Origin of the sequence: Anaerosolibacter sp., from assembly GCF_029240175.1 — a bacterium.
In the GTDB taxonomy this organism is placed as follows: domain Bacteria; phylum Bacillota; class Clostridia; order Peptostreptococcales; family Thermotaleaceae; genus Anaerosolibacter.
In genome coordinates this window covers 57,672-114,813 of sequence record NZ_JARBTM010000004.1, presented here as the reverse complement: position 1 = coordinate 114,813, position 57,142 = coordinate 57,672, and the positions used below count along the sequence as shown (strand labels likewise).

Annotated in this window: 72 protein-coding genes (2 of these 72 only partly in view); 8 read left to right on the top strand and 64 right to left on the bottom strand. The window is 35.6% G+C overall.

Annotated features, from left to right (window positions below):
• The 31 genes from flhF to K0R93_RS03600 all read right to left on the bottom strand — a co-directional run.
• Nucleotides 1-316: the 5' end (the start) of a flagellar biosynthesis protein FlhF gene (flhF, locus tag K0R93_RS03750; RefSeq protein WP_300297892.1), read on the bottom strand. It extends 827 nt beyond the left edge of the window; only the first 316 of its 1,143 coding nucleotides appear in the window; its start codon is at nucleotides 314-316; the stop codon falls past the left edge of the window.
• A gap of 1 nt (nucleotide 317) precedes the next feature.
• Nucleotides 318-2,345, bottom strand: coding sequence for a flagellar biosynthesis protein FlhA (gene flhA / locus K0R93_RS03745; RefSeq protein WP_300297766.1), 2,028 nt, complete (start codon nucleotides 2,343-2,345; stop codon nucleotides 318-320).
• 11 nt (nucleotides 2,346-2,356) lie between these two features.
• Nucleotides 2,357-3,445: a flagellar biosynthesis protein FlhB gene (gene flhB, locus K0R93_RS03740; protein WP_300297762.1), complete on the bottom strand. Its 1,089-nt coding sequence runs from the start codon at nucleotides 3,443-3,445 to the stop codon at nucleotides 2,357-2,359.
• A 4-nt stretch (nucleotides 3,446-3,449) separates the two neighbouring features.
• Entirely contained in the window at nucleotides 3,450-4,238 is a 789-nt protein-coding gene (gene fliR, locus K0R93_RS03735) for a flagellar biosynthetic protein FliR (RefSeq protein WP_300297759.1), read from the bottom strand.
• Nucleotides 4,239-4,253: 15 nt separating this feature from the next.
• Nucleotides 4,254-4,523 carry a flagellar biosynthesis protein FliQ gene (gene fliQ / locus K0R93_RS03730; protein WP_300297756.1) on the bottom strand — a complete coding sequence of 90 codons (270 nt, stop codon included), beginning with the start codon at nucleotides 4,521-4,523 and terminating at the stop codon, nucleotides 4,254-4,256.
• Nucleotides 4,524-4,536: 13 nt separating this feature from the next.
• Nucleotides 4,537-5,313 (bottom strand): flagellar type III secretion system pore protein FliP, encoded by a 777-nt coding sequence (gene fliP, locus K0R93_RS03725; RefSeq protein WP_300297889.1) that lies wholly within the window; start codon nucleotides 5,311-5,313, stop codon nucleotides 4,537-4,539.
• The gene (locus K0R93_RS03720) at nucleotides 5,300-5,854 is read right to left on the bottom strand and encodes a FliO/MopB family protein (RefSeq protein WP_300297754.1); all 555 of its coding nucleotides are present in this window, start codon (nucleotides 5,852-5,854) and stop codon (nucleotides 5,300-5,302) included. The genes fliP and K0R93_RS03720 overlap by 14 nt, the downstream gene beginning before the upstream one ends.
• A 22-nt stretch (nucleotides 5,855-5,876) precedes the next feature.
• Nucleotides 5,877-6,239 (bottom strand): response regulator, encoded by a 363-nt coding sequence (locus tag K0R93_RS03715; protein ID WP_300297751.1) that lies wholly within the window; start codon nucleotides 6,237-6,239, stop codon nucleotides 5,877-5,879.
• Nucleotides 6,240-6,254: 15 nt separating this feature from the next.
• Complete coding sequence (gene fliY / locus K0R93_RS03710; protein WP_300297748.1) at nucleotides 6,255-7,418, bottom strand: flagellar motor switch phosphatase FliY; 1,164 nt, start codon at nucleotides 7,416-7,418, stop codon at nucleotides 6,255-6,257.
• A gap of 1 nt (nucleotide 7,419) precedes the next feature.
• Nucleotides 7,420-8,406 (bottom strand): flagellar motor switch protein FliM, encoded by a 987-nt coding sequence (gene fliM / locus K0R93_RS03705; RefSeq protein WP_300297745.1) that lies wholly within the window; start codon nucleotides 8,404-8,406, stop codon nucleotides 7,420-7,422.
• Between the two features lie 14 nt (nucleotides 8,407-8,420).
• Nucleotides 8,421-8,837, bottom strand: coding sequence for a flagellar basal body-associated FliL family protein (locus tag K0R93_RS03700; RefSeq protein ID WP_300297743.1), 417 nt, complete (start codon nucleotides 8,835-8,837; stop codon nucleotides 8,421-8,423).
• 23 nt (nucleotides 8,838-8,860) lie between these two features.
• On the bottom strand, nucleotides 8,861-9,613 hold the full coding sequence (locus K0R93_RS03695; RefSeq protein WP_300297740.1) for a flagellar motor protein MotB: 753 nt from the start codon (nucleotides 9,611-9,613) through the stop codon (nucleotides 8,861-8,863).
• A complete protein-coding gene (locus tag K0R93_RS03690) occupies nucleotides 9,613-10,401 on the bottom strand; it encodes a flagellar motor protein (RefSeq protein WP_300297738.1) in 789 nt (262 codons plus the stop codon). The genes K0R93_RS03695 and K0R93_RS03690 overlap by 1 nt, the downstream gene beginning before the upstream one ends.
• Before the next feature lie 3 nt (nucleotides 10,402-10,404).
• Nucleotides 10,405-10,626, bottom strand: coding sequence for a flagellar FlbD family protein (locus K0R93_RS03685; RefSeq protein WP_300297735.1), 222 nt, complete (start codon nucleotides 10,624-10,626; stop codon nucleotides 10,405-10,407).
• A gap of 65 nt (nucleotides 10,627-10,691) precedes the next feature.
• Nucleotides 10,692-12,065, bottom strand: coding sequence for a flagellar hook protein FlgE (locus K0R93_RS03680; protein ID WP_300297733.1), 1,374 nt, complete (start codon nucleotides 12,063-12,065; stop codon nucleotides 10,692-10,694).
• Nucleotides 12,066-12,147: 82 nt separating this feature from the next.
• Complete coding sequence (locus tag K0R93_RS03675) at nucleotides 12,148-12,528, bottom strand: TIGR02530 family flagellar biosynthesis protein (protein WP_300297730.1); 381 nt, start codon at nucleotides 12,526-12,528, stop codon at nucleotides 12,148-12,150.
• Nucleotides 12,529-12,555: 27 nt separating this feature from the next.
• Nucleotides 12,556-12,933 (bottom strand): flagellar hook assembly protein FlgD, encoded by a 378-nt coding sequence (locus K0R93_RS03670; RefSeq protein WP_300297727.1) that lies wholly within the window; start codon nucleotides 12,931-12,933, stop codon nucleotides 12,556-12,558.
• Between the two features lie 12 nt (nucleotides 12,934-12,945).
• The gene (locus K0R93_RS03665; protein ID WP_300297724.1) at nucleotides 12,946-14,355 is read right to left on the bottom strand and encodes a flagellar hook-length control protein FliK; all 1,410 of its coding nucleotides are present in this window, start codon (nucleotides 14,353-14,355) and stop codon (nucleotides 12,946-12,948) included.
• 30 nt (nucleotides 14,356-14,385) lie between these two features.
• The gene (locus tag K0R93_RS03660) at nucleotides 14,386-15,648 is read right to left on the bottom strand and encodes a hypothetical protein (protein ID WP_300297721.1); all 1,263 of its coding nucleotides are present in this window, start codon (nucleotides 15,646-15,648) and stop codon (nucleotides 14,386-14,388) included.
• 9 nt (nucleotides 15,649-15,657) lie between these two features.
• Nucleotides 15,658-16,101 (bottom strand): flagellar export protein FliJ, encoded by a 444-nt coding sequence (gene fliJ / locus K0R93_RS03655; RefSeq protein ID WP_300297718.1) that lies wholly within the window; start codon nucleotides 16,099-16,101, stop codon nucleotides 15,658-15,660.
• Between the two features lie 11 nt (nucleotides 16,102-16,112).
• Nucleotides 16,113-17,426: a flagellar protein export ATPase FliI gene (fliI, locus tag K0R93_RS03650; protein ID WP_300297716.1), complete on the bottom strand. Its 1,314-nt coding sequence runs from the start codon at nucleotides 17,424-17,426 to the stop codon at nucleotides 16,113-16,115.
• A 4-nt stretch (nucleotides 17,427-17,430) separates the two neighbouring features.
• Entirely contained in the window at nucleotides 17,431-18,180 is a 750-nt protein-coding gene (locus K0R93_RS03645) for a FliH/SctL family protein (RefSeq protein WP_300297714.1), read from the bottom strand.
• Nucleotides 18,173-19,183, bottom strand: coding sequence for a flagellar motor switch protein FliG (gene fliG / locus K0R93_RS03640; protein ID WP_300297711.1), 1,011 nt, complete (start codon nucleotides 19,181-19,183; stop codon nucleotides 18,173-18,175). Before fliG ends, K0R93_RS03645 begins: the two co-directional genes overlap by 8 nt.
• Nucleotides 19,184-19,194: 11 nt before the next feature.
• Complete coding sequence (gene fliF / locus K0R93_RS03635; protein ID WP_300297708.1) at nucleotides 19,195-20,754, bottom strand: flagellar basal-body MS-ring/collar protein FliF; 1,560 nt, start codon at nucleotides 20,752-20,754, stop codon at nucleotides 19,195-19,197.
• 34 nt (nucleotides 20,755-20,788) lie between these two features.
• The gene (fliE, locus tag K0R93_RS03630) at nucleotides 20,789-21,073 is read right to left on the bottom strand and encodes a flagellar hook-basal body complex protein FliE (protein ID WP_300297705.1); all 285 of its coding nucleotides are present in this window, start codon (nucleotides 21,071-21,073) and stop codon (nucleotides 20,789-20,791) included.
• An 18-nt stretch (nucleotides 21,074-21,091) separates the two neighbouring features.
• Nucleotides 21,092-21,535 (bottom strand): flagellar basal body rod protein FlgC, encoded by a 444-nt coding sequence (flgC, locus tag K0R93_RS03625; RefSeq protein ID WP_300297702.1) that lies wholly within the window; start codon nucleotides 21,533-21,535, stop codon nucleotides 21,092-21,094.
• A gap of 6 nt (nucleotides 21,536-21,541) precedes the next feature.
• Nucleotides 21,542-21,949 carry a flagellar basal body rod protein FlgB gene (gene flgB / locus K0R93_RS03620; RefSeq protein ID WP_300297699.1) on the bottom strand — a complete coding sequence of 136 codons (408 nt, stop codon included), beginning with the start codon at nucleotides 21,947-21,949 and terminating at the stop codon, nucleotides 21,542-21,544.
• Between the two features lie 405 nt (nucleotides 21,950-22,354).
• Entirely contained in the window at nucleotides 22,355-23,134 is a 780-nt protein-coding gene (codY, locus tag K0R93_RS03615; protein WP_300297696.1) for a GTP-sensing pleiotropic transcriptional regulator CodY, read from the bottom strand.
• A 460-nt stretch (nucleotides 23,135-23,594) separates the two neighbouring features.
• The gene (gene topA, locus K0R93_RS03610) at nucleotides 23,595-25,667 is read right to left on the bottom strand and encodes a type I DNA topoisomerase (RefSeq protein ID WP_300297693.1); all 2,073 of its coding nucleotides are present in this window, start codon (nucleotides 25,665-25,667) and stop codon (nucleotides 23,595-23,597) included.
• Nucleotides 25,668-25,739: 72 nt separating this feature from the next.
• Nucleotides 25,740-26,822, bottom strand: coding sequence for a DNA-processing protein DprA (dprA, locus tag K0R93_RS03605; protein ID WP_300297690.1), 1,083 nt, complete (start codon nucleotides 26,820-26,822; stop codon nucleotides 25,740-25,742).
• An 18-nt stretch (nucleotides 26,823-26,840) separates the two neighbouring features.
• Nucleotides 26,841-27,338, bottom strand: a complete 498-nt coding sequence (locus K0R93_RS03600; RefSeq protein ID WP_300297887.1) for an ATP-binding protein — start codon at nucleotides 27,336-27,338, stop codon at nucleotides 26,841-26,843.
• Here K0R93_RS03600 and K0R93_RS03595 point away from each other — a divergent pair.
• Entirely contained in the window at nucleotides 27,275-27,790 is a 516-nt protein-coding gene (locus K0R93_RS03595; RefSeq protein WP_330685003.1) for a helix-turn-helix domain-containing protein, read from the top strand. The genes K0R93_RS03600 and K0R93_RS03595 overlap by 64 nt on opposite strands.
• Before the next feature lie 538 nt (nucleotides 27,791-28,328).
• On the opposite strand, the gene K0R93_RS03590 is transcribed toward K0R93_RS03595, so the two are convergent.
• The 30 genes from K0R93_RS03590 to K0R93_RS03445 form a co-directional block, all read right to left on the bottom strand.
• Nucleotides 28,329-29,864 (bottom strand): stalk domain-containing protein, encoded by a 1,536-nt coding sequence (locus K0R93_RS03590; protein ID WP_300297685.1) that lies wholly within the window; start codon nucleotides 29,862-29,864, stop codon nucleotides 28,329-28,331.
• A gap of 216 nt (nucleotides 29,865-30,080) precedes the next feature.
• Nucleotides 30,081-30,740 (bottom strand): hypothetical protein, encoded by a 660-nt coding sequence (locus K0R93_RS03585; RefSeq protein WP_300297682.1) that lies wholly within the window; start codon nucleotides 30,738-30,740, stop codon nucleotides 30,081-30,083.
• Nucleotides 30,741-30,894: 154 nt separating this feature from the next.
• Nucleotides 30,895-31,317: a hypothetical protein gene (locus K0R93_RS03580; RefSeq protein WP_300297679.1), complete on the bottom strand. Its 423-nt coding sequence runs from the start codon at nucleotides 31,315-31,317 to the stop codon at nucleotides 30,895-30,897.
• 22 nt (nucleotides 31,318-31,339) lie between these two features.
• Nucleotides 31,340-31,879, bottom strand: coding sequence for a hypothetical protein (locus K0R93_RS03575; RefSeq protein WP_300297676.1), 540 nt, complete (start codon nucleotides 31,877-31,879; stop codon nucleotides 31,340-31,342).
• A 472-nt stretch (nucleotides 31,880-32,351) separates the two neighbouring features.
• Complete coding sequence (locus tag K0R93_RS03570; RefSeq protein WP_300297674.1) at nucleotides 32,352-32,594, bottom strand: hypothetical protein; 243 nt, start codon at nucleotides 32,592-32,594, stop codon at nucleotides 32,352-32,354.
• Entirely contained in the window at nucleotides 32,595-32,987 is a 393-nt protein-coding gene (locus tag K0R93_RS03565) for an S-layer homology domain-containing protein (RefSeq protein ID WP_300297671.1), read from the bottom strand.
• Nucleotides 32,988-34,440: 1,453 nt separating this feature from the next.
• Nucleotides 34,441-35,208, bottom strand: coding sequence for a phage terminase small subunit (terS, locus tag K0R93_RS03560; protein ID WP_300297668.1), 768 nt, complete (start codon nucleotides 35,206-35,208; stop codon nucleotides 34,441-34,443).
• 367 nt (nucleotides 35,209-35,575) lie between these two features.
• Nucleotides 35,576-36,022 (bottom strand): hypothetical protein, encoded by a 447-nt coding sequence (locus K0R93_RS03555; protein WP_300297664.1) that lies wholly within the window; start codon nucleotides 36,020-36,022, stop codon nucleotides 35,576-35,578.
• A 47-nt stretch (nucleotides 36,023-36,069) separates the two neighbouring features.
• On the bottom strand, nucleotides 36,070-36,213 hold the full coding sequence (locus tag K0R93_RS03550; protein ID WP_300297661.1) for a Com family DNA-binding transcriptional regulator: 144 nt from the start codon (nucleotides 36,211-36,213) through the stop codon (nucleotides 36,070-36,072).
• A 289-nt stretch (nucleotides 36,214-36,502) separates the two neighbouring features.
• Nucleotides 36,503-36,625 (bottom strand): hypothetical protein, encoded by a 123-nt coding sequence (locus tag K0R93_RS03545; RefSeq protein WP_300297658.1) that lies wholly within the window; start codon nucleotides 36,623-36,625, stop codon nucleotides 36,503-36,505.
• 572 nt (nucleotides 36,626-37,197) lie between these two features.
• The gene (locus K0R93_RS03540; RefSeq protein WP_300297655.1) at nucleotides 37,198-37,431 is read right to left on the bottom strand and encodes a hypothetical protein; all 234 of its coding nucleotides are present in this window, start codon (nucleotides 37,429-37,431) and stop codon (nucleotides 37,198-37,200) included.
• A gap of 20 nt (nucleotides 37,432-37,451) precedes the next feature.
• The gene (locus K0R93_RS03535; protein WP_300297652.1) at nucleotides 37,452-37,910 is read right to left on the bottom strand and encodes an ASCH domain-containing protein; all 459 of its coding nucleotides are present in this window, start codon (nucleotides 37,908-37,910) and stop codon (nucleotides 37,452-37,454) included.
• Nucleotides 37,910-38,419 (bottom strand): hypothetical protein, encoded by a 510-nt coding sequence (locus K0R93_RS03530; protein WP_300297649.1) that lies wholly within the window; start codon nucleotides 38,417-38,419, stop codon nucleotides 37,910-37,912. Before K0R93_RS03530 ends, K0R93_RS03535 begins: the two co-directional genes overlap by 1 nt.
• Nucleotides 38,420-38,455: 36 nt before the next feature.
• On the bottom strand, nucleotides 38,456-39,445 hold the full coding sequence (locus K0R93_RS03525; protein ID WP_300297646.1) for a radical SAM protein: 990 nt from the start codon (nucleotides 39,443-39,445) through the stop codon (nucleotides 38,456-38,458).
• A gap of 18 nt (nucleotides 39,446-39,463) precedes the next feature.
• Entirely contained in the window at nucleotides 39,464-41,107 is a 1,644-nt protein-coding gene (locus K0R93_RS03520) for a DNA cytosine methyltransferase (RefSeq protein ID WP_300297643.1), read from the bottom strand.
• A 107-nt stretch (nucleotides 41,108-41,214) separates the two neighbouring features.
• Nucleotides 41,215-41,373: a hypothetical protein gene (locus tag K0R93_RS03515; RefSeq protein WP_300297641.1), complete on the bottom strand. Its 159-nt coding sequence runs from the start codon at nucleotides 41,371-41,373 to the stop codon at nucleotides 41,215-41,217.
• A 14-nt stretch (nucleotides 41,374-41,387) separates the two neighbouring features.
• Complete coding sequence (locus K0R93_RS03510) at nucleotides 41,388-41,789, bottom strand: hypothetical protein (RefSeq protein WP_300297638.1); 402 nt, start codon at nucleotides 41,787-41,789, stop codon at nucleotides 41,388-41,390.
• Nucleotides 41,790-41,849: 60 nt separating this feature from the next.
• Nucleotides 41,850-41,987: a hypothetical protein gene (locus K0R93_RS03505; RefSeq protein ID WP_300297636.1), complete on the bottom strand. Its 138-nt coding sequence runs from the start codon at nucleotides 41,985-41,987 to the stop codon at nucleotides 41,850-41,852.
• A gap of 12 nt (nucleotides 41,988-41,999) precedes the next feature.
• A complete protein-coding gene (locus K0R93_RS03500; protein WP_300297633.1) occupies nucleotides 42,000-42,629 on the bottom strand; it encodes a hypothetical protein in 630 nt (209 codons plus the stop codon).
• Nucleotides 42,630-42,642: 13 nt separating this feature from the next.
• Nucleotides 42,643-42,843: a hypothetical protein gene (locus tag K0R93_RS03495; protein WP_300297630.1), complete on the bottom strand. Its 201-nt coding sequence runs from the start codon at nucleotides 42,841-42,843 to the stop codon at nucleotides 42,643-42,645.
• Nucleotides 42,844-42,872: 29 nt separating this feature from the next.
• Nucleotides 42,873-43,823, bottom strand: coding sequence for a hypothetical protein (locus K0R93_RS03490; protein WP_300297627.1), 951 nt, complete (start codon nucleotides 43,821-43,823; stop codon nucleotides 42,873-42,875).
• Between the two features lie 217 nt (nucleotides 43,824-44,040).
• Entirely contained in the window at nucleotides 44,041-44,175 is a 135-nt protein-coding gene (locus K0R93_RS03485) for a hypothetical protein (RefSeq protein WP_300297623.1), read from the bottom strand.
• A gap of 159 nt (nucleotides 44,176-44,334) precedes the next feature.
• On the bottom strand, nucleotides 44,335-44,508 hold the full coding sequence (locus K0R93_RS03480) for a hypothetical protein (protein ID WP_300297620.1): 174 nt from the start codon (nucleotides 44,506-44,508) through the stop codon (nucleotides 44,335-44,337).
• A gap of 8 nt (nucleotides 44,509-44,516) precedes the next feature.
• The gene (locus K0R93_RS03475; RefSeq protein ID WP_300297617.1) at nucleotides 44,517-44,867 is read right to left on the bottom strand and encodes a hypothetical protein; all 351 of its coding nucleotides are present in this window, start codon (nucleotides 44,865-44,867) and stop codon (nucleotides 44,517-44,519) included.
• The gene (locus K0R93_RS03470) at nucleotides 44,831-45,130 is read right to left on the bottom strand and encodes a hypothetical protein (protein ID WP_300297614.1); all 300 of its coding nucleotides are present in this window, start codon (nucleotides 45,128-45,130) and stop codon (nucleotides 44,831-44,833) included. The genes K0R93_RS03475 and K0R93_RS03470 overlap by 37 nt, the downstream gene beginning before the upstream one ends.
• A gap of 93 nt (nucleotides 45,131-45,223) precedes the next feature.
• Nucleotides 45,224-45,853 carry a putative metallopeptidase gene (locus K0R93_RS03465; protein WP_300297612.1) on the bottom strand — a complete coding sequence of 210 codons (630 nt, stop codon included), beginning with the start codon at nucleotides 45,851-45,853 and terminating at the stop codon, nucleotides 45,224-45,226.
• A gap of 189 nt (nucleotides 45,854-46,042) precedes the next feature.
• Nucleotides 46,043-46,264 (bottom strand): hypothetical protein, encoded by a 222-nt coding sequence (locus K0R93_RS03460; RefSeq protein WP_300297609.1) that lies wholly within the window; start codon nucleotides 46,262-46,264, stop codon nucleotides 46,043-46,045.
• A gap of 304 nt (nucleotides 46,265-46,568) precedes the next feature.
• Nucleotides 46,569-47,090, bottom strand: a complete 522-nt coding sequence (locus K0R93_RS03455; protein WP_300297606.1) for a helix-turn-helix domain-containing protein — start codon at nucleotides 47,088-47,090, stop codon at nucleotides 46,569-46,571.
• A gap of 218 nt (nucleotides 47,091-47,308) precedes the next feature.
• A complete protein-coding gene (locus K0R93_RS03450) occupies nucleotides 47,309-47,461 on the bottom strand; it encodes a hypothetical protein (RefSeq protein ID WP_300297604.1) in 153 nt (50 codons plus the stop codon).
• 12 nt (nucleotides 47,462-47,473) lie between these two features.
• Nucleotides 47,474-47,710, bottom strand: coding sequence for a helix-turn-helix transcriptional regulator (locus K0R93_RS03445; RefSeq protein ID WP_300297601.1), 237 nt, complete (start codon nucleotides 47,708-47,710; stop codon nucleotides 47,474-47,476).
• A 141-nt stretch (nucleotides 47,711-47,851) separates the two neighbouring features.
• Between K0R93_RS03445 and K0R93_RS03440 the strand changes: the two genes are divergently transcribed.
• From K0R93_RS03440 to dut, 6 genes are all read left to right on the top strand, one after another.
• Complete coding sequence (locus K0R93_RS03440) at nucleotides 47,852-48,232, top strand: helix-turn-helix domain-containing protein (RefSeq protein ID WP_300297598.1); 381 nt, start codon at nucleotides 47,852-47,854, stop codon at nucleotides 48,230-48,232.
• A gap of 96 nt (nucleotides 48,233-48,328) precedes the next feature.
• Entirely contained in the window at nucleotides 48,329-48,835 is a 507-nt protein-coding gene (locus K0R93_RS03435; RefSeq protein WP_300297595.1) for a BglII/BstYI family type II restriction endonuclease, read from the top strand.
• A 38-nt stretch (nucleotides 48,836-48,873) separates the two neighbouring features.
• Nucleotides 48,874-49,473, top strand: a complete 600-nt coding sequence (locus K0R93_RS03430; protein ID WP_300297592.1) for a hypothetical protein — start codon at nucleotides 48,874-48,876, stop codon at nucleotides 49,471-49,473.
• 194 nt (nucleotides 49,474-49,667) lie between these two features.
• Nucleotides 49,668-50,180, top strand: a complete 513-nt coding sequence (locus K0R93_RS03425) for a DUF2569 family protein (RefSeq protein ID WP_300297589.1) — start codon at nucleotides 49,668-49,670, stop codon at nucleotides 50,178-50,180.
• Between the two features lie 345 nt (nucleotides 50,181-50,525).
• Nucleotides 50,526-51,350 (top strand): hypothetical protein, encoded by an 825-nt coding sequence (locus K0R93_RS03420; RefSeq protein WP_300297586.1) that lies wholly within the window; start codon nucleotides 50,526-50,528, stop codon nucleotides 51,348-51,350.
• A gap of 4 nt (nucleotides 51,351-51,354) precedes the next feature.
• A complete protein-coding gene (dut, locus tag K0R93_RS03415) occupies nucleotides 51,355-51,783 on the top strand; it encodes a dUTP diphosphatase (protein WP_300297583.1) in 429 nt (142 codons plus the stop codon).
• A gap of 648 nt (nucleotides 51,784-52,431) precedes the next feature.
• Here the strand turns inward: dut and K0R93_RS03410 are convergent.
• The 3 genes from K0R93_RS03410 to K0R93_RS03400 form a co-directional block, all read right to left on the bottom strand.
• Nucleotides 52,432-54,009: a hypothetical protein gene (locus K0R93_RS03410; protein WP_300297580.1), complete on the bottom strand. Its 1,578-nt coding sequence runs from the start codon at nucleotides 54,007-54,009 to the stop codon at nucleotides 52,432-52,434.
• 346 nt (nucleotides 54,010-54,355) lie between these two features.
• Nucleotides 54,356-55,069, bottom strand: a complete 714-nt coding sequence (locus tag K0R93_RS03405; RefSeq protein WP_300297578.1) for a hypothetical protein — start codon at nucleotides 55,067-55,069, stop codon at nucleotides 54,356-54,358.
• 530 nt (nucleotides 55,070-55,599) lie between these two features.
• A complete protein-coding gene (locus tag K0R93_RS03400; RefSeq protein WP_300297576.1) occupies nucleotides 55,600-56,529 on the bottom strand; it encodes a hypothetical protein in 930 nt (309 codons plus the stop codon).
• 159 nt (nucleotides 56,530-56,688) lie between these two features.
• Here K0R93_RS03400 and istA point away from each other — a divergent pair, with 159 nt between their 5' ends.
• A protein-coding gene (gene istA, locus K0R93_RS03395) for an IS21 family transposase (RefSeq protein ID WP_300297573.1) crosses the window boundary here: on the top strand, nucleotides 56,689-57,142 show its 5' portion. Its footprint extends 962 nt past the window's final position; the window shows 454 of its 1,416 coding nt (coding positions 1-454); the start codon lies at nucleotides 56,689-56,691; the stop codon falls past the right edge of the window.

Here is a 57,142-nt window from a genome sequence, read left to right as displayed (position 1 = left end):
AATCGATCCTGCTTAATACATTGTTTAATAAGTTATGAATACTCCCCACTTGATGCTGAAGCTCATCAATCTTATTAGCCTCAGTAGGATGGATTTTTCCTGTTTTAGGGACTTGATCGCTGTAACTATTTACCTTTTTCTCATTACTTTCTTCAATAGCTGCAACCATCTCAATAAGTGGTTTTTTGAATATACCGAATAAACCTGGGCGTCTTATCTTCCTAGAATGCAAGATTACAGCATTATTGCCTAATTCCGATTTAACTTTCAGCATAGCCTCTTGGGCATCTCCGGCTATATATCTTTTTACCTTCATTTTACGCACTCACCACCCCTACAGATTGGACCTCAATCTTCGCATCGACCTCATTATAGGAAAGAACAATCAACTCTGGTGCTAATTGTTCCGATAGCCGTTTAAAGTAAAATCTCACAATGGGTGAAGTAAGAATAATCGGCTGTTCTCCTATAGACATCAGTTTTTGCACTTGTTGAGATAAATTGGCTAATATGGTTTGTGAAACCATCGGATCTAAGTTCAAATAAGACCCATGCTCCGATTGTTGAATAGATTCCATAATAATATGCTCTAAGGCTGGTTCTAAGGTTATCACTTTCGCCCGCTTGCCATCAATAAATTGTTTCGTAATCGCTCTTGCAAGGGATTGTCTTACATATTCCGTCAGCATATCACTATCCCTTGTTATAGGGCCATAGTCTGCAAGTGTTTCAAGAATTGTGACCATATCCCGAATAGAGATGCCTTCCCGTAGTAGATTTGATAACACCTTTTGGATTTCTCCAATTGAAAGTATCTTTGGTACTAATTCTTCCACAAGCGCCCCATGGTGCTCCTTCACATTGTCCAGCAAAGTTTTTACTTCTTGTCTGCCTAGGAGCTCACATGAATGTCTTTTTACAATTTCTGTTAGATGGGTTGATATAACAGACGATGGATCTACAACTGTATAACCAAAAATTTCCGCCTTTTCCCTTTCATCATCTGAAATCCATTTTGCAGGTAATCCAAAGGCAGGTTCAATGGCATCAATACCTATGATATCTCCTTCAGCCGTCCCTGGATTCATCGCCAAATAATGGTCAAAGACTATATTGCCATCAGAAACTTCTACCCCTTTTATTTTTATGACATACTGATTAGGCTCGAGCTGGATATTATCCCTTAGTCGGATCATTGGTACAATAATACCTAATTCCAATGCGCACTGTCTTCTAATCATCACTAAACGATCAAACAAGTCTCCACCTTGATTCGGATCTGCCAAAGGTATAATCCCATACCCGAATTCTAACTCAATAGGATCTACCTGCAATAATGGAATTACATTTTCAGGCTTTCTGATTTCTTCAACTTCACTATCTTGAGCAATTTCCTGCTCCTCCATTTTGCTTTCTTGTATGGACTTTCTCAAGCTAAACCCTAAATATAAAAATACAGCACTCAGTGTAAAAAAAGGTACTTTGGGGAGAGGCGTTAATCCCAATAGGGCAAGTACGCCAGAAATTATGAACATGATTTTCGGTTGATTAAATAACTGAGATAGAACATCCTTTCCTAGATCTGAGTCAGACGCAGCTCTCGTTACAACGATACCTGTGCCTGTAGAAATTAAAAGGGCCGGAATTTGTCCTACTAACCCATCACCAACCGTTAAAAGCGTATACTTTGATAGGGCTTCAGTCAATGTTAAACCACCACCAATCATGCCCAGGGCAAATCCCGCTGTGATATTTATAATGGTTATAATAATCCCGGCTATAGCATCCCCCTTAACAAACTTACTCGCTCCATCCATTGCTCCATAAAAATCTGCTTCTTTTTGTATGCGCTTACGTCTCTCCCTAGCTTCATCTTCACTGATTAGCCCAGAATTAAGATCCGCATCTATAGCCATCTGTTTACCTGGCATAGCATCCAAAGTAAATCTTGCTGCTACTTCAGAAACTCTCTCAGACCCCTTGGTGATAACAAGGAACTGGATAATTGTAATGATTAAGAAAATAATGAATCCAACAATGGCGTTACTTCCTATTACAAAATCTCCAAAAGCTTCGATCACAGACCCACCATATCCATTAGAGAGGATATTTCTAGTGGTAGAAATATTCAAAGAGAGTCGAAACAATGTTGTAATCAAAAGCATCGATGGAAAAACAGAAAACTGTAAAGGCTCTTTGTTATATACAGATATTAAAAGAATCAATAAAGATAAGGATATATTTAAACTTAACAATACATCCAATAAAAACAGTGGTATAGGTATGATGATGATTAGTACGATAGAAATAATTCCAAGGGATACCACTATATCGCCAAACTTCATTTGCTTTCCTCCTAAATCATATTTTTAAGTTTATATACATAGGCTAATACTTCTGCTACAGCTTGATATAAATCTGGAGGAATGTATTCTCCAATCTCAACAGTACTATATAATGCCCTCGCTAGAGGCTTGTTTTCAATAATAGGAACTTCATGCTTCTCAGCCAATTCTCGAATGTTTCGTGCAATTAAATCTTGTCCCTTAGCCAATACGATAGGTGCATTATCTTGTTCCTGATCATATCGAACTGCTACTGCAAAATGCGTTGGATTTGTTATGATAACATCTGCTTTAGGGACATCTTGCATCATTCTTCTCATGGCCATCTGTCGCTGCTTTTCTTTAATTTTTGATTTAATCTGTGGATCTCCTTCAGTCTGTTTATATTCTTCCTTAATTTCCTGTTTGGACATTTTCAATTCATTCTCATACTCCCATTTCTGATAAAAATAATCCAATACTGCCAAAATAATGAGTACAATGGCGGCTCGAAATGCCACATTGATCGTTGCCTTACCCCAAAATCCAATAATACTGCTTATTTCCATATCAAGAATGTTCACAACATTTTTCGATTGACTCAACACATAACTAAATGTGACATACCCTACAATAGCAATTTTAGCTAGTGATTTTAGAAATTCAACGATCGATTTCTTGGAGAATATTTTTTTGAATCCATTTATCGGATTAAGACGATCCAATTTAAAGCTCAAAGATTTCGTTGTAAATAAAAATCCAACTTGCATATAACTGCTTAATAATCCTACAATAAACGCACAGCCTAATACAGGTATTACAACCTTTACTGCTTCTCCTATCATTACAATAAAAATCTTATGGATACCATTCACAGTGAAAATTGTTTCATCATTTAACGTGTTCATATATAGATTTTTCATATAAACAGATAAATTACTATAAATATATTTCCCTGACAACTGCAGCGCCAAGAAAGTAAATAGTAAAATCAGCGCGGAGTTTATTTCTTTACTTTGTAAAACTTGTCCCTTTTCTCTTGCTTCTTTTTTCCGCTTTGGTGTAGCTTTTTCAGTTTTTTCTCCCGTGAAGAGCTGTAGATTTATCTCAAAAAGATACATTTTATCATCCTTTTACTATTGCATGGAGTAACTGCCATAAATGTTCAAACATTGTATCAAAAATATACTCAAAAAATCCAATATAAAGAGGAAAAACTATAAATAGAACCATCATTCCTAATAGAATCTTAATCGGCATACCTACGACAAAAACGTTCATTTGAGGCATTGTTCTGGCTAGTATTCCAAGCAAAACATTTGTCAAAAATATGGCCACAATAATGGGTGCGGAAAATTTAAAGGCAATAACAAATATTGAAATAAATATAGATATCAGTTTCTCAATCATAAGTCCATTAATCGTGAGTCCGCCAATGGGTATGATATCAAAACTTTGTTTTAGAACTTGTATCAGCTTATGGTGACCATTAACGGATAAAAAAACAAGGATCGCCATGACAAATATGAGATTTGCACTAAGGGCAATTTCTTCATTCTCATCCATGGGATTTAACACACTAGCAATTGAAAACCCTATTTCCATATCAATCAAATGTCCTGCAATATAAACAATGCTAAAAAAAAGATAGCAGATAAATCCAATCATTATGCCTAAGGCCAGCTCCTTAGTCCCTAATAGCATAAGCTGAAAAAAATTCTCTAGCTGCAGATTTGTTGGTACTGCAAGAATAGGTAACAAAATAAATGCAAGAATTAAAGAAAATCCAAGTTTCACATATGCAGGTATATTATTCTGATTAAATATTGGTGCAGTCATAAGCATGCCAACAATCCTTGCAAAAATCAAAAGCAATATACCCATTTGATCCAACAACAATTCAATAATTTCCAAATGATCTCATCCTATCTACTGTATAAACTTATTCAAGTTTAAAAAGAGCTCCTGGGTATAGTCTACCGCTGTGGCCAATAGCCAAGGTCCAAATACGATAAATGCCAACAGTACAGCCAGAATTTTAGGTACAAAGGCTAGGGTAGCCTCTTGTATTTGCGTAGTTGCTTGGAAGATACTTACAGCCAAGCCTACTACAAGTCCGAGTAATAGCATGGGAGCTGATAGAATAATAACATGAAACATTGCCTGTTGAAATAATTCAATAATTACACCTTCACTCATTCTCTATACACTCCTATTTAAATCCCATAATAAGAGACTTAATAATCAGGTTCCAACCGTCTACCATAATAAATAATAATATTTTAAAGGGTAACGAAATCATTACAGGCGGCAGCATCATCATTCCCATAGACATTAATGTACTCGCCACAACCATATCTATGACAATAAAGGGAATAAACAAAACAAACCCAATTTGGAAACCAGTTTTCAATTCACTGATAATAAACGCAGGAATCAAGGCCTTTGTAGGTACATCTTCAACCTTATTAGGCTTTTCACTTCCTGAAATATTAATGAATAATGCCAAGTCCTTTTCTCTTGTCTGTTTGAACATAAACTCACGTATAGGCTCCATGGCCTCATTTAAGGCTTCTTCTTGTGATATTTCCTCAGCCAGATATGGTTGAATCGCATTATTATTAATTTCAGCCCCTATAGGTGCCATAATAAAGAAAGTGAGAAATAGTGCCAAACCAATAAGCACCTGATTTGGCGGGGTAGTTTGAGTTGATATTGCTTTTCTTACAAAGGATAATACGATTATGATCCGCGTAAAACAGGTCATCATCATAAGGATAGATGGTGCCAAAGCTAAGACAGTAAGCATAAAAAGTATTTCTATACTATTGGCTACTTCCCTGGGAGAATTCGCTTCATCTAAGCTCAATCCAATTTTGGGTATTGGTAAACCCTGATCTGCAGAAACACTTAAAAAGGAAAAGACAAAAACGAATACTATCAACATAATAATTGTAGGTATTTTTTTATATTTGTTAAATTTCATCATTTTCATCCTTATCTCTATGCTTGTTGAGTTCTTCACTTCGATTCTTTACCCTGTTCAATGTATTCATCAAATCCTTCTTACTATAAGTGAAATCAGATGAATTCATTTCTTCAAATTGATTATACGGGTCATTCATATCATTTTTACCTTTTCTCATAAACTTTTCTAAATAGGTATCAAATACCTTACTTGATACGCCAGTTGCCATCTCATTCTGAAAAACCTGTACCTGTTGTTTCCCTAGCTTATCAATCAATTGAAATGTATGCTTGCCTACGGCTATAAGATAAAAACAATCACCTACACTGACTATATATAATGCTTTGTCCATGCCCAAATTCATTCTTTCAATAATTTTTAAATTTCTATTGCCAACCATTACAGCACCTTTCTTCGCAATGTATCTCGAAGTTAAGTATGCTGCTGCTACGATAAGCATAAACATGATTATCAGTGAGAATAGTTGTCCAATCATCCGTAAGGTACTAGGTTCTTTGGCTTCAACCATGGCATACACTGGAAATTGTAGTATATGAAACATATTGAATATGTCTCCTTTCTAATTAACCAAGAACCTTTCTAACTGCTTCAATCACACGATCAGCCTGGAAAGGTTTCACGATAAAGTCCCTAGCACCAGCTTGAATCGCTTCGATAACCATTGCTTGCTGTCCCATTGCTGAGCACATAATTACTTTCGCATTACTATCAATTTTTTTTATTTCCTTAACAGCTTGTATCCCATCAACCTCAGGCATAGTAATATCCATGATCACAAGATTCGGTTGCAATTCTTTATATTTTTCTATGGCTTTTGCGCCATTCTCAGCTTCTCCTACAACCTGTAACCCATTTTTCGTTAGAACATCCTTAATCATCATTCTCATAAATGCAGCATCATCAACTATTAAAATTCCTTTTGACATTTGTGTTCCTCCTTGTTATTTTAACTTGTTCAATTTTTTGTCGTAATTTAAAATATCCGTTACCCTTATACCATAGTTCTCATCGATGACAACAACTTCACCCTTTGCAATGTGCTGTCCATTTACTAAAATGTCTAAAGGTTCGCCTACCAGGCGGTCCAACTCAATAACTGATCCAGGTGTTAATTCTAAGATTTCACTAATTCTTCTCGATGTTCGTCCTAACTCAACAGTAATTTCCAGTGGCACATCTCGAAGCAAAGCAATATGCTCCCTGTCACTCCTAGTTCGTGGTTCATCAAAGGACTGGAACTGTATGGGCTGCACATTAACAGGTGCTTGTCGATTTGTCATAGGTGTTGAGATCGGTGCTGTGTCATACTCCTCTGTATAGTACGATTGACTATTTTGAGGCTCATATTCGACTTGCTCAGTATGATATTCTGGTTGCTTTACAGTCTTGATTGGCGATGCTTGAACAGGATTCATATTTTTGTTTTCAACAACCGCTTCATCATTTCCTTGGAAAAGATTGTTCACCAAAGTTTTGGCGAAATCGATAGGAATAATCTGCATAATCTCACTATCTATAAGACTTCCAATCACCATCCGAAATGCAATTTTAACAATTTTATCCTCAGGCTGAAATAAATCAAAACTCAGAGGGTTATTTGAAAAGTTTACTGCAAAGGCCTTTGGCGGCGATATATCAATCTTTTTGTGGAACATTTCTGCTAAAGAGGTAGATGCTGAACCAATCATTTGATTCATCGCTTCACTGATGGCGCTGAGATGCAGTTCTGTTAACTCACCTGTAAAGTTTGTTCCATCCCCGCCCATCATAAGATCTGTAATAATTTTTACATCATCTTCTTTTAGTACAAGTAAATTCGTGCCTTCTAATCCTTCACGATATTTTACCTCCACAACGACAAAAGGAATCGGATAATTTTCTCTAAGCTCATTCACAGTTAGTATAGATACTTTCGGAGTGGTAATAGTAACTTTTTGTCCCAACAAGGTAAATAAGGTTGTTGCTGAAGTCCCCATGCTTATATTACCAATTTCTCCGAGGGCATCCTTTTCATTCTCATCTAAAGTTTCTTCTGTTGTATTGCTGGTATTTGATGTGCCTTTTAACAAAGCATCTATTTCTTCTTGAGAAAGCATATCACCCATATTAGATTTCCTCCTTTCCAACGACACTTACAATTTGTACAGCTAATTTTTTCTTTTTAGTTCCTGGTTTTCCTCTATACTTTAATTCGTTACCAACATAAATTTTCATATCCTCATCAATCGTTGTATCTAGCTGGACTACATCGCCAACCTGTAGATCTAGGAATTCATTTACAGTAATATTGGTCTTACCGATCACAGCTCTCACAGGAATACTTGCTTTATTGATACGATTTTCTATCATTTTCTGATCATCTGGAGTAGATTCTTTTGTTGTGCTATTAAACCAATATTTTGTACTCAATTGGGATAATATAGGCTCAATCACTAGATGTGGAATACAAATATTGAGCATCCCTTCAACTTCTCCTATTTTAATATTCAATGTAATAAGTGCAATGGTTTCATTAGGAGAAATTAATTGTGCAAACTGTGAATTGGTCTCTACTTTTTCAAGTCTTGGCTCTAAGTCCAAGACATTCTCCCACGGTTCATTTAGTAACCGAATCATTTGCTTTAATACTGATTTTAACAGTGTAATTTCTATTTCTGTGAAATTTCTATTTTCATCCATTGGCTTACCGCTGCCACCTAATATACGGTCTATGAGGGTAAACGCAATATCTGGTGTAATATCGAATATGATTTGTCCAGATAATGGCGAAAAATCAACGATTCCTAAAACTGCAGGATTTGAAATAGAATTACTAAACTCATGATAAGTTAGCTGCTCTACTGTAAAAACATCAATATTCACTAAGCATCTTAGATATCCTGACAAGTAGGTATTTAACAATCGAGAAAAATTCTCGTGAATAACTTGAAGCGTACGTAATTGATCCTTAGCAAATTTATCAGGTCGTCTAAAATCATACTTTTTAATTTTCTTTTCTTTTGTATCCTCTTGAATCTCCTGTACATCTACCTCACCTGTACTCAGCGCCTGAAGCAGAGCATCTATCTCACTTTGTGACAATACATCGGACAATTACGTCACCTCCTTTATTGGACGATAAACTCAACAAAGTAAACATTTGTAATCTTGTCAGAGTCTACAACCTGCTTAATCGCTTCCAAAACTTCAGTCCTTAATGCTTGTTGCCCTTTCTCGCCAGCTAAGCTGCTTTCATCTTTACTTCTAAGTACTTCCATGATGTTATTTGTGATCTTTGATTTATTGGTCTCCAGCTTTTCCTGGATCTTCTCATCAATCATTTCAATCACGATGTTGGTTTTTAAAATTTTCCTGCTGTCTTTTACATTAGAGTAGAGTTCCCCTATAGGAAAGCTAAAGGTTTTTACTTCCTTTACCGTTTTTTCAGGTGCTTTGTAAACTGCAAAGTAAAAGACCCCGCCGAAAACAATTGCTGTTACCAAAAAACCTACAATACTGAATATCATTACTTTTTTTACAGTCATATTGCCACGCCCCTTTTGAAATCCTAATAATATGGTTCTGATTTAACAAACTCTGACCGAAGAATCACAATGTCTACCCTACGATTCTTTCCTTTATTTCCTTCTGAATCATTGGGTGCAATGGGATGATATTGACTATATCCAGATGCCGATAACCGGTCTGGTTGTAAACCAGCTTGTTCAATTAGAAATCTTACAACGTTGGATGCCCTAGCCACTGATAATTCCCAGTTGGTAGGATATTTTCGTATGTTGATGATCGGGTCAGAATCAGTATGACCTTCTATCCGTATATATTTGTCTATAAACTCCTCTTGCTTCAGAAGATCTGCCAAGAATACCAAGGTTTCATTGGCATTCCCTTTCAAATCAGCCTTTCCTGAATCAAACAATACATTATCCTTAAACCTTAAGAGCAGTCCTCTGTGTTCTAAGTCTACAAGAATCTCATTTTGAAAACCATTTTGTTCTAGGTAGTTTTCAATCATTTCTTGTAACTTTTTAAAATCCTCCAATTCTTCTAATTCCTTGGTTGTTTGTTCCTCATTTAAAGCCTCGTTTACGTAAAATGTTTCTTGTATGGTTTTTCCACCTTTCAATGCACCAAGAGAACCTTGAACCGATTGCATGATCGCTTGAAATTTCTGAGCGTCGATTGTGGAAAACGAAAACAAAAGAACGAAAAAGCAAAGTAATAAGGTAACTAAGTCACCATATGTAGTCATCCATTCTGGAGCACCACTCTTGGATTCTTCCTGACCTCTTTTTTTACCCATTACGCCTCAGCACCTTCCCCTTTGCCATTTTGAAGGCTTTTTCTAGTCGTTGGTGGTAGGAACGCTTTTAGCTTTTCTTCAATAATCCTTGGATTTTCTCCAGCTTGTATGGATAAAAGTCCTTCAACCATGATTTCTTTGATCAATATTTCCTCACCACTTCGAACCTTTAATTTTGCAGCTATGGGAATAAAGATTAGGTTGGCCAATACTGATCCATAAAAAGTTGTAATCAAAGCGACTGCCATACTTGGTCCAATCGTTGTTGGATCGTCTAGTTTTTGAAGCATCTGTACCAGTCCTATGAGGGTACCTATCATACCAAAGGCAGGTGCGAGGCTTCCCATCATTTCAAACAGCCCTCTACCTGATCCATGTCTCGTTTCAAGGAAAGCAAGCTCTGTCTCGAGGATATTTCTAACCAATTCTGGATCAGTTCCATCCACAATCAGCATTACACCCTTTTGAAGGAAATCGTCATCTAAGTTTTCAGATGCCTCTTCCAATGCCAATAACCCTTCTCGTCTTGCTGTATTGGCCAAGTCAATGATTTTGCTTATCGTTTCTCCAGGCTCTAGTTCCTTTGAAGAAAATGCTTTCTTTAGTACAGGTATAGCTTGCTTCATCTTGTTTAATGGAAAGGCTACCAATGTGCCTGCCATGGTTCCTCCAAGAACAATAACCACAGAGGGTGTATCCCAGAAGGAGGAAATAGACCCACCAAGCATGATCCCCCATATCATAAAACCAAACCCTAGTAATATTCCAATTAAAGTTGCTAAATCCAATAGCTACACCTCATTTCCCGAAATGCATTTCATGATTGTTTCTTTTGTGAAAATTTTTTGTTTGTATTGTATGGTTCGTTGCACAATTACCTCAACAGCTTCCTTCACAACTACTTTTTTCCCTGTTGTCAGGGTGATTACTGTGTCGGGTGTTGCCTCTATAAACTCAATGAGTTCACTATTGATGATATAACTATCTCCGCTTAATCTCGTTACCTTGATCATCTTATCATCCTTTTTAAAAGGGAATTATAATCCCAAAATTGGGATTATAATTCCAATTTTATAGATTATCTTTTCAGATTCACCAGTTCCTCTAACATTTGGTCAGTCGTCGTGATGACTCTTGAATTGGCTTGGAACCCTCTTTGGGTAGTAATCATTGTGGTAAACTCTTTAGATAAGTCCACATTAGACATTTCCAAAGCACCAGGATTCAAGGTTGCAAAACCACTTTCGCCAGGTTGTCCAATCATAGGCGTACCTGAGTTTGCCGTATTCACAAACATATTGGCTTGTGTTTTTAACAAACCAGCTGGATTCTTAAAGTTTGCCAACGCAATTCTACCTAATGGTGATTTTAAGCCATTACTAAAGATACCTTCAATAGTACCATCTGGACCGATACTGAACCCATCCAATGTCCCCTGCTTGTATCCGTCAGAAGTAGTTGAAACCTTTGAGTCATTAGCAAAAGATGTTAATTTATCATAGCTTATATTAAACGATAAAGGGCCAGCTCCATTTGTCATGGTATCAGCAATAGTAATATTCAGTTTAGCAGTTGTAGTAGATTTACCATCTACAAAGTCAACTTCAAAAGGCTCAGTATCAGAATCTACCTCAGTTCCACCATTTGTTGCATGATACATCTTACCATCGTTAGCCATATAGAATGTTTCTACTTGAAATTTATTGTCAGCAATCTTTACAAAACATTGCTTAATCTTATGCACACCACCAAGTGCGTCATAAACCTCGAATGTGTTTTCTCTTGCTACTGTGTCTGCATAAGCTGGGTTCAACTCGAATTTATCTCCTACAGCTAGATAAACTGAATCTGCGCCACCTACAACACCATGACCGCTTGTATCTGGAAATAATTTAGTTTCACTATTAAGTATCCCTTCAAAATCCACTTTAGCAGTTGATTGTGCTGGTACACTTGCTGCTCTATTAATGACTAGTCCCTCTAAGTTACTTTTAAAAATTGGATTCTCTCCATATGTGCTTTCATCTACTCTGTATCCTAATACCCTATATCCTTCAGCAGTATTCAAGTTTCCTGCTGCATCTACATAGAAGTTTCCAGCCCTCGTATAGCTTCTATTTAGAAAGTTAGGATCATTAGAAACCATGAAGAACCCATCTCCATTGATCATTACGTCCGTTGGAACATCTGTTCTTTCTACAGATCCTCTTGTGTGAATGGTATCAATAGAAGCGACGCTGATTCCCAGTCCGATTTGGTGTGGGTTCGTACCACCCCTGCCGCCTTGGGCAGCAGAGGCACCTTTGATTGTTTGGCTGAATACTTCTTGGAAAGTAACTCGGCCTGCTTTATAGCCTACAGTATTTACATTTGCGATATTGTTACCGATTACATCCATTTTCGCCTGATGGGAGCTTAACCCCGATACGGCTGAAAACATTGATCTCATCATTTGTACATGACCTCCTTCAATTTGGTGCGGCTGATTTCCTCTGTCATTCAGAAATCATCTTAGCTTCCTGCATAAGGTCCAGCTATACGATCACAGCACCATCGATATTTGTAAATGCATTTTCCTTTAATTGTTCATCCAGCGCAGCTGTAATAATGGTTTTATTGGTGACACTGGCTACAAAAGCCTTATTATCCATTAGAATGAGTGTTTCTTTGATTCCCTTTTGACTTGCTTTTCTCAATCCATTATTGATCCTATTAATTTCTTGATGATCCAGATGTATATTTCTGGCTTCTAGACGCTGCAGCGCATGCTTAGAAAACTTTACATCCTGATTGTTTATAATGGTATCAAGGACTTGGGCAAAAGGTTTTTTTTCAATGATTTCACTTGTAGATGGTTTTACACTGCTTATGCCTGGATTAATGGGTCTTGTATTATGGATCCACACTTTGTTCATTCCCACGCCTCCTTATCACGTTATGTACTATTCTACTTTTAAACCGTATTCCTTGATAGCCTTGCTTAGATTGACCAATTCTTTTATGATTTGCTGATTGCTTTCTAGAAGCTTATCGTTTGAGTCTTTCATCTGCGTTACCACTACTGTAGCAACATCTTCCATTAGCTCTTTTGTTTCTCCCATGGTCTTGTTCATGTTTTGTATTTGCTCTAAAGTTGTAAATTGTGCCATCTGAGCAATAAATTCCTTATCTTCCACAGGATTTAACGGATCCTGATGCTTTAGCTGGGTTACCAATAACTTCAAGAAAGCATCCTTATCAAGGGCAGAGTTTTCAGTTTTTGTATTCGGTGTTGTATTGTACTGATTGTCTCCAATTTTGTAGATTAATTCATTTGACATACCATTCACCTCCTAAGCAAAGAAATCTAATTTTGATGAATTTAGGGATTTGGGTGCCATTTGGGTAATTTCCTCAACTGCATTTCCATAACTGCTATCATTGTAAGAGTTGCTTCCCTTATTCATTTTTCGTTTAAAAGTCATAAAGTTTTTTTGATTTTGAAAGTTTGAGTCACTTCCTACAAAAACATTTAATTCTTGAATAGCTAAACCTTTTTCTTGGAGCGCATCTTTGAGAATATTGAAGTTTGATTCCAATACCTCCTTCACCATTTGGCTCTCAGCAACAAAGTTCGCAACAACGATGCCTCTTTCGATGGATACCTTCATGGTCAACTTTCCAAGGTGTTCAGGTTTTAATTGTAATGACATCTCTGAACCATCTTCTCCAACATGGACCATAACTTTATTCGCCACTTGATCGATGATATTGTTTAGCTTTACAGTTTGTGTTACAGTTGTCTCTGACTTTACTTGTTCCACAATGTTTACTTGGTCAAATTTAGCAAATTGTGTTTCAACTTGCTGCTGTGAATTTGTGCCGTCTACATTTGATTTCAAACCTGAAAAAAGGCCGTCTTGTTTTTCTGAACCTTGCTCTGAATTTTCGTTACTGTTTTCCTCAGTTTCATCATTCTTGATGCTACTACCGCTAAGTGATTCTGTTAAGTCAACAGTCTGTTCCTTTAATTGATTAAGACCCTTTCCTCGGTCTGCTTCGTCACCTAGCTTCATATGATTTATAAGGCCATTTTGGTCTCCTTCTGTTGAGGTTTCCGTAACACTTTTAAGGTTCTCCAGTTGTTTGCCAACGACATCTTGTAGTTTAGTCAGCATTGCATCAAGTTCAGCTGTTTTTATATTGTCTTGGTTAGAATGGTTCATATCCTCTAAAGCACCAATAGCATCTAGCATCATTCCCTGTAAGCTTTTTAAATCTAATCCTTCGATCTCTTTGCCCATACTATTGGATAAACCAAATTGCTCAACTTGAGCCAACAATTCATTGAGTTGAATCTTTAAGTCATCCAGCATACCCTGGAAATCTTCAATATTAAACTCTCCAGGATTCGAATTGGCAGTATGAATCAGCTGCATTATTTCTTCCATTGACTGCATCATTAACGAAATCTCAGCTTCAAAATTTTGATCTTTTCCGTTTAAATCTTTTTTCGTTTTTATATCTTCCTCAGCATCAATCGTATCCTGATTTGTTCTATTTGTATTGCCGGAGGAGTTTTGTATTGATTTATTCGTCACTGAATTATTTTTGCTGGCTCGTTGAGTTGTACTTTCATTAAACTTATCCGCCAAAATTCTATCAAAGCTATTGCTTCCATCCTTAGATGCATTATAGGGTTTTCTGTTTGTTTGACTATTCTGCATGAGCGCTGCATGTACATTTAAAGCTACTTGTCCCATCTCTCTCACCTCCTTTCAAGTTGTAATGATTTAAAGATTTTCTTTGGGCAGTGCCAATGATTTTGAAATCTCGGATGCCAAGTCCGCATCTAAACTTGCAAGTACATCAGCCGTTACCTTAACAGATAATTTTTTCAATACTTCTATCGCCATATCTTTATCTGTAATCGTAAAGCTTTCCCCGTTTTCAAAAGAATACTTTGCAATTCCATTCTTGTTGTTGTAAAGTTTAGAAATCATATCCGCAATTTGTTGAGGTTCCATTTTTTTATAGACATTTACCAAGTCAAAAATTTTACGATTGTACTCTTCTAAAATCTTTGTTGCCTTTATCAGGTCTGAAGTTATAAAATCATTTCCTTCTCTTAAAACTTCATCTTCTTTGATTCTGTTTAATAGATTTAAGACAAATTCTTTGTCTTCTACTTGTGATAGTATTTTTGCGCCTTGCAATATGCTCATATTTCTGTAGATGACAGAAAGCTCTTCCAGTTTGTACTTTTTTATCTGCCCCAAGTCTACGTTTAACTTATCTGGCAACTCTGTATCATAGATCTGAGCAGTACTTATTAGGCTTCTTTCTTTGTCCTTCATCTGGGCCACTATTTCTTGCAGTTTCTTCCCTTTTTCTATGGAATCAAAATTTGACAGGATTTTAAGGGTCATTTCTCCATCCAGATTATTTAATACACTGACTGCAACCTTTTCATTCATCTGTTCAATCATCAATCCCATATCACGAAAAGAGACCGTTCCATTCATGAGGGCCTTATTGATTTCTTGTACCAAGCTAGCCACTGAAAGTGATTCATAATATTTTGCTTGCTCTGATAAACTTAACTTTTTTTCATTGTCAATCTGCTCAATGGTCGAAACGAGAATATCTTTTTTGATTGAATTATCCCGTATTAATTCTAAGATCGCTTCTGTTTTCTTTACATTCTTTTCAGTCATGATTTTACTCAGATCGGAAAACAGTACTTCATCCTCTTTTTTGATCAGCACCAATTTATCAGCAGCCCTAGCTACATCCATATCTAGTAAATAATTGGCTACATTTTTCTTTTGAGTCTCCCTTTCATCTCTTGTGGGGAAGCTCTGAAAGTACTTTCCTAATGATCCTGGTGCACCACTTAAATGTCCATTCGCTATATATTTAAAGTTCTCATTTGTAAAATATAGGATGCCTAAAACACTTATGGGAACAAATGTGAAAACAAGGATGACAATGACGATAATTTTTCCAATACTAAGTCCTTGGCTCTCATTCTCGAGCGGTTTTGATTTTGCCATTTTTTCCCCCTAAATACTTTTAAAATTCTTAAATGTAACCAATTGATCAACGAATTTTTCTTCTTCTTTTTTTGCAATATAAGTAAAATCGTCAAAATCAATCTCTTTTAACTTTTCAAAGGTTTTTCGTTCTTGAGATGCCTTTACCAAGTTCTTTCTTATTTCATCTACATCCCGGTTACATCGCTCAATGATCTGTAATTGATAAGTGATTTTTTTCTCTAGACTCCTAATATAAACATCCCATATTCGAATTACTGATAAATCAGTTCCTTCTTGCATTTTAGCGTGAATCATGCTCATGTAGGACTCTTTTGACTTTTCATAAGTGCATAACTTTTGCTTTTCATCATCTAATTTTTTTTGAGCTGAAGTTAGCTTGCCTTGAATGCGTTCTTCGATTTTTTCTTTTACACCTAGAAGATTTTGATATTTGAAATTGAATTTACTCATCGTCTACACCCCTAAACCATTAGCTCCGTTAGCATTTGCAGAGCATCATTATAGTCAAACTTATCATGGGTATTTTGTTTTAAATAATCATTTAATCTGTCAATCATCGCGATAGCATAATCAATTTCCTTGTTGCTGCCCTTTACATATGCACCAATATTGATTAAATCTTCAGCATCTTTATAAACAGCCAGGAGATTCTTAAATCGATTTGCCAAGGTTTTATGTTCGTCTCCAACGATATTAGGCATAACCCGGCTTACGCTTGCTAAAATATCGATTGCTGGATAATGATTTTTATTTGCCATTTTTCTAGACAACACGATATGACCATCCAAAATCCCTCTTACGGCATCAGTAATTGGTTCATTTAAATCATCACCATCTACAAGGACCGTATAAAGTCCGGTTATTGAGCCTTTATCTGAATTACCAGATCGCTCAAGTAATTTAGGAAGGGCGGCAAATACCGATGGTGTATATCCTCGGGTAACCGGGGGTTCACCTACAGCTAATCCTACTTCCCGTTGCGCCATTGAGAATCTGGTGAGTGAATCCATAAGAAGCATTACATTTTTTCCTTTATCACGAAAGTACTCGGCGATAGCTGTTGCCAATAATGCGCCTTTCATCCTTACTAGAGCAGGTTGGTCTGATGTAGCAACAACAAGAACAGATCGACGAAGTCCTTCTTCTTGAAGGTCATTTTCAATAAACTCACGGACTTCCCTGCCTCGTTCACCAATTAAAGCAATGACGTTCACATCTGCCATGGTGTTTCTAGCAATCATTCCAAGCAACGTACTTTTCCCCACGCCGCTTCCAGCAAAAATCCCTATTCTTTGCCCTATTCCACAAGTTAACAACCCATCAATCGACTTTACACCTAAAGATAAAACATCATTAATCTTTTTACGCTTTAATGGATCAGGCGGTTGGTTGTTAATGGGATATTTTCTGTTTAAGAGGATATTGTTTTTTCCATCAATGGGATTTCCTAACCCATCTAATACCCTTCCTAGAAGCTCATCCCCTACATTTACGTATAAGGCATCACCAGTAGCTACGACTCTGCTTCCAGGTCCAATTCCATCCATCTCACCTAAGGGCATTAGTAACACTTTGCTGTCTTTAAAGCCTACAACTTCAGCTTTAATAGGCAGATTGCCTTTTAATGGATAGATAAAACATAATTCTCCTAGTTTCACCGCGGGCCCATTAGATTCTATCGTTAATCCAATTACTTGGGATACTCTACCAATATACTTTATAAGATTTGCGCCTTCGAATGCTGATTTATACTTGTTTAAATTTATCGTTTCCAAGCTATCACTCACTTTCAAGCAGTTCTAGAAAAATTTCCTTAACATGTTGCAGCTGAGTCTCTATGCTTGAATCCACGCTTCCCGAAATCGTATCAATCACACAGCTTCCTTTTTTCAGCGAAGCATCCTGCCTAATTTCTAGATCACTAATATTTTCGGCGAGACAAAGGATCTTATCTTTAGATGATATAGTAAAACCATAATCTTCAGGGCTCACTCGAATAATCAGATGATCTGTATACGTGCATTTATCCAATCCAAGCTTCACTAGCCCTATAATAATATCTTCACAATCATCTATTTTCGTATTTAGAATACTTTCAACGATCTGAATAATTAAGGCATTTACATCCTTTTCAACTTCCTTGGTTAGAGATATCTTTTTTGAGTGAACATATTCCTTAATCTGTAACGCCTCTTCGATAAGGGTATTGGCAGAGAGCTTCCCCTCTGTAAATCCAAGTTCTTTGCCTTCTCTATAACCTTCATTTTTTGCATTTTCTAGTACTTCGGTTGCTTTATTATGTGCTAGTTGAATAATATCTTCAGCTTGTTTTTGAGCCTCTACTAATTTGAGTTGAATTTGCAACTCTGCTTCTTTTAATTTTTCTTCATACAATGCATCCAAATCAATTGTTTCATGTCCTTCTGATTCCTCTATTAGTTGTATATCAGTAGGTTGAATTACCTTATTAGCATGAATCTCTTTTATTTCTCCCATGTTCACGTAGGATGATTTGAAAATCCTAGACAATTATTTCATCTCCTCCACCGCGTGAAATGATAATTTCACCTGCTTCTTCTAATTTACGTATAATATTAACAATTTTCTGTTGAGCTTCTTCTACATCGCGTAGGCGCACTGGACCCATAAAGTCCATGTCCTCTTTGATCATCTCTGCCATTCGCTTAGACATATTACTGAATATAAGCTCTTTTACTTCTTCAGTAGCACCCTTCAAAGCAACTGCCAATTCGTTATTCTCAACTTCACGGATAAATCTCTGAATAGAAGTATTATCAAGGTTAACAATGTCTTCAAATACAAACATACGCTTCTTAATTTCTTCTGCTAATTCAACATCTTGAATTTCAAGGGTTTCCATAATAAATTTCTCAGTACCTCTATCAACGGCATTTAAAATATCTACAATGGATTGAATCCCACCGGCTGTAGTATAATCTTGAGTCACCATGGCAGATAGCTTTCTCTCCAATACTGATTCAATCTCTTTGATGATTTCTGGAGAAGTTCGATCCATGGTTGCTATTCTCTGCGCGACTTCAGCTTGCTTTGCTTGAGGAAGGGCCGATAAAATCTGCCCTGCCTGAAGTGGATTCAAATATGCTAAAATTAGAGATATCGTTTGAGCATGCTCGTTCTGAATAAAGTTTAGCAACTGTCCCGCATCAGCCTTTCTGACAAAGTCAAATGGTCTTACCTGCAAGGATGCTGTAAGTTTATTGACAATGTCAAAAGCTTTTTGGGACCCCAATGCCTTTTCTAGAATTTCCTTAGCGTAATTAATTCCACCCTCTGAAATATAGTCTTGGGCTAAGCATATCTGATAAAACTCCTCTAGGACTTTTTCTTTTTCTTCTGGAGAAATCTTCCTCATATTGGCTATCTCTAGCGTCAGTTCTTCAATTTCTTCCTCTTGAAGATGTTTAAATATTTTTGCTGATTTATCAGGTCCTAAAGCAATTAACAATATTGCTGCTTTTTCTTTTCCACTGATTCCTGCTTTACGAGCCATAAATTACACTCCTACTCTTCATTTAGCCATGTTTTTAACAGCTGCGCCACTGCTTCCGGCTTCTTGTCCACAAATTTATCAATTTCTTTCTTATATCCTGACTTTTCACTGCCTTCTAGATCAATTTCATCTATAACGTCTTCTACAGTCATCGGTTGATTCTGCAATACATCATTAACAATGTTCTTTCTTTGCCTTACCCTGTACACGGCATATCCAGCGCCACCTAAGAATAGTGCCAGCAATATACCTATAGACCATAAGGGAATGTTACCGAATAACCCTGTGTTTCCATTCTCTGCATTCGCATCAGCAAACTGTTGGCTAAGTGTATTGTCAAAATCCCTGGCCATTACCTGAACTACCTTTGTATCTAAACCTGCTGAAGCTGAAACTAAATTGATAATCTCTTGCTTATCCTCATCTGTAAGTTCTTGGTTCACCAAGGCTTTTTGATTTACTAAAACAGCCACCGTAATATCTTTTATTTGCCCTTGGGCTTTAACAATCTTTTTATTTAATTCATTGATCTCATAATTAATCGTCTTATTCGCTTTATCGTATTTAGAAGCTTCATTGCTCCCTTCAACGTATTGAGTGATGTCTTCCGAATTTGAATCTGTACCTGGTGCACCACCTGCTTGTCCATTAATAACCTGTTCATTTAATTCACTCATGCTGCGGATGATTCCGTTGGTTTCGCCTTCAATTGGCGGTGCGAATTCTTGGATTTCAGTTACTTCGCTATCGAAGTCCAATTTCACATTCACCATAGCAGCCACGTTTCCAATCCCATATACTGTTGACAAAAATTCTTCGATACTCTCTTTTAGGTCATTTTGTACTTGTTGCTGTAAACCCATCTGTGTTGTAGCGTCAAAATTCTCATTGTTTTTTTTGTTTAACAATCTGCCTTGGTTGTCCACCACTGAGATATTCTCAGGCTCTAATCCTTTCACAGCGTTAGAAACCAGCATTACTACGCCATCGATCTGCTCTTTTGTAAGTTCTTTACCTTTATCCAAATTCACGAATACAGAAGCTTTCGATCGCTGAGGATCGATGAGAAACGCATTATCATCAGCAACACTAAGATTTACAATAGCATTTTTAACACCATCAATTTCCTCAATTGTTTTGGCTAATGAATTCTGCTGAGCTATGATAAAACGTTTTGTACGTTCGTCATTTGTCATCGTTAAACTGCTCGTATTCATCATATCTTCATAAGAGAAGCCTTCTTTTGGAAAACCTTCAATCGCTAGATTCATTTTTGCTTTATCATAGTATTCCTTTGGAACCATAAGGGTTGTTTTGCCCTCTTCACTACCTTCAATATTCTTCCAAGGTATTTTCAATTCGTCTAGCTTTTCTGTCATCTCTCCAGCATCTGCTGTAGTAAGATTGTTATACAAAGGTGTGTATTCAGGCCTTGAAGTAAAAAATACCATTAGTGCAATTGCAGTAACAACAAGTAACCCACTGACACCGATTTTAATTTTTTGGGAAGTATTCAAGGATTGGTAGAATTCATTAAGCTGCTGCTTCATTTGCTGTATTGTGTCCCCCATTAAGCCACCTCATTTCATAATCATACAAATTCTATTAGATCGGAAGCCTCATAATTTCTTTATAAGCCTCCATAATTTTATTCTTAACTTCCATAGTGAACTGTAGGGCGATTTCAGCCTTTTGTGCAGCAATCATCACTTCGTGAATATTTTCCGTCTCCCCAATTGCTAACATCTCATCTGCTTGTTGGGATTGGAGCTCCAGCTCATTTACCTTCCCGATTGCATCTTTCAAGTAACCGCCAAAGTCAATCTGGGGCTTATTCTCTTTTATTTGAAGATCATTACTGCCTAAACCAACTACATTATTAATTCTCATTTAGAATCCTCCTTGACTTTAACGGCCAATTTCTAATGCTTTCATCGCCATACTCTTTGCTGAATTAATACAAGTAACATTTGCCTCATAGGCTCTAGTCGATGAAATCATATTGATCATCTCAGCTACGATATCTACATTAGGCATTTGTACATATCCATCTTTATCCGCATCTGGGTGTCCAGGATCATACACTTTCTTAAATGGTGATTTATCTTCTTTTACAGCAGTAACTTCAACGCCGCTGCCACCGACAATGCCACTTTTTGCTGCATCTAAGTGTTGTTGAAAGGATAGATTCGTTGATGATTCTTTAAAGATAGGCACTTGTCTTCTATATGGGGTACCACTGCTGGTTCGGGTGGTATTAGCATTGGCAATGTTTTTAGATATAATATCCATCCTCAATCTTTCTGCTGTAAGACCTGTAGCACTAACATCAATCGCTTTAAACATACTCATTACCTATTACCTCCCATCTCTTATGATACTCTTTAACTTACTTAACTTTCCTGAAACTCTCTGAGTCATCATGTTATACTGAATTGTGTTTTTTGCTAAGTTAGCCATCTCTACATCTATGTTTACGTTATTGCCATCCCGCCGATACTTACTGTTAAAATCTTTACTTATACTAGGTTCTATATGATCAATACCAACGTTTCCTATCGGCAAATGCTTTTCATGGGTCACTTTTCCTTCAATACCAATGTTTTGCATACTAGCTTTCAGTATGGATTCGAACGCAACGCTTTCACGCTTGTAACCGGGCGTGTTTACGTTCGAAATGTTGTTTGAGATTGTCTCATTTCTAAGCCATGATGCATTTAAAGATTTTTCAAGATATTTTATATTTCCAAAAGACTTATCTAACATCGATTAAAACGCCTCCTAAAGTAAAAACTATAATATACGAAAATTCGACATTATTTATGTACTAATATTCAACAAAATATTTCATTTTCCTTCTTTTTCCCACTATTATCATACAATAAATCTTACAAAAAAGATGCAATAATATGAGTTTTTTCGTCAAATAGTTCTTAAGACCTTGTAAGTTTACATAATTATTTTATATTATACTACACAAACCCCTAAAAAGATATCTTTGCAACAATCTTGGAAATAATTTAACATGATTGTAATCTTTATTTTTCAAACATCTCAACCCTATCTATTTTAGAGATCGAGACTACTATTTGGAATATATTTACTTTCGATATTTGCAAAAATAAAAAGCAGCCTGTTACTCTGGCTGCTTTTTATGATTAACGATAATCCTTATCTTTTCAGCTTTTTCAACTCATCCATTAATTTATCATTTAGAATCTTAATATGTGTCCCTTTCATGCCTAATGATCTAGATTCAATCACTCCAGCACTTTCAAACTTTCTCAAAGCATTTACAATAACAGATCTTGTAATTCCTACTCTATCAGCAATTTTACTTGCTACCAATAGACCTTCATTTCCTTCCAATTCATCAAATATATGTTCTACAGCTTCTAACTCAGAATAAGAGAGGGTTCCAATCGCCATCTGCACAACAGCTTTTCTTCTTGCGTCCTCTTCTATTTCCTCGCTCTTTGCACGAAGAATTTCCATCCCAACTACAGTAGCACTATATTCTGCCAGTATCAAATCTTCATCATTAAAACTCTTCTCATGTCTTGCCAGTATCACAGTCCCTAATCTTTGACCGCTCCCATTAACAGGTACAATGGTTACAAGCTTATTGTAACTCTCTACGTCATACTTAAAAATCTCTAATAGTTGATCACCAGTAATGTTATGTTTTGTTTCTAAGACTTTTAGCAGCTCTTCATTGTATTCATCAGGAAACTTGTCCTCTCCCGTTTCTGGATCTACAATGATTGGGCAATCCGAAGCATCAGCGAGGCTTACACCTAGCACTTTTCCTTTCTTGCTCGCCACATATACATTGGCGTCTAAAATCTCGCTCAATGTTTTGCACATCTGGGAAAATGATACTGGAGCATTCCCAGTTTGTTGTAGGATTTTATTCAGTCGTCTCGTTTTTTCTAATAATGTACTTGCCATTTTTATCCTCCTTCGCTTTATCCACTATACGATAAATCTATTCAAATTATAAATTGGGAGTCCGTCTCCCTAAACGCTTGCTCCAATTTGTTATCAAAACACTATTTTCAAAATAGATACCAATATTCCTCAACAGAGACTACCAAAAAAATATTTGATGATGAACGTAGAAAACGTCAAAGTTTTCTATTATATTCATATCTTTTTCAGTAGGCTGGTTTTTTATTCCTTCTGGCTTTTCGAATAGCATTCAAATCATATTAGAGCATTTTAAATCCAACTTATTTTTTAAAAGTTTCTCTCAAGAATTATTTATCTAATCTCTAGTTTGCAAGCTGTCATGAATTTTAAGCATTGTTTTAATGTGAAGGACACATTATGAGAAACTACAAGAATGTTAGCACATTTTGTCATAATTTGCAACACAAAAGTTAAAATTTTCATAATAGAATGACAAACACTAATCGTCTTCACCTTGCCGTTTATATTTACATTCTTTATTCGAGCATTGAATAATCGTTCCTTTTTTTGTTTTCTTTTCAACAAGAAGCGTTCCACAAGTTGGACAATTTTCATGAATTGGCTTACTCCATGTAACAAAATTGCATTTAGGAAAATTTATACACCCATAAAATAATCGACCTTTCTTCGACCTTCTTTCTACAATCTCCCCTTGGCATTGAGGACAAGGAACCCCAATTTTATGAACAAACGGCCTTGTATGTTCACATTCTGGATATCCCGAACAAGCAAGAAATTTTCCGAATTTTCCATACTTCACAACCATATGTTTTCCACAAACATCACAAACTTCGTCAGTCACTTCTTCAACGATTTCAATCTTTTCAATTTCTTCCTCTGCATGTTTTAGCACACGGCTAAAAGGCTTATAGAAATCATCAATGACTCTGATCCAATCTAGTTGGCCTGCTTCAACTTCATCGAGCTTTATTTCCAGATCAGCCGTGAAATGTTGATCAATAACATCGCTAAAGTATTCTTCAAGCAATTCTGTCACGATAAGGCCAAGTTCAGTAGGCCTTAATGCTTTGCTCTCCTTTTCAACATATCCACGACTAAGAATTGTTGTAATAATAGGGGCATAGGTACTAGGTCTACCAATTCCTTTCTCTTCCAGTTCTTTTACTAAAGTAGCTTCTGTAAATCGAGGTGGCGGCTGAGTAAAATGCTGCTTGGGTTCAATTCTATCTTGTAGTAGTTTATTATTTATTTCAACCTCGGGAATTTCCGTATCTGAAACAGTAGCATAGGTATATACACGCAAAAACCCCTCAAATACTAATTTGGAACCTGATGCCTTGAAAATATATCCATTGTTTGTAATATCAACTGAATATGTATCATAAAGGGCATTCTTCATTTGGCTCGCCACAAATCGTTCCCATATCAGCTTATAGAGCTTATACTGATCATTACTTAAAGATTCTCTAATATGATCTGGCGTTCTTTCGATATCCGTTGGTCTAATAGCTTCATGAGCATCCTGCGCTTCCTTCTTCGTCTTGTATTGCTTATCCACTTCAGGAAGATATTCTTCTGAGAAATTATTAATGATATATCTCCGTGCTTTTTCTTTTGCCTCATCGGATATTCTCGTAGAATCTGTTCTAATATAGGTAACTAATCCCACAGACCCTTCATCCTTAAGTTCGATCCCCTCATAAAGCTGCTGCGCTACAATCATTGTTTTCTTCGTGGTAAAACCCAGCCGATTTGCAGCTTCCTGCTGTAAACTGCTGGTAGTAAAGGGTGGATAAGGATTTCTTTTCTTTTCCCTTCGCTTAACATCGGAAACAACATATTCATTTTCGTTTATTCTGCCCAAAATTTTTTCTACTTCATCTTTTGAATGGACTTCCATTTTCTCTTGATCAGATCCATAAAATTTAGCCTCTATTACTTCTTTAGAACTTCTTTTTTGAAGAAATGCAGAAATACTCCAATATTCTTGAGGGATAAACTCATTTATTTCCTTTTCTCTATCACATATTAATTTGGTTGCAACAGATTGGACTCTTCCTGCACTTAGCCCCTTTCGCACTTTTCTCCACAGAAGAGGACTTATACTATAACCAACTAATCGATCTAGTACCCTTCTAGCCTGCTGTGCATCTACAAGACTCTTGTTTATTTTTCTAGGTTTTTTTACAGCGTTTTTAATCGCACTCTCTGTAATCTCATTGAACTCAATTCTACATTTTTCATTATCTTCAATAGATAAAATATGGGCCAAATGCCATGATATGGCCTCTCCTTCTCTATCGGGGTCTGTTGCAAGTAATATTTTTTTTGCTTTCTTCGCCTCTTTTTTTAATTCTTGTATAACAGGCCCTTTTCCTCTTATGGTAATATAATTAGGCTCATATTCATGTTCAACATCAATACCCATTTTACTTTTAGGAAGATCCCTAACATGTCCAACGGAGGCTGTTATTTTATAATTTTTTCCTAAGAATTTTCCTATTGTCTTTGCTTTCGCAGGCGACTCTACGATTACTAAAGATTTTGCCACTTTTTCACCTCCAAATAATAAAACAATAGCTATTATATCAGAAACCTATTGTTATTTCAAAACACTTCCGCCTCAATTATTTACTATCAATATTTTTCCCGGTAAAAGATCTACTAATCCTTTTAATTGCAAAATAGTAACAATACTGTTTATATTATCAATACTTTGCTTTGTTTTCAAGGATAAAATTTCCATGTGTATTGGCTGGTACTCTCTAATTATATTGTAAATCTCATTTTCACTAGCGCTTAGTTCTGTTACTTGCCTCTCTATTGTCTTTGATTCTCTGATTCCCAACTCTTCTATAATATCTTCTACACAGGTCACTATTTTAGCACCATCTTTGATTAGCTGATTTGTACCCATACTAAGTCCACTGTTGATATTGCCTGGAACAGCAAGTACCTCACGACCTTGTTCTAGGGCAAATTCAACAGTTATCAAAGACCCGCTTTTCGCATTTGCTTCAATGACGACAACACCTTTTGCCAACCCACTAATGATACGATTTCGAGGTGGGAAATGGTTGGGTGCAGGCGGAGTTCCAATAGCATATTCTGAGACTACAGCACCATTTTTTTCAATTTCCTTCATGAGTGAATAGTTTGATTTTGGATAACAAACATCCACACCAGAACCTAATACTGCGATTGTTCTTCCTCCACTATCTAATGCGCCTCTATGTGCTGCTGTATCGATGCCATAAGCCATACCACTGACAATAGTAATTCCTCTTTTAGCCAAATCTCCCGCCAATTTATAAGCTGCCCATTTTCCATAGGGTGTTGCCTTTCTTGCACCAACAATCGCTACGGCATTTTCATCCTTACTGCAGATGTTTCCAATTTTATAGAGTAGATATGGTGGATCATAAATATTTTTCAGATTACTAGGGTATTCCATATCGTTTCTTGATAATATATCTATACCTAATTTTTCAATAATTATTCTTAACGATTCGACACTTTCTTTTTTTCTGTTCTGTATTATGTTATGAGTTGTGTTCTCATTTATTCCTTTAACCCCTAATAATTCACTGGCAGATGCGGTGAAAACTTTCTGAGCATCTCCGAATCGGTGCATGAGTGCTTCAACAGTTTTTAGCCCTACGCCGTTTACATGATTTAACCAAGCAAGATAGTATTTTTCCTCCATGAATCATCACCCTTATTCCTATGGATTCCAAAATTTTCTGTCCAAGTTCCTATACTGTATTGCCTCTGCAATATGGGAAACCTGTATTCTCTCACAACCATTTAAATCCGCAATTGTTCTGCTTAGTTTGATAATCCTGTTATATGCCCTTGCGCTAAGACCAAGCTTATTAAATGCTGTTTCTAAAAGTTCTTTCTCCGCATTCCCTATTTTACAATATTTCTTCATTAATTTAGGCTTCAACTGAGAATTAAAAAGGATACCTTCTTTTTCATATCGCTGAAGTTGTATCATCCGAGCTGCATTCACATTCTGTTTTAACTCTAAACTACTCTTTGATCCCTGTTCAGCCTGTAACTCACTACATTGGACTGGAAATACTTCAATGTGCATATCTATTCGGTCTAAAAGGGGCCCTGATATCTTTGATAGGTATTTTTTGATCTGAGGCGGTGAACAAGTGCATTGATGGGTACTATCACCATAATAGCCACAAGGACAAGCATGCAGGAACAAAGCACAAAACAATAACTTTTACATGGAACATAGACGAAAATTTAATCCAAGAGCTACCTGAAGAAACCCTTGGACAAAGAGTGTTAAAATGCAGGAAAAATATGAAATTAAATATGAAAGAGTTGGCTAAACTCTGTAATATTTCCCCCTTTACGGTTAAAAATATCGAGTCGGGACTTACTTATCCAAATATTAGTACTGTAAAAAAGCTATCTGAAGTATTTGACGTATCAATTAAATATTTGTTGCAAATAGATAACTGGCCCGAAGATACGCCTAGTCAGATAATAAAAAAATTTAGACTATTGAAAGGTTTAAGTCAGCACGAACTCGCAAAACTTTGTAATCTCCATCAGTCAACCATTAAAGATTATGAAGATGGAAGAATTAAATGTTGCAACGGGCCTACCTTAGAAGCAGTGTATAAAGCACTCGATTATACAGCCAAATAGGGAAATAGTCCTAAAGAATTTGAGTTTCTTCCTATTATAATATACCTACTCAAGAATGTATAAAAAGGCAAATATTTATAAAAGAACACTTGAATAGGTATATTTTCCTATACATCTAGTTATACTACAAGATTCTTAATTTGTCAAAATATGTGAAATATTTTTAATATTCTTATCGAATTTTAGATGGACATAAAAAATCCTTTTAAGATAACTTAAAAGGAAACTGAACGCGATCTTCTAGCCGTTGTTGTTTTAGCAGCATTTGATATTAATAGATATGTAGATAAATCTCTTTGTGGGGTATCCTTCTTTATTAATAAATTTGAAAAAATCTTTTTAAGTAGTTTCATTCTTTCACCCTTTCTTAAGCCTTGTACATTTTAACAAATATTGTTGTATTTTGTAAAGTCAATTATATAAGGAAGCATTCATGAATTTGAGTGCTTCTTTAATTTTTACTATTAATAATTACTTTTTGAACTTCTATTTAGTCTTAAAAAAATAAAAGCAGTTCAACATGAACTGCCTTTATTTTTTACCTAGGATACTTAGATACTAAGTCACCATTGCTATTATAGAGTTCTCCTGGATCACCACTATTGTTCCATATATTTGCTTTTGTCCAATTAAGTTCAGAAGTACCTCCACCGCTAGCTATTTTCACTGTTTTCTTAGCTTTTAGAACAAATCCATCCGGAAAATTATAAGTCTGATTTCCCTCTACAGAAACTAACTTCCATCCTGTCATATCAACATCTTTATCTGATGTATTTTCAATAATCACAGTCTCATTTTTAAGATCTATAACCTTAATTATTACACCGGATCCGCCTGCGTTAATATTTGGGCTTGTTGTCTGTCCCGGCAAATTCTGCTCTATTACTTCAACCTGTTCTTGTCCTGCTTGAACCTGATAGTCCACTCCATTGGTGGTAATAACCACAGGACCGCCTTTCGTAGTACTATAGATATTACCCCCAGATCTACCTATTGCTACTAATGTTTCTAGGTGTGGATGTCCGTATTCATTATCTTGCCCGGCACTTATAACGGCTATTTTAGCGCCCACCTTATCTAAAAATTCTCTTCCTGATGAGGTGCTTGATCCATGATGCCCAACTTTCAAAATATCCGCTTGGATATCTTTATTTAATATTTTTGATTCAACATCTTTCTCCATATCGCCAGTAAATAAGAACTTTACATCTTTGTATGTAAGCTTAGTAAGCACAGAATAATTATTAATGTTGTCTCCAAAGTCATCTCCAGTTTCAATTACATCGAATTTTGCTCCACCACCAAGTTCAAAGGACATGTCGGTGTCTTTAAGAACCTCTGCTCCATTTTCCTTTTCTTCCAATGCAGCATCCAGATAATCCTCATATGTCTTAGATGAATGTACATATCCACTATCTACTATTGTCTTAACTTTATATGCCTTTATTACATCATCAAGCCCACCAATATGATCTTCATGAGGATGTGTAGCAATTAGAATCTCTATATCATCAGTTTTCAACTTCTTTAGATAATCTACGACTAGCTGCCCATCCTCATTGTTACCACCATCTATTAAAATATCATAGTTCCCGAAGTCGATAAAAATTGCATCTGCCTGCCCTACATCAATAAAATGCACTTTTAGTTCTGTAGCACTTGTAATTCGTGCTGTTCTTGTCCCTGCATCCCAAACAACATTTGCTCCTAAAGCTTCAGCTATAAACCGTGCTGGCACTAGAGTTCTATTATCGATAATAGTTCCTGGCACCTCAAGTTCAACAGTCTTTCCATTCACTGTTGCTGTTTTCTTATCAACAGTCAGTATCACCTTTGTGTCACCCTTGGTTCCTGTAACGGTTTTTGTGACACCGTCCCATTCTATCTTTGCTCCAAGAGATTCAAATATAGTTCGTAAAGGTACCAGCGTTCTCCCTTGAACCAATGCGGGTGCTACATCAAAACTTAGCAGCTTTCCATCCACAGTAACTCTAGTGTCCTCCTGAGCTACTATCATCACAGGCATGCATAATAGCAACATTATAGTTAATAACAACGATAACCCTCTTCTCATGGTCTTCCCCCTAACTTTTCTTATTGGTTATTACATTCTATATTTTACAGTAAATTCCTTTTATGATGTTAGAAATATGATACAGGGCAGAAGAGATTCTGCCCTGTATCATATTTAAAATTTAGTTTTTGCATAGCCCGGTTTAACCAGCTATTGTCTAACAAGCAAAACCCTATAATTATGTAATTTTCTCTTTGGATAATTTTTATTTACTATTTATTCGTTAAATACTTTCCTAACACTTGATAGTTTCTCTTTCAATTCCTCATTCTCAGCTTGTATTTGATTCACAGTATTTCTCCAAACATTAGTAAGATTTCTTTGCTCTTCAAGTTCTTTCCTAATACTTTCTAATTCCGCTTTAAGTTTTGCTACTTCATCATTTTCATCTTTATCTTCCGTATTTTGTAAATCCGATGTATTTTGCGACGAGGTAATTAAAGGTAAGGAATTCGAAAAGTTATATTCTTTTAATCGTATGTCTCTTTCTGTATTGAAAACATCATCTACTTTTAAATCATTTACTTTTTCCTTTATAGTAGATTTTGCAAACTCTTTAAAGTCTGAAATCTCAGATTTAAGATTTTCGTTTTCACAACGGTAGTCATCTGCAACTTTTCGCCATATCTCAGCTTCCCTTTTATATTTTTCTCTTTCTTGTTCATCCGTTGTTCTATTTGCACTTTCTTCTGCACTTCTAGCCTTTTCTTCAGCATTTTGAGTCCATCTTTCGCTTCTAGTAATTAATATTTCGCGAATTTTATCAAATATCCACTTTACTACACTTACAATGAACTCAATTAATAACTTTTGAATAAGTGGCCATACCTTTTTTACAAACCATTTTATGATCTGTTTCCATACTGTGTTTTGCATTAGTTTTCCCCCTTAATTTGAGAATTCAATATAAAAAGAAGATAGCTTTATACACCACTATAATATTTATCATACTAAACAACTATATAAAAGATTGTCGAATTTTATAAGATTTTACTAATAAATGTATGTGCTTATCAAATAACTTACATGTTCACTTTTCAAAACTGAGAAATTCAGGCTGGTATTTTCTTTGAAGCGTTTCTTCAACAAATAAGCGAACACTTTCATCTTCTAGTTCAAACCAATAAACTTTCAGCTTGCCGTGATACTGTTTGAAAAACCGATGCCATTTTCCAGTTCTATCACCAGAAACTTGTTCATAGCTTTCCCTAAAATGGCTAAAGAGCCTATAACTGATAGGTTTTCCTTTTCCTATATAAATAAATTTATTATCTCTTTCATACACATAAATTCCGTTAACATTTTTTGTCTGCGATCTTATATAATCTCTAATATCATCTACCTCTTTTGAACATCCTGGTGTATTATGATATATTTCGAATGAATTCCAATATGGTTCTTGTACTGGGATTATCTTATTCTCGATTAATAAATCTATAAATTTTTGTTTCACATTATTTACCCCGCATGTTTTATTAGTCTCTATAAAATATATTTTTTTCTTCCCTACAGAACTTTAGGATCTGTAGGTTAAAAACTAACAAGGAAGGGATCGCCCAAGATTCTAATGAAGGATACTTAGTACTTTTCATTCCATACATTTCAAGAATATCAATATCTGGATTACAACAGCTTATAAAGCCTGAACTAGTTAAGTATATACCATCCCAATCCAATGCCATCTTTTCAAAATCAATCTCAATATAATTATCAACTTCTAATGGATATCTATCTATTAATTTTATAAAATCCTCATAGCAATTAATAAAATATACTCTGCTAGTATCTTTAACCTCATAGACCAAGTAGTAGGGCCTGCTGTGGCATTCGACCATTTCTGGGTCATTATATACATATTCTAGCCATACAGACGGATATTTTGACCCTGGTGTATAATCGCTTAACCAGTATCCCCAGATTGGTCTGTAGCTCCCTGGGTAATTAGTATTCTTAACCGAAATAAAATCTCCGTATTCTATAGGGTCACCACTATGCACCTGTAAAGGAATTTTCAAATAAAACACTCCTCACTTTAGACTTAAAAAACACAAATGTTAGTATTATCCGTAACTTCACAAGAGAATAATTTCTTGTGACTTCAATTACTAATACTATATTTCTTTCTTCCTAAACCTTAACCACAAACCGTGCAAGGTACTTACAACACTCATCGTTCCGAAAGCAAAAGTACAAACAAAGTACCCTAGTGCTCTTTCCCATCCCACTGAATCTGCTTCTAAGAAAAAGTATTGTTGAACAACTATGAAAGTAACTGATGGTATGAATACCTTTATCCAGCCATACTTATATCTCGATTTTATTAAACTATGCTGTAGAAAGAAAGTAATGATTAGTATTAAAACGAATGAAGAAAAAAGAATCAATTCGTACATGGTGTTACCCCCAAATACTTTTAAATGTATATATTTTACAAAAATTATAGAAATCCTTTAATAATCTTGTCAAAAAATGAAAAATGCCAAAGCACTAGGCTCTGGTATCATCATTATCAATAAGCTCAACTTTCGGTGTTTCAACTCTTTTTCCATCTACATTGGCTTCAGCTAGAATATATATAACAACCGAAGAAAATGCACCGATAACTGCGGATACTTGGGAAATTACAGTTGCCTCTACTTTCACCAACACCAAACCGGCAGCAATAAGCGCCATAAGTAAACTCCAGAACTTCCGTGAGCTTAATTTCCTCATCCAATCAATTTTTGTCATTTATTTTCCCTCCTTAATGACTTCATATAGCCTTACCATAATAACTGCCGCCTGCTCCCTAGTTAGTTGCCCCGTAGGATTGAAATTACCATTTGAATCTCCAGCAATTAGACCAAGTGCCTTTGCTTTTTCTATATCCTTTGCTGACCAACGATCATCAGCTACATCTCTAAATACTTTACCCAATATATTTCCCCCTTTCATCACTTCAAAGACTTCTTCCTGGAATTTATGCCAACTCAAAGGATTCTGTACAAACCATCGATGACAATCCTTCCATCCTACTACTTCCTGGTGCAGCCATAGATCGCCCAATGGCTTTGGATCAAGATCCCATTCTTTACTGAGGTCTGCACAGCGGTGCACCAAAGTATTATATGTAGCCTCTGTCATAGTCCCCTTATCGTCGATATTGGCCAGTTAAGCATACATTTCGAGGGGAGATTCTAATCCCCCCTCGTTCTTAATCATATATATGAACTTCAGAATGTTTACACCAATTTCTTGACAGATTCCAATTTCCTTCAAAATCCTTTTAAAAATTATTTAAATTTCAAAGATACATTAAAGCTAATACGATGTAATAGGGTTGATGGCAACCTATCGTTTTGTCGTAGAAAATAGATTTAGATTAAGTTTGTATTTAGTTGATTAAAAATTTTACTTCTAATGCCTTTCGAAATTGTCTCCTTTATGCCTTAGGTTTTGGAAACGGAAAGGGCAATGAAAATTTTTTTGTATCTAGCGGAACCTTGGGCTTCGCTAGACCCGCAGCGTTCATGGACCTCCCAAAGTACCTTTTGTTTTTTGCCCTCTCTCAATGTAATATATGTGGTATTCTATTACATTCAAATAGAATTTTCTCTTCTTTATATATCATCAGAAAACGCCACCTGAATGTAATGTTCTTTGTTTTTGTTACATTGCTTTTTTAGATGAAAACAATTTCCGAATTTCATGTCTATCTTCTTAAATAGCCTGTAGAAATTCATCGTCTTCAAGTGCAGTTGGACCATAAAATGCAAAGGCTATTTTTATAATTATCTTTGCGTTTAATCTCTGGTATTATATTTATAGGGTTCTATTATTAATCTTTTAACATCTATGTGAATAGAACCATCAGAAATTCATTAACAAAATGTTTACAAGTGAGAACCCTGCTCTGCAATATGTGAAATTTCACTACGCATACTCATTATTCTGTAGAGGATTTCTTCTACCTAGATTTCTGTGCAAAATAAAAAAAGCCAGAGCATTATGCATGCCCCAGCATCTTCACTATGTCCTAGCAAATTCTTCCTCATCGGAAAAATATCGTTGAAAACATTCAACTACTTCATCAATTATATGATCAATTTGGTTCTTGCTATACTACAGTCTTGGAATCCATGGTAGTAATTCATAGATTCTTTCAACTACCATATGATATTTCAGTTCGCCAGGGCTATTCCCATATCACCTACATTCTAATCTTTGGTTAGTAGTTCTATAGGTACTTCTTAGCTGTTAGTCTCCCTATCTTCATAAGCCGTTCAGCTCCAATATTGATCTTGAACATTGGTTCAATTTATTTGGTCATGCGCCTTTCATCGACTCAAATAGCTTGAGTTCTCACCTATTTTCGAATATTATCATCCATTTTCAACTTTTTTCAAAAGTTTTCAAGGAAAAAGTCATTTTTTTAGTGTGTGTGAAAATTAGGGATACCCTCCGGTCTTTTGAATTCGTATTTTTTTCGCCAGGGTGGGGGGGGAGTGGAACTTATCCATGATTCACTTAAAACCACTCCCCAATATGTCTTCCTTTTAAATCTTTACATACTTGCATCATTTGTTCCCTGTATGCTTTACCACATCTTTGTCTTATCCATTTCCTTGGTATGCTCGAACCGTTCTCTTTCAAGTTCAAGCTTTTTCTCGCTAAGCTCTTTCCTATGCTGCAGCTCTGGATTCTGAATTTGCATCCTCAATCTTTCAACTCTCAGCTTTTGTTCCTCAGTAGCTGTATCCCAATTAGCATGAAGCATTTCATTATAGTCTTTAATCAACCTGGATAATGTAGCCATTGCTCTGGATTGGGAATTTAGCAGGTTTGCTTGTCTATCCCATGCTTGCTGAATCTCATATTCTTCTTCCCTATATGTTTCAACAAGCATCTTTGCATCTTTTGGGCCTTTTAGATCTTGTTGGCTTTTAAATTTCTTAAGCTCTTTTGATTTATCATGTTCATCTTTAACATACATGATTTTCTGAGACCTAAGTATATTGATCCATTTGGTCATAATCATTGCCCATTGGATGTCTAACGGCGACCCTCCAGCTTCCTCTGCCTCTTTGACTAGATTTCTCACCTCTGTTGGAAGATATTTTGAATACCATCCATGCTTTCTTGCGTATTGATTTGCTTCTGGAGCTCCAGTAGCATTTTTATTACCTAACGGAGCCCCACCTTTTGGATTGTATTTTCTCTTCCAATCATCTGCATTTCTCCAATACTCAACGTTTTTCTCTTTCTCATCAAGTAGTCGTGCTAATTCTTTGGTTGTTATTTTACCTTGATGCTCTCTGTATATTTTAAATGCTTTTTCTCTATTAGGATTTCGATTTCTTGCCATACTTCCTCCTATCAGAATAACTCGTATTTTTAGCTAGGGATACAATTGCTATATAATGTTTTCTTATCGTCATTTGAATTAGTTTAGTTGTCAGTTCCATTCAATTTTTCACCTTCCAAAATACGAGTTATAAAATGTTCTCCTTATCGTGTTTTTACATGGAATTAGCTTCTAACCTTTAAATTCAATGGCTAGAACCACTTTTTTGTCCCAAAAATGAAAGTCGGGTTTATATGGTAAATCATGCTTTCAAAAAATTTTTTTCTTACATTATATATCATCGTTTTTTGACCCTCCAATGTCGAACTGTTAAAAAATCCGACTTTCGTTATTTTAGTCCCCCTTTTTCTTTACTCATTGTCCTTACCTATTTTTTCTTTTCCTGTGCAGCTTTTCTTCTCGTCTTAGCTGATATTTCACGGATATAGTCATAGGAATACCCCAGTTCATCGGCGATCTCTATAAGCTTTTTCTTTTGAAAGTCCCTCATGTAAACCACCTGATTTTCAATCCCACTTAGTTGTGAAACCTTTTCTTCCATCTTTCTTTTAGTCTCCTCCAGATGTGCAATGGCCTCCTCATGGAGTAAAATATGGCTTTTTATTTTCTGAATTCTTTCAAGGGCCTCCAGAAAAGGCATCTGAACAAAACCACCTGAACGCACCTCAGAATAGTTCACTGCCTTAATATCGCTAGGTCCATCTAATCTTGCCAATCTGGTTAAAACCTTCAACTCTCCTTTATATCCTTCCAGCCTTGCTTTCCATGCATCAATGGAATTGCACAAATCCATGTATGAATCACTTAACCTCATCCTTCTCTCCACCTTCCCATCTTCTATAAAAAACAAGAAGCCCAGGTTTATCCTACCTGGGCTTCTTGAGCCTCTATCTTATATGTATGTGTCGTCTTACACTTCGGGCATTTGATCTCGATCTCTACCTCTGTTCCCTCGGGAATCTTTCCCAACACCTTCTTACAAGCAATACATCTAATTTCTGTCATTATGTCCCACCATCCTCGTCCTATACTGCTGCCTTTTTCAATATATACTCTTTCCTATCATTATTGGAGGTATCCATACACATCATCCCCTATTTAAATCCATTAATTTTTATTTCTTAATATCCTGATACGTTCATTATCAAGTTTCCTTACAGCATAATCACCTATATACCTCATTTCTTCTTTTCCACATTTTGTGCATCTGTACTTATTGTACGCCCCACAGTGTTTGATAAATTCCCATTTGTGAAAATGAAATCTCATATATCACCCTCCACTCAATCTTAGTTTAAGATACAAGTAGCACACCTGATACAAGAAACAATGCAATTCCAGTTCCTGCCCCTAAGTTTCCATGACCGTCACCATAGGCATTTTTCCTAAATCCATTAAGTAAGACTAACGCGATCATTATGTCCATACTCCCAATTATCAACCTCATTAACTTCAACACTTTCACAATTTATTTTTCAATAGGCCTGCTTTCACCTGATTCCCATCCTACCTAGTTCATTATTTAAGCCATAGATTTATGTAGTATGTGAATCCTCCAGAATTTTTAAACTAATGGTAATTATTTTGAGTCGTATTTTTAATTTCCTTATTGTGTATAAACATGATTTTCTTTGATCATAATTAAGGTAATCCTTCGACTCTACCCAGATAATAGTTTTTAAAAACCTATTGAAGGCGGTGAATGGATGGAACTGAACATTCATATCAAGTTAGATAATCACACTGTCATAATGATTTTAAGCTACTTGATATCACTAGTGAAGTAATATCCATTTACTAAAGATAAGACCTAGATATACTAAAGATTTATTTGCTTAAAAAGTACTTAAGATAAATCTGTGTGGGGTTGAGGGAAACTTATATTTTAGCCATCTCTAAAAATCATTAGTGGAGGATTAATTTACTGTTTGCTGGATACTCCTAAGATAAACAAATATTACAACAATACTCACGTTTCATAATGTAAAATCACAGACTGCTTATAACTTTTATATCTTTTATTGCTTGTTGCAAAGCTTCCAAAGGTGTTTTGCATCCGTATACATGAGTTTTTTCTAAATCTTTATCCTTGAAAGGTTCTGTATTAATTTTGCAATGCCATCCCATTGGATGATATCCTGTCTCCACTTCATAATCTGATTCATCAAAATAATTTAGCAATGGACTATATCCTTTGTATTTGAGTAATAGTTCTTCTAACATATTTCATCCACCTTTCTTCTCTAAGTCTCAATTTCGCCCCTAAAGTTCCATAAATTTAACTTCCCTTTAGCTGGTATAGGTTCCTTAAGAATTTCAACATCCTCCAATATCCATGCATATCTTTCTAAGCAGTAATTTCCAAACTCCACTTCATTGCCTGAAACTTTCTGATCGTTTTCCAATGTTGCTCCTATAATTCTGAGATTATCTCCTAGTTCCCAATCTATAATTTTAAGACAGTCAACCAAGTTACACCTTGCAATGATGGCTCCTATCGGCAATTTTTCAAAGGAATCTATGCCGTTACTATGCAAGGTTGAATAAAATGGTTCTTTATCACATATGAACTTTTCAATCTTCTTGCTCGAATGGATCAGTAACGGTCCCCTATATTTGGTTGCCCAGGATCTAGTCTCAATTCTCTTTTCACCAGTGGCTATCAATGTGGCCCATGGTTGAATTATAGATAAAGTTTTCATCATTCCACTACCTTTGCTTTTTCTATGGCTGCCATAATTCTATTTTGAAGTTGATGATCTTCTCTATTCCAACCATTCAACTTATCATGACACTCTTTCAATAATTGCACAAAATCACGATTTAATGCTTTTAGATCATGACATTTCATCATCAAAGGAGAAAGGATATTTACTGTATCTGATAATGTATCAAGCTGCTCCATCAGCTCATCGTATTCGTTTAGCCTTCTAACGAGTTCTTCTTCTATTTCTATGTAGTTTCCATTGATTTCTACACCTTGAACCTCTAGCAATAACAGTACATCTCTTACGCCCTTTGAATGATCAACTTTTAAACCTTTCATTCTTCCACAATTACTTTCTACAAGCACCCGTCTGCAGCATTCATTCAGCAATTTATCATCTATGGACTTTAATCCAAACTCATTTCGTATTTGGTTGATAGAACTTTTTCCTTCAAGTAATCTATCCAATGCATTTTTTGCTTTTTCAATAATGTCATTTCCCATCTTTATCCCTCACTTTCATTCAATCTTATTTTAGCGTCATATCACCATGCTTATCTGCTCACTGCATTCTCTTTGAGCTTTCACCCAGGGTTCATACTCTTCAAACTCACACACCGTATGGTACCTTCCGTTTATCCATCCTGCAAAACAGTGGTGTTTCTTAGATGGATATTGCTTGTTATATGGCATGACATATGGCTTGATACCTAGTTCTGTAAGCTTTCTATATCGATACATGTCTTCTTCGAATGTTGTATTGTATCCGATGAGCATAAAGCACATGTGACGCCATTTCTTTGCTCTTTCAGAGAGAATATTGATCCCTTCGATGATTTGTTTTTCAAACCCCATTAGATCCCATGCATAATGTATTGATCTTAGATGCTTAACCTCTGACAATGCTTGGGCAATCTCTGGGGTTATGAGTCTAACATCTATACCTTGGGAGATATCAACTACAAGTCCCCTGTCCCGTATCTCATGGAGCTTATCAACCGCCAGTGGGTCAGCAGTGATGTTATTGTCCAAGAGAATCACAACATTACTCTCTGGATTGATCAAATCCTCTATGGTAGCAACCTGTCGGAATTCTCCTTCCTTGGGTGGTACAAAACAGAATCCGCATTTTCTTACGCAACCTCTTGATGTAAATCCGATACCTGCATCTATGATTGTCTGGGCCTTCTTTACCTTACTTTCCTTGCTTGCGATCCCACCATTGATCCTTGGGAGAATATCTTCGATCATGTAAAGCTCATAATCAGGATTACAATTTTCAACTTCAGCAGGAAGTCGCTTATGTATATCCCATCCTGTACCGCCATATTCAATATTTGGATATACCTGCTGCAGCTGTTCAGCTTTTCTTTTGCTCCAGGTGAACAACACAGAGCAGAAAACTTTATCTGCATCTTTTGGTACGTTATTTAAGAATATCTCTGCCCCATGCTGTTTATAGTAGGTGCTTAGCTTCATCAGTGCCAGATTAGGTATCTTCCCGTCAAAGTCTATTAATCCTACTTTCAAGCCTTCACCTTCTTTCATTTAACCGATTTGTCTCTCATCCTCCACAACATCACATAATTCTGGAAGATTTGCCCTTACTAGGTGTTCTGCAAAAGGCGGTGGTACCGCATTGCCACATCTAGCCACCTGAGCTGTCTTTGGATACTTATTTCCTTTGTGGTCCCTATCTATGATGTAATCTTCCGGAAACCCTTGGGCTCTAAATAGTTCATGGGGCTCAAGCATCCTCATCCCGATATCTACGATTTGATAATCCTGTCCATGGATGGTTACTATCCCAAATCTATCTCTGGATGTTATAGTCCTTAATGGTCCATCAACACGCTGCCCAGCATCATCACCATTGCCGTAGTATGTCATGAGGAATGTTCTTACTTCTCCAAAATGACCTGGACTTGCGACAATCGTCCTTAAGGGCTCCGTTGCCTTTTGCCCATCACAATTCTTATTCATTTGTATCAAGTGACTTGTAACGAGCGAATGTACTGGCCTAGCTGTAATCGTGTGTAATGCTTCATGTAATCCCGAAGCAACTGATCTGCTGCATCCGTCATAGTACTTTGAAATAAATGTTGCTACAAGCCCGAATCTATTCGATGTATCCAATGTATGTATTGGTGAATTTACGCTTAGTCCCCGTACTTCATCTTCGGTAGTTTCAGAGTGGTAGCTTGTTAGAAATGGTGTGACTAGACAATGTTCAGCCTTAGTCGTAATGGTAGTCAATACATTCTCTAATGAATAAGAAATCCTATCCCCTCCAAAACCAGTCTGGCCTATGCGTGCAATGTAAGGTGTAACAACATAGTGACCATTTACCGATGTAATTGTGCTCAATGGTTTGAATGCACTTTCAGGCTCGTTCTCAAACTTATATCTCAAAATAAATGGATTTGGATTATCAATCACAAATTTTTGAATCCCTCGAGCGATCCGTCTCAACGTATTTTCTGCTAACGGCTTTTTCCTCTCAAATATTGAAGGGCAAGGAATGGACCAATCGATAATCTCAGCAGCTGTTCTCCATGGTTTCAATAATCCGCATCTTACCTCAAGTCTTTCAGGATCTCCATGGGTTGGCTCCGGCCAGACAATCGGCTTACCATCACGCCGTGCTATCATGAAGAATCTCTTTCTAATTGTTGGCGCGCCATAATCACAGGCTCTTAATTCCCTGAAATCTACTCTATATCCTTGCTTTTCTAATGCCTTGATAAATAGTTCAAAGGTTTCTCCCTTTCTCTCAGGGTCTGGGTATAGATTTCCTTGGTCATCTTCTTTTAGTGGTCCCCATGATTTAAATTCCTCAACATTCTCTAACATGATCACACGAGGTTTTACCTGCTTGGCCCACTTCACAGCTACCCAAGCCAGTCCCCGGATATTTTTATCTACAGGCTTGCCACCCTTTGCTTTGCTAAAGTGCTTGCAGTCTGGAGAAAACCAAGCCAATGCTACTGGCCTACTCCTAACTGCTTCCCTGGGATCAACTTCCCAAACTGATTCACAATAATGCTCAGTTGTGGGATGATTCGCCTTATGCATTGCGATAGCAGCAGGATCATGATTGATAGCTATGTCTACACTCCTACCTGTTGCCAGTTCTATTCCTGTAGATGCTCCACCACCTCCAGCAAAGTTATCTACGATGATCTCTCTCAATTTGTCCACCCCTTTACGTCAATGAATATTTATTATTCGAAGCCGTAATTATAGTAAAAATCCCTTCTCTTTCTTATGTGATGCTGCTTTTAAATCAACTTTTTTAATTAACTACCAAGTAGTTTTCTATTTGATAAGGCCATGGTGATTTCGAATATCTGCTTTGAAATTGGCGCGACAAGATCAATCGCTCCTTTTGTTAAACATTTTTGCTGTGCCTCCTGCAGTCTTTCTATCTGTTCTTCTAAAATTTGTTTATAATCCATTCATATCACCTCACTTAGCTATCTATTTTCTTTGTTAATTCCACAAAGCCATCCTCTAATATTAACTTTCCATTGAAGTCCAATTCTCCAACATAGAATTCTCTCCCATTTTTATCTTTTGAAAAGTACTCTTCGGACTCGTTATCTAGGTAAACTTCATAAATTGCATCAGCCTCCACCATTGCCACTACAGAAGACTTATCACAATTCATTACATAAAACCCTTTCACGGCTTTAATCAGTATCTTTTTTTCTAAGGTCTTCATTCTCTCTTCCAATTTTTCAACATGGTCAATCAAAGCTAGAATAAACCCGCAAATCAAGTCTCCTTCGTCTTGAGTAGTCCATTTTTCATGATGATACTCATTTAAAAGAAACTGTTGAAAAGATTTTATATTGTTCTTCAATCCTTCCACTATTTATTAACCTCCATAATTGATTCGAATTCTCAAAATCTCTAAGTACAGCTTGCCTCCCTATTTGCTCCCACAATAAAAGTGGCACCCTTCTTTGCTGCATTTCTCTTTGGTAAAGCTGCAGTAATACTTATCACCTTTTTTCTGAAGCTTGCTACACTTTTGCATGTGCCTGATAAAATCCCAATCTTTCTTCAAACCACATACCTCCTAACTCACCATCATTCCACCTAGAAACTCATCAAAGGAAATCTGCTTGCCAACCATTGGCACTGCCTTGGGGACGATGCGAACTTCGATTTTCTTTCTAGTTTCGGGTATCTTTGGTTCAGTCTTCTCCTGTGGAACTACCGCTTTAGAAACCTTGGTGCCCACATACTCTACTGCTGCACCTATCCCATATTTCCTTAGAAAATCCCTGATCGTAAAAGCGGTTTTCTCCGTCACTGCCCTGCCGTTGTAGTTATGGATGTTGTACTTTTCCTGCCCGATAGAAAGAAACACCCTGCACACGGCCCGATCCGTATCGCTGAATTTTTCATCCACGCATTTTTCAAGGAGCATTCCCTCATGCCATAGGATGCTGCCATCCTTGAACTGCCCTTTCAAATCCTCACGCTCCTGCTGATTTAAAGGACGGGTATCCCTGTGATAGTCACTTCTCTTTCCGATGTGAAACATTCTTCCCTTGATCTCCAGATAAAGGTCCTTCCCCTTAAAGAAATTCAACCCCTTCGCCAGTTTCCTTTGGTAATCACACTCGTCCCTGTGGTCATGGGTACTGACACACATCCCTTCTCTGCTGCACTGCCGATAGGAGCCACAACATGCAAAACTCATAACCGTTCCTCCTTTATGCCACAGCCCTCATATACATGACTTCAATGGTTTTCTGTGGAATAACTTCTCCGATCCGAAAGTGCAAATGATTCTTCATTTCCTCCAGCTCATTGTGAACCTCCGCCATGGCTGCCAGTCTATCGAACTCTGCAAAATCACCATTTAGGTATCTAACAATGCTTTGGGCACAATATTGCCTTACTTGATCCGTCATCCTTTCCCACTCCTTCCCCATTGGTTCTTTTACTTATGCCTTAACATATTTTCAAGCTCATCATTGGTATACTCAAAGGTCGTTGGTTCAAAGTTATGGAACCGATTGGGTGCCCTGTTTTTCTGCACACCCCTATCGGTCTGCTGCTTTTTCATCTGGTTCTCCATCATCACGATCTTCTCTCGGAGCTTCCCTGCCGACAGGATATTGTTCTTCCAAAAGGAGTCCTCCTGACACCACAGGATCAACCCCTTTATTTCCTCGATTCTATATCCCTTGCTGCTATCTCCACCTATAGGACCAATCCTATGAAGCTTCTCCATCTCAGAAACCCACTTGTTATAGTTGCTCGTCCCCTTCTCAGGCACACTGGCCCGGGGATTATTGTCAGTGATCTTCTTGATCAGCAGCTCCGTTAGGGCAACAATAGTTGGCGGATGTTTTTTATCTACTTGAGATTCGTCGGACTTCTTGGAAGTCGGACGTATATCTTTTATCTCTCTTGTAATCTCTGTGTTAATCTCTGGTAATGGTTGGGGCAAATTGCCCTGATCCATTGGTGCATTTTGCCCTAATGGCATTGGGGCAGATTGCACCAATGCATTGTGCGATTTCACCTTTTGGTCAGCGTATGCTTCCATCAACTCATCAAGCTTTTCATAGTCGAGGGAATACCACTTGGTTCGATCTCTTTTCATTTCATTGAGAACATCTGTTAACAATATGCCTTTGTTTTCTAGTTTACTGAAAACCCTCTTTACCGTATCTATACTCCAGAAAGGAAAGTTCTGTGATTGCCAATTTTCAATTGAGTTGTACGTCCAATACCGATCATTTATGTAGTTCTTGCCCGTCTCTTTGTTGATCTCCAACCAGTAGTGAACCTGCTGGATCACGATAGCCTCATTCACGCTAAAGCATGTGGCTAAATCGGTATCAACCACGATCGGTTTCTTGTTCAATAAATGCTTGCTGCTCAATCATACTCACCCCCATCCTAGAAAAACATATGTATAATACTTAGAAGTACTGTCAATCCTAAAAATAAGAAAAGTACTCCTTTTAACTTTCTATAACGTTTTTTATATTTGAGCGGAGTATGCCCCCGCTCTATGTAAGAAATCATTGACTTTTTCATACAATCCTCCATTGAAATCCTGTAATGGCTGTGCTAAAATAGCCATAGTTACATATTTTTTAGCACACTGATCCCTTAACAGCTGCAACTGTTGAGAGGTCTTTTTCTTTGTTAAAATCTATAAATGTTCCTTTCTCGACGATCGAAATAATTCTATGATTTTGATACAACCACATAGCCAACTGAATACTCATCCCTCCACCTCCTAGATTAAGAAAAACAATTCAAACCATCTTTAAAGGTTTCTATATAACGTTACATAAATTAAATCTCGTAGATCATAACAATGCTTATCATATTTAGAACTCCGACCCCACGAGGGCATCTATCTCTTTAAGTTTCCTACTCCCGCGCTATTCCATATACGTTTTTATAATGTTTTCAATTTCTTCAATAACCATAACAGAGCCAAGTTCTAGCCCGATCACCAAACTAGGATCATCACTTTCCATGACAACCTCTTGCACATTAGTTTTGCATTTTGCCAGGGCAACTTGTAACATTCCAACAATGTGTTTATCCATCATTTTCACCTCTAAAAGTTAAATTCTTTTTCCTCCAGCCTCAAACTATAAGAAGCATCACTAATTCTTTTAAGCACATCATTGGCTGCTTGCAGCTGCTCTTTATACAAAATCAGTTGTTCCATATGCTTTGCATACCATTTGTGTGCGTTAGAAAGATAATTTTCTTTATTCTTTCTGTAAACGTTATGAGCTTCTTCACACCAGTCTACTTCTATGGCATTGTTATAATAAAGAATCGTTACCATGTATCCGTCGAGAGACTGAATGCACTTATCTATTGATTCTTGTATTTTATACTTTTCAAGATATACGCTGCTATCCATCAGTTCATAGTCTGCTCTAGTGAAAGGATTCTCCAATTTACCCGCCTGCCTTTCATATTTCTTTCCATTTTTACCTTTGGAAGTGCCAAATTTGTTTTAAAATGTTGAAACTTCACTATTTCCTCGGTAATAAATGTTTCATTTAGAGCGTTTTCTTGCTTTATATATCTCCTGCAGCTTGTCGGGGTCAAATCAGTTCCCAATCCATTTTCCAGATCCTGTTCACCTACTAAAATATAATGTTCAACCATAACATCAGCTTTAACACTAACCTGATGATTTGCTCCCTTTAAATCCAATAAGCTTGCTGTATATATTTAAAAGTTCTCTTTCTCACCTTTGATAGAGACCTTATCTCCAATTACACCCTTCGAGCTTCACTCTAATTATGTCTATCTAACAACTCTTAACCCACTAAACATATTCAATTGCTTTGCCATCGGCTCCAGCTCATGCCACTGATTAAAGTCATCTGATAATAAGTCTTGGATCGTCGCCTGGGTTGTTGCCCAATCAATCCCAAGAGTGGCCACCATATTACTCCAATCCTCCACATCGTGTTTTACGATATCACCATCTTTGTCAATATGCCTTAACTCATGGTATAGAAGCGCAATTAACTGTTCTCGCTGCATACTATCAATGTAATAAGATCTCGTTTCTAAGATGTATTGATATCCAGTCATAGCAGATAGCTGCTTATTCGCTAACTTCATTTGGGCTATCCAAAGATTTTTTGCTGATCCTGGAGCGAAATCAACATCTTCCAGAAACAATATTAGATTGGGCTTAACATGTTTAAGCTCTGGAAACTTCTCCACCAATCTTTCAGCAATTGGTCTGTATAGATAATTTTTGATCCAATGCTTATCTCCAAATCTTCCGTTATCCAACTTTCGTATCTTTCTCAACGCTCCATCATCTGATAGATTTGTATAGGTGATGTTATATCCTCCGCTAAAAACAATGTCTTCAATGGGCTCATCGCCAGTTTCATCATAAATTACTAGTCGCTTCTTCATATCTCTTCCTCCCTTTATAACTCACAGGAAGGGCATTTGAATTTAACCCTTCCTTGCTTTAATATGCTATGCCTATATCAGCAAATTTCCTGTTATAAGTGCTATTTTTAAGCTATATCCTCAGAACTGCCATTTTTGTGGCGGCTACATCTCTCTACGTTTGCATTAGCCTAACATTAAATTCTCCTACTATGCTGGCTTACCAATTGCTTCTTCGATTTTCATCATTATGGGTGTCAGTTGCTCCACTGCATAATCAATTACACAGTCCATATGAACAATAGCCCCATCACCGCACAATTTTATCTTCTCTCCTGGTAATATTCCTCCATTACAATAATCACAGGCTGCTATACCCTTGTTATTTTCTTGAATTGAATTATTCATATATGTAATTACACAATCTTTCATTGTGAATGACCTCCTTGATTTACCATTTTTCATCTGATATACTGAACTTACACAAAATTATTTTTTGAACGGCGACTATCCGAGCAGTGACAGCTGCATGTGGTAGTCATCTTTCTTTTTTGACTCCTTATGTGCTTCCCTTTTACTTCTTAGATAATTATTTATACCATCTCTCTCATGAGCTATCGGACTTACAATGTGATTGTTGCTTGGGTTAGTCTGACATACCGGGCATATATTACAGCCGAAGGTTTCAGGCCATAGGTTTCTGCATTCGTTACATAATCTACTCATTGTAAACCTCCTATCGTTTGTAACCTTTCATTTTCAGTTTTCTGTTTAACCTATCTTCCAAGGATTTGATATCCATTCCAAACTTCTCAACCATGACCACAAAGTTCAGCTTTATTGCTGGTATTAAATCTGCTATCTGTTCTTCTGCCTTCATGATTTCTTCCCAATCATGTTTAGGAATCTGATCACCTGACTTCTTATTCTTTAATAACCTTTTGAGCTGTTGTGAATGCTTTATGAGCTCTGCAGCTTCTTCGATTACTGTATCTAGTACAACAATTACGTTATCATCTACATTGTCCAGAATTGGTACGTTGAAAAACTCTGCCCTTTTTTCATACAAGTATTCATTTATCAGTCTAGGGCTATGGAATATCTCTGCTACCTTCTGTGCTATATCATCAGGTATTCTTCTTTCTTTACTCTCATACTTAGACCATGCTGCCTGGGTTACCCCAACTTGACTTGCTATTTCTACTTGAGATAAACCATTCTGGATCCGGGTGGTCCTTATAAGTTCTACGAAACACATTTTTTCTCTCACCTCCTTTTATTTGTTATGGATGTCTTGATATTTAAAACTAACTGTATTACCCATCTATAGAGTTATATCAGCCTTTATTGCTATACTTAGATTAGAAATCAACTTACCTTGATCGTCTTTTCTAAATCCCTTTTCAGATCCCTAACCTTACCTATGAATATATACAGTCTTATCTTCCTGGGTGTCTTAGCCACATAGGGCACCTCCTACCCAATCTCTTTCTCTTTTTTCATTTCTGCCGTATGTCTTAAGCGTACGGCCTTTCTTAGAATTGATTTAAAATCTCTCATTCGTTGCTCGTTGTCCTCATCCGGTTCTACTTTCACAAGAACCAGCTTTGGGTCAGGTAATCTTGGCATCATCTTCACCTCCTATGCTATTTGTTCACTTATACGTTTGGTAAGTTTGTTGTCAAAAAAAATTTCATTCACTTTATCTATTGATAAGTTTAATTCTTCAGCTAAGTTTGATATCTCTTTTCGACTAAATTCAATCATGCCTAGTTCTTTTCGGTTGTAGGTTTTTAAGGATATACCCATCTTTGCTGCTAATTCCTCCTGTGTATATCCCTTTTCAATTCTCATGCCCTTTAGCTTATTAGGATTCATTTTTCTCACCTCGCTTATTACCATTTGGTAATTTTATATTAGCATACCATTTGGTAATAAGCAATAATATTTTTGTATTTTTGGTAAGTTTTATTTTCTTTTTCTACCTATGACTTATAATATTGGTAAGGAGGTGTCCAAATGGAAAGTATCGGTAATAGAATATTAAAGCTTCGTAAGGAATTAAATATGACACAGAAAGAGTTGGCTGATAAAGCTGGAACTACTGAGGCAACTCTCTCAAGATATGAAAGTGATTTGAGAGAACCTAAAGCTGACATCATCGTAAAAATTGCCGCTGCTTTGGGCACGTCGACCGACTACCTCCTCGGAAGAACTAACTATAGAGATCAAAATTTTGAGAAAGAGTCTGTAGAAAAAAAGTATGGCTTCGCTACCAAGGCCTACCATAACTTAGATGTTGGCGGGCTATCAGAAGAGGATATCTCAAAAGTTGAAGAATATATTGAATTGCTGAAGCAGAAGTATAATCCAGATGGAACTTTGAAGAAGAAAGATTAACTAAGATATAGCAGCTAGCTGCTATATTATTTTTACTCAATAATAGAAAATTTTTCTAATAATAGTATTTCATGTAATTATTAGGGGTGGGGGATTATGACATTAAGGTTAAACAAATATTCATATCGCTTTGCTGAACAAGTATTGAATAGTAAATTATCATTGAAACAAGAAGTGGAAGATATCTTAACATCTACATCTATAAACATTAGTGAGCTTTCTAGACCTGGATTTAATGCTCTATTAGAAGAGAAATTTGTAAGTAAAGGTTGGGAAAGTCAACCTCCAGTATTTGATGAACCGGGTGATCCTTCAGCAAAGATGGACTTCTTAAAAGATCGTATTGGAATTGAGGTAGCATTTGGTCATCCTTCTTTCATTGGTATAGATCTATTAAAATTTCAGGTTGCTTCATATTCTGGACTTGATAAGATCGATGTTGGTATTTATATTGTTACTACGAAGAGCTTTCAGTCTCATATGAAAAAGCGTCATGAACAAAACTGGACAGGCTCTTTATCTTATGAGCGAGTAGTCAGATATCTTCCTCATTTTAAAAGTGCTATTCAGATACCTATTTATGTGATTGGTATAGATATTTAAACACTTTCAAAAACAAATTTCATTTAGGAGGAATAACTTTGAACTTAGATTTTCTTTCAACCTTAACTGGTTTAGGCCTAGATGTATTCAATATTGTTCTTTCAGGATATTCAATATTTAAAAAATCGAATGTTGAAATTTTTTTTGATAAGCTAAATAAGAGTAATCAAAATCTAACCACCATTGGCGAACGTCCTGAACTTCAAAGATATTTTTTCAAAATCGTTGATGAAGTTTCAAGGGAAGCTAATATTGAAAAACTTGAATCATGGAAAAATGTCGTAATTCATTTAGCTACAGATTTTCTTGAATTTGAGTATAAAGATAATTTTTTACGGACTCTATCCGATCTAACTGTTTTTGACTTAACTGTTCTTCATAAAATCTATAGTACTACATTTGATTTAGAGAGCTTTGAATCTCCACTTATTGAATATTTTGAGACTAAAAATATCAATTCTGGTTTTGTGAAACAATCTTTAAAGCGATTGGCATCACATAACCTTATCGATGAAAACTTCTTTAATGCTTTTACTTTTAGTGGCTTACAGGACAGCCCTCTCACTAATTTGATTTATTCAAAAAATGATCTTGGAAAAAAATTCTTAGTATTTGCTTCTGATTGCTCAAATCTATAAATTTTGCTTTTCTATCAAATGTACATGAAAATGCGTTCATAAAAAGGGATATGTATATTTAGATCTAAATAACAATATCGATGAACCAGGTATTTTATATATAAAATAACCAGTAATAATTTATCTATCATAGGTGTGAAGTTCATGTAGAAAATACTTTAAAGGATTTTATTTGACATCAGGAGGAATGATCTATGAATGACACTTCAACAATAAATAAAAATAAAAAGAAGGTTGGCGGATGGCTACTATTGTTTATCGCAACTCTTATAATTATCTACCCTATAAGTTCATTTATGAAAATTTCTTGGATTCTAAATAGGATCAATTTGCTAGGTGAGCAATATCCAAAGTTTACAACTTATGGGATACTTGCTATTGTTTTAACCACTCTAATTGCTATTCTAGGCATTTATGCTGGGATATTGCTGTTCAGATTAAAATCAAATTCATTGAAGATCGTAAAAATTTTTCTAATATTAAAGATTTTAATTACTTGCTTAGATAACTTTTTATTAATTAATTCTGGGGTTCTTGCTGATGTAATTTATGGAGTAGCAATAGCATACAAATTGTCCCCCGAAGCTAGTAAAGAAGTTTTAACTAAAGTTGGAACAAAGAATGTCTTACAATCACTTGCATATTCCGGGGTATGGTATGCGTATCTTATTAATTCGAAAAGAGTCAAAGATACCTATAATTTTTGATTTTTTATATCCGGCGTAGTCTTATACCTATTAGATGAAAATATTGCTAAGGTTGAAGAGTATATTGGGTTATTGAAGAAGAAATATAATCCAGATGGGACATTGAAGAAAAAGGATTAAAGACCAGAATTGGTCTTTTTTTATTTTTCGACATATTTCTCAAGATTTTAGTACCTTTTGCATATATAATTTTAAATGAATTATTAGCACTAGCCTAACAAACAGTCTTTTTACAAATTCATACTAAAATTTGTAGGTTATGTGTTTCCCTAATATACCCTAGATGTTTGTATTCACCTATTTATCTACTGAAAGTATTAATTAGAATGAAAGGATTGTGATACCATGCCATGGTTAAAGACTGGAGTGTTATGCGATAGACAGATTAAAAGTTTGCTAGGCAAGAAAATTTTCATCTATCCTTTTTATGTTGAAAATTTAAAAGGTTCTACCTATAATCTAACAGCTAGCATGTATGCATTTTCCGCTTCAGAAAATGAGCTTCTCATTAACGAAAAAGGCAAAATACAAATACCTGCTGGTGAAACTGCTTTAATACAAACTGAAGAGAGTATCTTTGTTACTAAAGACATATGTGGTACATATCATTCCAAAGTCAAATTAGTTTCTAAAGGATTATCACATATTGGAACTACCTTAGACCCTTTATTCTTTGGCACATCGTTAATCGCAGTTCATAATCATTCAAAGCAAGATCAATATATTTCTGTTGGAGAAACTTTTGCCTCAATTATGCTTCATAAAATGCCAAGCTCTACAAAATTATTGCATGACAATCAACCGTTTAGAAGTGATATTACAAATATGAACATCACAGAGTTTAAATATGACTTGCCTGAAGAAACAAAAGATGCTATAATTTCAAAAATTGAAGAGTGGAAGAATCAACCATGGCGGACTAATAAACAGTCATTAATTGATATAGTAAAAAATTATGTCAAGAATAGAGACCGCTCCGGTCATTTCCTTATTCTTAAGTTTATATCGATTGCCTTAAGTATTGCTATTGTGAGTGTTTTCGTTTATCTAAGTTATAAAAACAAACTAGATGACAAATATATGCCTTATATTATTGCTTTAGTAGGATTTGTTAGTCCAATTATCACTTCAATTGAAGAAATAATAAAAAACTATCTGAAGGGAGAATAAAAGTATGAAACTATATATTGAGAAGATTAATGAAAAAGCTCAATTACCTAGCTATGCGCATCCAGGAGATGCCGGACTTGATTTATTTTCAATCGATAATACCACTATAACTCCTGGTGAAATCAAGCTGATTCATACTGGGATAAAAATACAACTGCCACATAATACAGAAGCACAAATTCGTCCTAGAAGTGGATTGGCTTTAAAAAATGGGATTACTGTCTTAAATACCCCTGGAACTATTGATGAGGGATATAGAGGGGAAATTGGTATAATAATAATAAATCATGGAACCGATGAATTTATAGTAACTGAGGGAATGAAAATAGCTCAAATGGTTATCAAACCTATCATAAAAGTGCAAGTTGAACAGGTCGAAAAGCTAACAGATTCAGAACGAGGTTCTGGTGGCTTTGGATCAACTGGCTTGTAGTAATTTAATATTAGGTGCTTCATTTAGTACTATACCTATTTCCGATAGTACTATACCTATTTCCGAAAAAATAATTCTTTCAGTAATAAAGAATGTAGAGCTAAATTAAATTCTTGGATTTTAGAAAATCATATGAATGAGGTATGAAAAACAATATAGTTTTTGTTAATCTCAGATAAAAAAACAGCAAAACCAACGATGCATTAGCAAATAAGCTAAAAGCTCAGATGCTACATAGCCACAACTTTATTTGAAATAGATTAGATTAGACAGAATCATAATGATCATAGCCCTCATTATTCAGGAAAGCGAATAATCCTGTAGGCTTGGATAGAAGTGAAATAAATTTATGGGTTTTTGGTAGACCATAATTATCCATAACCCTCTTAACTACTAAGCTCTTTAAAAATTAAGAGACTATCAAGGTCAGATTTTTCGATCAATTTAACCTTGATAGTCTCTCGTTTTAATAAGCTTAGAAAAATGGATTATGGAAACCCACCTACAAAATTAGATATAGTCTCTCCTCATCTTGGATAAAGCAACTCAGGAATAATCAATTTGTAAAGTCCGGTGTTTCTTACTGACAGGTGGTCAGTTTTAAACCGTCATTACGGTCAAAAATAATCTGATGTTGACATAATGGTACTATTTCATTAGTAATTCAATATTACTTAAAGTTGGTTCACTATTAATTAAGTTAATACTAACGCTTGCTCCAACACAAACATCATAACTACCATTATAATGAAAATCACCTTCGAAATATCGCGTGCAAGATAAATGACAATCAAAAATCACATAATATTTCCTATGTCCCTCAACAATTATATAGCTAATATCTGGTTCGCATAATTCTATTCCATCTATTGTGCCCCAATCAGCCATTAAGCTTGCACATATTATTTGATTTGTCACATCTCCACATGTAACTTCGGCTGCTATTTTTTGTAACATTTCATCTATATGTTCTTCCTTACACTCTAACTTTTCAGCTTCTTGCTTTAAGTTATACATTTCTTTTTTTCTAATGTTTGTCCATTGGCATTCACTCATAATTTTATCTATCAAATCAACACATTTTTTATATGACCACGAAAAGCTAATCTCACCGAATTGTTTTTTAGCCCAGTGATTATATTTAATACTGTCATATCTGAACTCTCTTGTTTTATTCAAAAAACTTTCATATTTATCTATTACACTTTGAATTGCTGAAATTTTGTGTTTTACTTCCGTAAAGCTTGTTACTATTTTTAATTGTGATGCTCGATTCAGCTCTCTAAATACTTTAGTCACATGATCATGATTTTTTGCGATTTCATCGCACGTTAAATCACTGCATTTAATAAAGAAGTGAATTGAATAAATAATTTTACTGTGCAAAATGTCTATAACAATATTCTCAATAATATTTGATCTAGTTTTTAAAAAAAACTTTGTTTTGTCATTTGTAATAATTGAATCTAATAACTGGTCAGAATGATTTGTAAGAATAAGTTTATCTAGCTGCTCAACTAAAAAATCATATAAAGAAAAATAATGATAATGATCATACCCTATCAGTTCTATAATTTTTATATCGTTTTTATCAATTAAGGAAATCTTATCTTTGTTATTGAATGTATCTGTACAGATTTCGCAATCTTTATATCTTGAAATCAAATCAATTATCGAAGTTAATCTCCAAACATTTCTTTTATGGTATATATTTTCTATATTATTTTGTACTTCACTAATTTTGACAAAATCATTAAATTCACTGATATTCTTAGAAAATATATTTATTATGATAGGTAGTACGCTTGAAATCAAAAATTCAACTTCGATTCTCTTAATTGTTACTTCATAATGGCTTAATGCATTTCTCCACTTATTTAACTCCTTAAACATTCCATAAGTGTGCTCATCAATATCTTGGTTATATAGTATCAGTACCCTGTTAATAGCATCTATGAACTTAATCGTTTGTAATTCATTATTGTTTTTATTGTTATTTAATTTAATATTTAGCTCTTTTTCAAAAGCTTTAAATATATCTTCATAGACAAAATATTTACTCTTTTTCTCTACCAAATATTTGCATAAAATTTCTAGTGAATGATGTAAGTCAAGAATTATATCTTTAAGATAGAACTCTAAATCATCATCTTTTACTCTATCTAATTCAAATAGTTTATTTAGAGATTTCTTAAAAGAATGCATTCCATTATCAATACAATTCATATTTTACCTCCAGATCAATAATATTCAATAAGATGACCTCTGTCCGATTTGATAGATAGGACCTTCAAATCTCTAAAGTCGAGCGTATTTAAACTTTCTCACATCAATTTTAATAATTTCATTCTATCTTGTCCCGGAAAAAATGTTGCCGTATTGTTTCGTGAAAAATAATACTCTCGGTACAAAATACAATGCTGATATGAAAGACTCCTATCTGATTTAGTATCATTTCTAATTCTTGGTTAAAAGGAGTTTCTTATATCATCTGCCCACAGATAATAATTTAGTTTCAATTAATAATATGGTTTGCTAACTCCTGCCTTTTGGAGTGATTCATTTTATATTATTAGTCATGAAGCTGATACCTTTCTTTTATAGTTTCGAAATCCAGTTTATTATTGATAAAATCGATTAACGCCGTGACAGTATAATTTCGCCCGAAATGTGATCCTTTAGGATATCGTATATCTTCAGAAATTAAGATATGTTTAATTAAACTGAAGTAAGTTTTTAGTGAAATCCATTCATTAAGACTATCTACATCAACAGCAAAAAAGTCGAGGTTATTATAATTAATAAATCTAGATACAGAAAAATCCGTTGATACACCTAGTTGATTGTTAATTAATTTGATCGTTGATAAATGCTCAGGTTTAAAATTTTTTCTAAAAGCTAAAAAAATTTCTTCTAAAGTAGGGCTCCATAAATATATCGAATTATTCTTTACTCTAAGGAGAGACACTCTTGTATTTGAAGTCCATTTTTTAGGATCTGAAGATCCTGACTCTCTAGTTATCAGACATCTTTCTTCTATGTTATGTGGATAATATGAACTTTTGCCAGAAGGACGCAGTTCTATAGTTGTTGAAAATATAACCTCTTCAATAATTTCTGTTAATTCTCCAATTTGAATTTTAGGAGTATTTCCTGTAGACTCTATATAATATGACCCATTATAGCTTAAATAAGGAATTGGTTGTTTATCAAGCAACCCTATATCTATGTTATTTACAATTAAGTCTGGAAAGTCTTTCAAATCTCCACCAAGAATTTTTACCATGTTAAATCCCCCTTCTTTCCTAGTAAAATAAATCCATCAGATCAAGACCATAATAAAATGATCTTATATCTCTATAATACTAAAGCACATCTATACTAATCTGGAAAGTACCTTCGCCTTAATAATTTAGATAGCAAGAAGCCCTACTTTTTCTCTTTGTTACATACCTTTCTATTAATTTCTATTCTAACTTGTCCAAAACAGAAATATTGTCGTATTCTGTCATGGAAAATAAAAAAATAGTGCTTTAAGCACTATTTTTAAAGCTGCCATAGGGAGACTCCTATCTGGTAGGGATTGTTTTATGCCAGATAGGAGTTCAATTTCGCTCACCTATAAAATATTTTACAGTCCCAATGACTGGACATTAAGCTACATTTCGAGGGGAGATTCTAATCCCTCCTCGTTCTTAATCATATGTATGGTCTTCTGCAGGTTTATACCAACTTCTTAACAGGTCCAATTAAGTCCTGCATTTATCAGGCATGTACCTTATACTAAAACTTACCTTTTCTTTTGACTTATAGAGTTTATAAAAAATCACTTTCATTTTTTTGATAACTATCAAAAATATCTTGGAAATGTTCACTTTTTAATGATGTATCTCGATTAAATCTTTTTAAATTTTGGTAATTAATCTTTGCATTTTCTCTTGAAAGATCACTAACATAATAACCATTGCATGCTTCAGTGCTAGGTATTGGAATTATCATATCTTCAGATTTTACACATAAATTATTTTCATTATACAGAATAGAGATGCTAAATTTGTATATTGCAGGCATAATTGGATCTCCAAAAGTATTTGCTAATCTAATTCTAAATCGATCTACACCATTCGGTAGTATTGATTGAGAAAGTGAGTAAACCTTATTATCTAGTCCCGATAATAATATATCATATGTATGTGTTGCTTCTATTCTTTCGAAATGAGTGATTTGAGGATTAATCATTTCAAAATAATCGGAAATATTAAACGAAACCTTTTTTAGAAACGCCACTTCATCTCCAGCATTTCTAAGCTTTACATCTAAAACCGGGTATCTTTCATCACTATCACTATCAATAACAATATCAATAATTCTAACGTCAGCTTCTTTTTTGGTATTTGAGTTGTAATTATTTACAGTATTGTTTATCGTATTATTCATTCCATTTATGACATTACTTCTACTTATATTATTGCCTATATCACTTTGAACAAAGGTAAGTGCTTGTCTGGCCGACTTAAGTATATCTTGTAGTTCATCATCATCATCAATAGCGGCTTCTAAAAACTTTTGACTTTTCTTATATTCTTTAGGCATATTATTTACTTTATCAGCAATAATCTTGTATGATTTTTCATCAAGAATCCACTCGCTTAGTCCTTTTTTTATATATGCTCCGGTTAAGTTCCCAAATTTCTTTATTCCATCCCAAGCTAACCCTGATAATATTGTTGATTCTAAAATATTCATATGTTTACCTCCACTTAACTATTTTCAAAAACATTACGATATATAAACGCTAATATAAAAGTGAGCCATTTTTCGGCTAAATGATCATGAATTTTTGAGCCACTCCAAATTAACCTGTATCATAGAATTATTAGACTATGATACAGAGGTGAGAAAGGCGTGAAGATAGATTTGGATATTTATGATCAAATCCGAAAAATGTTTGAATCGGAGGGTTGCTCCCAAAGAGAGATTGCTAGAAGACTTAATATCTCTCGTAATACTGTAGCTAAATACTGTAATGGAAACCATGTGCCTTGGGTGAGAAAACCTTACAGTGATCGCACGAACAAGGTTGTCTCCGATGATGTTATCCACTTCATCAAATCATGCTTACAACAGGATGAAGTGGAAGGTATTAAGAAGCAGAAACATACTGCAGCCCGAATCTATCACCGTCTAGTTGATGAGATGGATTTTACAGGTGGTGAATCCACTATTCGCCGTGTAGTCAGGGAGTTACGTTCCCTTGAAAACAAGGCATATATCCCTTTATCCTTTGATCCAGGTGAAGCAGCACAAGTGGATTGGGGTAGTGCTTGGATTTACTATCAGGGTAAAAAAGTTAAGGTCA

Excerpts from the sequence above, each read along its gene's own strand:
- flhA (WP_300297766.1), bottom strand. The coding sequence starts at position 2,345 with ATGAAGTTTGGCGATATAGTGGTATCCCTTGGAATTATTTCTATCGTA.
- flhB (WP_300297762.1), bottom strand. The coding sequence starts at position 3,445 with ATGTATCTTTTTGAGATAAATCTACAGCTCTTCACGGGAGAAAAAACT.
- fliQ (WP_300297756.1), bottom strand. The coding sequence starts at position 4,523 with ATGAGTGAAGGTGTAATTATTGAATTATTTCAACAGGCAATGTTTCAT.
- fliP (WP_300297889.1), bottom strand. The coding sequence starts at position 5,313 with ATGATGAAATTTAACAAATATAAAAAAATACCTACAATTATTATGTTG.
- K0R93_RS03720 (WP_300297754.1), bottom strand. The coding sequence starts at position 5,854 with ATGTTTCATATACTACAATTTCCAGTGTATGCCATGGTTGAAGCCAAA.
- K0R93_RS03715 (WP_300297751.1), bottom strand. The coding sequence starts at position 6,239 with ATGTCAAAAGGAATTTTAATAGTTGATGATGCTGCATTTATGAGAATG.
- fliY (WP_300297748.1), bottom strand. The coding sequence starts at position 7,418 with ATGGGTGATATGCTTTCTCAAGAAGAAATAGATGCTTTGTTAAAAGGC.
- K0R93_RS03700 (WP_300297743.1), bottom strand. The coding sequence starts at position 8,837 with ATGACTGTAAAAAAAGTAATGATATTCAGTATTGTAGGTTTTTTGGTA.
- K0R93_RS03695 (WP_300297740.1), bottom strand. The coding sequence starts at position 9,613 with ATGGGTAAAAAAAGAGGTCAGGAAGAATCCAAGAGTGGTGCTCCAGAA.
- K0R93_RS03685 (WP_300297735.1), bottom strand. The coding sequence starts at position 10,626 with ATGATCAAGGTAACGAGATTAAGCGGAGATAGTTATATCATCAATAGT.
- K0R93_RS03680 (WP_300297733.1), bottom strand. The coding sequence starts at position 12,065 with ATGATGAGATCAATGTTTTCAGCCGTATCGGGGTTAAGCTCCCATCAG.
- K0R93_RS03675 (WP_300297730.1), bottom strand. The coding sequence starts at position 12,528 with ATGAACAAAGTGTGGATCCATAATACAAGACCCATTAATCCAGGCATA.
- K0R93_RS03670 (WP_300297727.1), bottom strand. The coding sequence starts at position 12,933 with ATGTCAAATGAATTAATCTACAAAATTGGAGACAATCAGTACAATACA.
- K0R93_RS03665 (WP_300297724.1), bottom strand. The coding sequence starts at position 14,355 with ATGGGACAAGTAGCTTTAAATGTACATGCAGCGCTCATGCAGAATAGT.
- K0R93_RS03660 (WP_300297721.1), bottom strand. The coding sequence starts at position 15,648 with ATGGCAAAATCAAAACCGCTCGAGAATGAGAGCCAAGGACTTAGTATT.
- fliJ (WP_300297718.1), bottom strand. The coding sequence starts at position 16,101 with ATGAGTAAATTCAATTTCAAATATCAAAATCTTCTAGGTGTAAAAGAA.
- fliG (WP_300297711.1), bottom strand. The coding sequence starts at position 19,183 with ATGGCTCGTAAAGCAGGAATCAGTGGAAAAGAAAAAGCAGCAATATTG.
- fliF (WP_300297708.1), bottom strand. The coding sequence starts at position 20,754 with ATGGGGGACACAATACAGCAAATGAAGCAGCAGCTTAATGAATTCTAC.
- fliE (WP_300297705.1), bottom strand. The coding sequence starts at position 21,073 with ATGAGAATTAATAATGTAGTTGGTTTAGGCAGTAATGATCTTCAAATA.
- flgC (WP_300297702.1), bottom strand. The coding sequence starts at position 21,535 with ATGAGTATGTTTAAAGCGATTGATGTTAGTGCTACAGGTCTTACAGCA.
- flgB (WP_300297699.1), bottom strand. The coding sequence starts at position 21,949 with ATGTTAGATAAGTCTTTTGGAAATATAAAATATCTTGAAAAATCTTTA.
- codY (WP_300297696.1), bottom strand. The coding sequence starts at position 23,134 with ATGGCAAGTACATTATTAGAAAAAACGAGACGACTGAATAAAATCCTA.
- dprA (WP_300297690.1), bottom strand. The coding sequence starts at position 26,822 with ATGGAGGAAAAATACTATCTTGCTTGGTTAAATCATGTAAACGGCGTA.
- K0R93_RS03590 (WP_300297685.1), bottom strand. The coding sequence starts at position 29,864 with ATGAGAAGAGGGTTATCGTTGTTATTAACTATAATGTTGCTATTATGC.
- K0R93_RS03585 (WP_300297682.1), bottom strand. The coding sequence starts at position 30,740 with ATGCAAAACACAGTATGGAAACAGATCATAAAATGGTTTGTAAAAAAG.
- K0R93_RS03570 (WP_300297674.1), bottom strand. The coding sequence starts at position 32,594 with ATGACAAAAATTGATTGGATGAGGAAATTAAGCTCACGGAAGTTCTGG.
- K0R93_RS03565 (WP_300297671.1), bottom strand. The coding sequence starts at position 32,987 with ATGACAGAGGCTACATATAATACTTTGGTGCACCGCTGTGCAGACCTC.
- terS (WP_300297668.1), bottom strand. The coding sequence starts at position 35,208 with ATGGCAAGAAATCGAAATCCTAATAGAGAAAAAGCATTTAAAATATAC.
- K0R93_RS03555 (WP_300297664.1), bottom strand. The coding sequence starts at position 36,022 with ATGAGGTTAAGTGATTCATACATGGATTTGTGCAATTCCATTGATGCA.
- K0R93_RS03550 (WP_300297661.1), bottom strand. The coding sequence starts at position 36,213 with ATGACAGAAATTAGATGTATTGCTTGTAAGAAGGTGTTGGGAAAGATT.
- K0R93_RS03545 (WP_300297658.1), bottom strand. The coding sequence starts at position 36,625 with ATGATCGCGTTAGTCTTACTTAATGGATTTAGGAAAAATGCCTATGGT.
- K0R93_RS03540 (WP_300297655.1), bottom strand. The coding sequence starts at position 37,431 with ATGTTAGAAGAACTATTACTCAAATACAAAGGATATAGTCCATTGCTA.
- K0R93_RS03535 (WP_300297652.1), bottom strand. The coding sequence starts at position 37,910 with ATGAAAACTTTATCTATAATTCAACCATGGGCCACATTGATAGCCACT.
- K0R93_RS03530 (WP_300297649.1), bottom strand. The coding sequence starts at position 38,419 with ATGGGAAATGACATTATTGAAAAAGCAAAAAATGCATTGGATAGATTA.
- K0R93_RS03515 (WP_300297641.1), bottom strand. The coding sequence starts at position 41,373 with ATGGATTATAAACAAATTTTAGAAGAACAGATAGAAAGACTGCAGGAG.
- K0R93_RS03500 (WP_300297633.1), bottom strand. The coding sequence starts at position 42,629 with ATGAGTTTTGCATGTTGTGGCTCCTATCGGCAGTGCAGCAGAGAAGGG.
- K0R93_RS03495 (WP_300297630.1), bottom strand. The coding sequence starts at position 42,843 with ATGACGGATCAAGTAAGGCAATATTGTGCCCAAAGCATTGTTAGATAC.
- K0R93_RS03485 (WP_300297623.1), bottom strand. The coding sequence starts at position 44,175 with ATGAGTATTCAGTTGGCTATGTGGTTGTATCAAAATCATAGAATTATT.
- K0R93_RS03480 (WP_300297620.1), bottom strand. The coding sequence starts at position 44,508 with ATGATGGATAAACACATTGTTGGAATGTTACAAGTTGCCCTGGCAAAA.
- K0R93_RS03465 (WP_300297612.1), bottom strand. The coding sequence starts at position 45,853 with ATGAAGAAGCGACTAGTAATTTATGATGAAACTGGCGATGAGCCCATT.
- K0R93_RS03460 (WP_300297609.1), bottom strand. The coding sequence starts at position 46,264 with ATGAAAGATTGTGTAATTACATATATGAATAATTCAATTCAAGAAAAT.
- K0R93_RS03455 (WP_300297606.1), bottom strand. The coding sequence starts at position 47,090 with ATGTGTTTCGTAGAACTTATAAGGACCACCCGGATCCAGAATGGTTTA.
- K0R93_RS03450 (WP_300297604.1), bottom strand. The coding sequence starts at position 47,461 with ATGCCAAGATTACCTGACCCAAAGCTGGTTCTTGTGAAAGTAGAACCG.
- K0R93_RS03445 (WP_300297601.1), bottom strand. The coding sequence starts at position 47,710 with ATGAATCCTAATAAGCTAAAGGGCATGAGAATTGAAAAGGGATATACA.
- K0R93_RS03440 (WP_300297598.1), top strand. The coding sequence starts at position 47,852 with ATGGAAAGTATCGGTAATAGAATATTAAAGCTTCGTAAGGAATTAAAT.
- K0R93_RS03435 (WP_300297595.1), top strand. The coding sequence starts at position 48,329 with ATGACATTAAGGTTAAACAAATATTCATATCGCTTTGCTGAACAAGTA.
- K0R93_RS03425 (WP_300297589.1), top strand. The coding sequence starts at position 49,668 with ATGAATGACACTTCAACAATAAATAAAAATAAAAAGAAGGTTGGCGGA.
- K0R93_RS03420 (WP_300297586.1), top strand. The coding sequence starts at position 50,526 with ATGCCATGGTTAAAGACTGGAGTGTTATGCGATAGACAGATTAAAAGT.
- dut (WP_300297583.1), top strand. The coding sequence starts at position 51,355 with ATGAAACTATATATTGAGAAGATTAATGAAAAAGCTCAATTACCTAGC.
- K0R93_RS03410 (WP_300297580.1), bottom strand. The coding sequence starts at position 54,009 with ATGAATTGTATTGATAATGGAATGCATTCTTTTAAGAAATCTCTAAAT.
- K0R93_RS03405 (WP_300297578.1), bottom strand. The coding sequence starts at position 55,069 with ATGGTAAAAATTCTTGGTGGAGATTTGAAAGACTTTCCAGACTTAATT.
- K0R93_RS03400 (WP_300297576.1), bottom strand. The coding sequence starts at position 56,529 with ATGAATATTTTAGAATCAACAATATTATCAGGGTTAGCTTGGGATGGA.